At 62.6% G+C, this 57,193-nt stretch carries 51 protein-coding genes (1 of these 51 cut by a window edge); 17 read left to right on the plus strand and 34 right to left on the minus strand.

Going from position 1 to position 57,193, the window contains the following annotated elements; translation table 11 throughout:
* Nucleotides 1-252: 252 nt before the first annotated feature.
* The 4 genes from hypF to ACTZWY_RS10605 form a co-directional block, all read right to left on the minus strand.
* Nucleotides 253-2,511, minus strand: a complete 2,259-nt coding sequence (hypF, locus tag ACTZWY_RS10590) for a carbamoyltransferase HypF (RefSeq protein ID WP_444790675.1) — start codon at nt 2,509-2,511, stop codon at nt 253-255.
* Between the two features lie 227 nt (nt 2,512-2,738).
* Nucleotides 2,739-4,172 (minus strand): nickel-dependent hydrogenase large subunit, encoded by a 1,434-nt coding sequence (locus ACTZWY_RS10595; protein WP_444790676.1) that lies wholly within the window; start codon nt 4,170-4,172, stop codon nt 2,739-2,741.
* Nucleotides 4,169-5,167, minus strand: coding sequence for an NADH-quinone oxidoreductase subunit B family protein (locus ACTZWY_RS10600; protein WP_444790677.1), 999 nt, complete (start codon nt 5,165-5,167; stop codon nt 4,169-4,171). Before ACTZWY_RS10600 ends, ACTZWY_RS10595 begins: the two co-directional genes overlap by 4 nt.
* On the minus strand, nt 5,164-6,537 hold the full coding sequence (locus tag ACTZWY_RS10605; protein ID WP_444790678.1) for a sensor histidine kinase: 1,374 nt from the start codon (nt 6,535-6,537) through the stop codon (nt 5,164-5,166). Before ACTZWY_RS10605 ends, ACTZWY_RS10600 begins: the two co-directional genes overlap by 4 nt.
* A 116-nt stretch (nt 6,538-6,653) precedes the next feature.
* Between ACTZWY_RS10605 and nikR the strand changes: the two genes are divergently transcribed.
* Nucleotides 6,654-7,127, plus strand: coding sequence for a nickel-responsive transcriptional regulator NikR (nikR, locus tag ACTZWY_RS10610; protein ID WP_444790679.1), 474 nt, complete (start codon nt 6,654-6,656; stop codon nt 7,125-7,127).
* Between the two features lie 195 nt (nt 7,128-7,322).
* Here nikR and tpiA read toward each other — a convergent pair whose 3' ends face one another.
* The 12 genes from tpiA to ACTZWY_RS10670 all read right to left on the minus strand — a co-directional run bounded on the left by tpiA (nt 7,323) and on the right by ACTZWY_RS10670 (nt 20,824).
* Nucleotides 7,323-8,057 carry a triose-phosphate isomerase gene (tpiA, locus tag ACTZWY_RS10615; protein WP_444790680.1) on the minus strand — a complete coding sequence of 245 codons (735 nt, stop codon included), beginning with the start codon at nt 8,055-8,057 and terminating at the stop codon, nt 7,323-7,325.
* 54 nt (nt 8,058-8,111) lie between these two features.
* A complete protein-coding gene (locus ACTZWY_RS10620; RefSeq protein WP_444790681.1) occupies nt 8,112-8,501 on the minus strand; it encodes a HesB/IscA family protein in 390 nt (129 codons plus the stop codon).
* 6 nt (nt 8,502-8,507) lie between these two features.
* The gene (locus ACTZWY_RS10625; protein ID WP_444790682.1) at nt 8,508-9,077 is read right to left on the minus strand and encodes a sugar O-acetyltransferase; all 570 of its coding nucleotides are present in this window, start codon (nt 9,075-9,077) and stop codon (nt 8,508-8,510) included.
* A complete protein-coding gene (locus ACTZWY_RS10630) occupies nt 9,077-9,433 on the minus strand; it encodes an SUF system Fe-S cluster assembly protein (RefSeq protein ID WP_444790683.1) in 357 nt (118 codons plus the stop codon). The genes ACTZWY_RS10625 and ACTZWY_RS10630 overlap by 1 nt, the downstream gene beginning before the upstream one ends.
* 93 nt (nt 9,434-9,526) lie before the next feature.
* On the minus strand, nt 9,527-10,831 hold the full coding sequence (gene hslU / locus ACTZWY_RS10635; protein WP_444790684.1) for an ATP-dependent protease ATPase subunit HslU: 1,305 nt from the start codon (nt 10,829-10,831) through the stop codon (nt 9,527-9,529).
* Nucleotides 10,828-11,379, minus strand: a complete 552-nt coding sequence (hslV, locus tag ACTZWY_RS10640) for an ATP-dependent protease subunit HslV (RefSeq protein ID WP_444790685.1) — start codon at nt 11,377-11,379, stop codon at nt 10,828-10,830. Before hslV ends, hslU begins: the two co-directional genes overlap by 4 nt.
* Before the next feature lie 86 nt (nt 11,380-11,465).
* A complete protein-coding gene (gene trxA, locus ACTZWY_RS10645) occupies nt 11,466-11,786 on the minus strand; it encodes a thioredoxin (protein ID WP_444790686.1) in 321 nt (106 codons plus the stop codon).
* A 37-nt stretch (nt 11,787-11,823) separates the two neighbouring features.
* On the minus strand, nt 11,824-15,189 hold the full coding sequence (addA, locus tag ACTZWY_RS10650; protein WP_444790687.1) for a double-strand break repair helicase AddA: 3,366 nt from the start codon (nt 15,187-15,189) through the stop codon (nt 11,824-11,826).
* Nucleotides 15,186-18,143: a double-strand break repair protein AddB gene (gene addB, locus ACTZWY_RS10655; protein ID WP_444790688.1), complete on the minus strand. Its 2,958-nt coding sequence runs from the start codon at nt 18,141-18,143 to the stop codon at nt 15,186-15,188. Before addB ends, addA begins: the two co-directional genes overlap by 4 nt.
* Complete coding sequence (gene tsaE, locus ACTZWY_RS10660) at nt 18,140-18,667, minus strand: tRNA (adenosine(37)-N6)-threonylcarbamoyltransferase complex ATPase subunit type 1 TsaE (protein ID WP_444790689.1); 528 nt, start codon at nt 18,665-18,667, stop codon at nt 18,140-18,142. The genes addB and tsaE overlap by 4 nt, the downstream gene beginning before the upstream one ends.
* Nucleotides 18,668-18,709: 42 nt before the next feature.
* The gene (locus ACTZWY_RS10665) at nt 18,710-20,419 is read right to left on the minus strand and encodes a PAS domain-containing protein (protein ID WP_444790690.1); all 1,710 of its coding nucleotides are present in this window, start codon (nt 20,417-20,419) and stop codon (nt 18,710-18,712) included.
* Between the two features lie 81 nt (nt 20,420-20,500).
* A complete protein-coding gene (locus ACTZWY_RS10670; protein WP_444790691.1) occupies nt 20,501-20,824 on the minus strand; it encodes a 2Fe-2S iron-sulfur cluster-binding protein in 324 nt (107 codons plus the stop codon).
* Between the two features lie 151 nt (nt 20,825-20,975).
* Between ACTZWY_RS10670 and ACTZWY_RS10675 the strand changes: the two genes are divergently transcribed.
* Complete coding sequence (locus ACTZWY_RS10675) at nt 20,976-21,446, plus strand: peptidoglycan-binding domain-containing protein (RefSeq protein WP_444790692.1); 471 nt, start codon at nt 20,976-20,978, stop codon at nt 21,444-21,446.
* 169 nt (nt 21,447-21,615) lie between these two features.
* Here ACTZWY_RS10675 and ACTZWY_RS10680 read toward each other — a convergent pair whose 3' ends face one another.
* The 7 genes from ACTZWY_RS10680 to ACTZWY_RS10710 all read right to left on the minus strand — a co-directional run bounded on the left by ACTZWY_RS10680 (nt 21,616) and on the right by ACTZWY_RS10710 (nt 28,379).
* A complete protein-coding gene (locus tag ACTZWY_RS10680; protein WP_444790693.1) occupies nt 21,616-23,091 on the minus strand; it encodes a Do family serine endopeptidase in 1,476 nt (491 codons plus the stop codon).
* Between the two features lie 232 nt (nt 23,092-23,323).
* On the minus strand, nt 23,324-23,524 hold the full coding sequence (locus ACTZWY_RS10685; protein WP_444790694.1) for a DUF2065 domain-containing protein: 201 nt from the start codon (nt 23,522-23,524) through the stop codon (nt 23,324-23,326).
* 12 nt (nt 23,525-23,536) lie between these two features.
* Entirely contained in the window at nt 23,537-24,541 is a 1,005-nt protein-coding gene (gene hflC, locus ACTZWY_RS10690) for a protease modulator HflC (protein WP_444790695.1), read from the minus strand.
* Nucleotides 24,541-25,668 (minus strand): FtsH protease activity modulator HflK, encoded by a 1,128-nt coding sequence (hflK, locus tag ACTZWY_RS10695; RefSeq protein ID WP_444790696.1) that lies wholly within the window; start codon nt 25,666-25,668, stop codon nt 24,541-24,543. Before hflK ends, hflC begins: the two co-directional genes overlap by 1 nt.
* 70 nt (nt 25,669-25,738) lie before the next feature.
* A complete protein-coding gene (gene gorA / locus ACTZWY_RS10700) occupies nt 25,739-27,106 on the minus strand; it encodes a glutathione-disulfide reductase (RefSeq protein WP_444790697.1) in 1,368 nt (455 codons plus the stop codon).
* Nucleotides 27,107-27,115: 9 nt separating this feature from the next.
* On the minus strand, nt 27,116-27,904 hold the full coding sequence (rpiA, locus tag ACTZWY_RS10705; RefSeq protein WP_444790698.1) for a ribose-5-phosphate isomerase RpiA: 789 nt from the start codon (nt 27,902-27,904) through the stop codon (nt 27,116-27,118).
* 79 nt (nt 27,905-27,983) lie between these two features.
* Nucleotides 27,984-28,379, minus strand: a complete 396-nt coding sequence (locus ACTZWY_RS10710; RefSeq protein ID WP_444790699.1) for a c-type cytochrome — start codon at nt 28,377-28,379, stop codon at nt 27,984-27,986.
* A gap of 181 nt (nt 28,380-28,560) precedes the next feature.
* Between ACTZWY_RS10710 and ACTZWY_RS10715 the strand changes: the two genes are divergently transcribed.
* The 9 genes from ACTZWY_RS10715 (at nt 28,561) to ACTZWY_RS10755 (ending at nt 38,509) form a co-directional block, all read left to right on the plus strand.
* Nucleotides 28,561-29,931: an L-serine ammonia-lyase gene (locus ACTZWY_RS10715; RefSeq protein ID WP_444790700.1), complete on the plus strand. Its 1,371-nt coding sequence runs from the start codon at nt 28,561-28,563 to the stop codon at nt 29,929-29,931.
* Between the two features lie 131 nt (nt 29,932-30,062).
* Nucleotides 30,063-31,040, plus strand: coding sequence for a hypothetical protein (locus ACTZWY_RS10720; RefSeq protein ID WP_444790701.1), 978 nt, complete (start codon nt 30,063-30,065; stop codon nt 31,038-31,040).
* A gap of 91 nt (nt 31,041-31,131) precedes the next feature.
* Nucleotides 31,132-32,073 (plus strand): Hsp33 family molecular chaperone HslO, encoded by a 942-nt coding sequence (gene hslO / locus ACTZWY_RS10725; RefSeq protein ID WP_444790702.1) that lies wholly within the window; start codon nt 31,132-31,134, stop codon nt 32,071-32,073.
* Nucleotides 32,063-32,674: a CoA pyrophosphatase gene (locus tag ACTZWY_RS10730; RefSeq protein ID WP_444790703.1), complete on the plus strand. Its 612-nt coding sequence runs from the start codon at nt 32,063-32,065 to the stop codon at nt 32,672-32,674. The genes hslO and ACTZWY_RS10730 overlap by 11 nt, the downstream gene beginning before the upstream one ends.
* Nucleotides 32,662-33,798: a CCA tRNA nucleotidyltransferase gene (locus ACTZWY_RS10735; protein ID WP_444790704.1), complete on the plus strand. Its 1,137-nt coding sequence runs from the start codon at nt 32,662-32,664 to the stop codon at nt 33,796-33,798. The genes ACTZWY_RS10730 and ACTZWY_RS10735 overlap by 13 nt, the downstream gene beginning before the upstream one ends.
* Nucleotides 33,799-33,855: 57 nt before the next feature.
* Nucleotides 33,856-35,751 (plus strand): ABC transporter ATP-binding protein, encoded by a 1,896-nt coding sequence (locus tag ACTZWY_RS10740; protein ID WP_444790748.1) that lies wholly within the window; start codon nt 33,856-33,858, stop codon nt 35,749-35,751.
* 50 nt (nt 35,752-35,801) lie between these two features.
* Nucleotides 35,802-37,016: a class I SAM-dependent RNA methyltransferase gene (locus ACTZWY_RS10745; RefSeq protein WP_444790705.1), complete on the plus strand. Its 1,215-nt coding sequence runs from the start codon at nt 35,802-35,804 to the stop codon at nt 37,014-37,016.
* Between the two features lie 37 nt (nt 37,017-37,053).
* Nucleotides 37,054-37,833, plus strand: coding sequence for an ion transporter (locus ACTZWY_RS10750; protein ID WP_444790706.1), 780 nt, complete (start codon nt 37,054-37,056; stop codon nt 37,831-37,833).
* A gap of 94 nt (nt 37,834-37,927) precedes the next feature.
* The gene (locus ACTZWY_RS10755) at nt 37,928-38,509 is read left to right on the plus strand and encodes a L,D-transpeptidase family protein (protein WP_444790707.1); all 582 of its coding nucleotides are present in this window, start codon (nt 37,928-37,930) and stop codon (nt 38,507-38,509) included.
* Nucleotides 38,510-38,557: 48 nt separating this feature from the next.
* Here ACTZWY_RS10755 and ACTZWY_RS10760 read toward each other — a convergent pair whose 3' ends face one another.
* The 3 genes from ACTZWY_RS10760 to ACTZWY_RS10770 are packed head-to-tail and all read right to left on the minus strand — an operon-like array spanning nt 38,558 to nt 42,100.
* Nucleotides 38,558-39,196 carry an ATP-binding cassette domain-containing protein gene (locus ACTZWY_RS10760; protein WP_444790708.1) on the minus strand — a complete coding sequence of 213 codons (639 nt, stop codon included), beginning with the start codon at nt 39,194-39,196 and terminating at the stop codon, nt 38,558-38,560.
* The gene (locus tag ACTZWY_RS10765) at nt 39,193-40,881 is read right to left on the minus strand and encodes an ABC transporter permease (protein ID WP_444790709.1); all 1,689 of its coding nucleotides are present in this window, start codon (nt 40,879-40,881) and stop codon (nt 39,193-39,195) included. The genes ACTZWY_RS10760 and ACTZWY_RS10765 overlap by 4 nt, the downstream gene beginning before the upstream one ends.
* Nucleotide 40,882: 1 nt before the next feature.
* Nucleotides 40,883-42,100, minus strand: coding sequence for an ABC transporter substrate-binding protein (locus tag ACTZWY_RS10770; protein ID WP_444790710.1), 1,218 nt, complete (start codon nt 42,098-42,100; stop codon nt 40,883-40,885).
* Between the two features lie 258 nt (nt 42,101-42,358).
* Here ACTZWY_RS10770 and ACTZWY_RS10775 point away from each other — a divergent pair, with 258 nt between their 5' ends.
* Complete coding sequence (locus ACTZWY_RS10775) at nt 42,359-42,970, plus strand: CDP-alcohol phosphatidyltransferase family protein (RefSeq protein ID WP_444790711.1); 612 nt, start codon at nt 42,359-42,361, stop codon at nt 42,968-42,970.
* A gap of 25 nt (nt 42,971-42,995) precedes the next feature.
* Here ACTZWY_RS10775 and ACTZWY_RS10780 read toward each other — a convergent pair whose 3' ends face one another.
* The 5 genes from ACTZWY_RS10780 to ACTZWY_RS10800 all read right to left on the minus strand — a co-directional run bounded on the left by ACTZWY_RS10780 (nt 42,996) and on the right by ACTZWY_RS10800 (nt 46,869).
* Nucleotides 42,996-43,856, minus strand: a complete 861-nt coding sequence (locus ACTZWY_RS10780; protein ID WP_444790712.1) for an arginyltransferase — start codon at nt 43,854-43,856, stop codon at nt 42,996-42,998.
* 85 nt (nt 43,857-43,941) lie between these two features.
* Nucleotides 43,942-44,373: an RDD family protein gene (locus ACTZWY_RS10785; RefSeq protein WP_444790713.1), complete on the minus strand. Its 432-nt coding sequence runs from the start codon at nt 44,371-44,373 to the stop codon at nt 43,942-43,944.
* Nucleotides 44,370-44,837 (minus strand): YbaK/EbsC family protein, encoded by a 468-nt coding sequence (locus tag ACTZWY_RS10790; RefSeq protein ID WP_444790714.1) that lies wholly within the window; start codon nt 44,835-44,837, stop codon nt 44,370-44,372. Before ACTZWY_RS10790 ends, ACTZWY_RS10785 begins: the two co-directional genes overlap by 4 nt.
* A 5-nt stretch (nt 44,838-44,842) precedes the next feature.
* Entirely contained in the window at nt 44,843-46,165 is a 1,323-nt protein-coding gene (gene aptA, locus ACTZWY_RS10795) for an omega-aminotransferase AptA (RefSeq protein ID WP_444790715.1), read from the minus strand.
* Between the two features lie 107 nt (nt 46,166-46,272).
* Nucleotides 46,273-46,869, minus strand: a complete 597-nt coding sequence (locus ACTZWY_RS10800; RefSeq protein WP_444790716.1) for a LysE family translocator — start codon at nt 46,867-46,869, stop codon at nt 46,273-46,275.
* Between the two features lie 189 nt (nt 46,870-47,058).
* Here ACTZWY_RS10800 and ACTZWY_RS10805 point away from each other — a divergent pair, with 189 nt between their 5' ends.
* Genes ACTZWY_RS10805 through ACTZWY_RS10815 form a run of 3 tightly spaced genes read left to right on the plus strand, consistent with a single transcriptional unit; the run spans nt 47,059 to nt 50,349 of the window.
* Nucleotides 47,059-49,878 (plus strand): bifunctional [glutamine synthetase] adenylyltransferase/[glutamine synthetase]-adenylyl-L-tyrosine phosphorylase, encoded by a 2,820-nt coding sequence (locus tag ACTZWY_RS10805; protein WP_444790717.1) that lies wholly within the window; start codon nt 47,059-47,061, stop codon nt 49,876-49,878.
* On the plus strand, nt 49,862-50,113 hold the full coding sequence (locus ACTZWY_RS10810; protein ID WP_444790718.1) for a hypothetical protein: 252 nt from the start codon (nt 49,862-49,864) through the stop codon (nt 50,111-50,113). The genes ACTZWY_RS10805 and ACTZWY_RS10810 overlap by 17 nt, the downstream gene beginning before the upstream one ends.
* A complete protein-coding gene (locus tag ACTZWY_RS10815) occupies nt 50,110-50,349 on the plus strand; it encodes a sulfurtransferase TusA family protein (RefSeq protein ID WP_444790719.1) in 240 nt (79 codons plus the stop codon). The genes ACTZWY_RS10810 and ACTZWY_RS10815 overlap by 4 nt, the downstream gene beginning before the upstream one ends.
* Before the next feature lie 77 nt (nt 50,350-50,426).
* On the opposite strand, the gene ACTZWY_RS10820 is transcribed toward ACTZWY_RS10815, so the two are convergent.
* Both ACTZWY_RS10820 and ACTZWY_RS10825 read right to left on the minus strand, forming a co-directional pair.
* Entirely contained in the window at nt 50,427-51,173 is a 747-nt protein-coding gene (locus tag ACTZWY_RS10820; RefSeq protein WP_444790720.1) for a hypothetical protein, read from the minus strand.
* Between the two features lie 146 nt (nt 51,174-51,319).
* Nucleotides 51,320-52,273, minus strand: a complete 954-nt coding sequence (locus ACTZWY_RS10825; RefSeq protein ID WP_444790721.1) for a helix-turn-helix transcriptional regulator — start codon at nt 52,271-52,273, stop codon at nt 51,320-51,322.
* 202 nt (nt 52,274-52,475) lie between these two features.
* On the opposite strand from ACTZWY_RS10825, the gene ACTZWY_RS10830 reads away from it, so the two are divergent.
* Complete coding sequence (locus ACTZWY_RS10830; protein WP_444790722.1) at nt 52,476-55,130, plus strand: cation-translocating P-type ATPase; 2,655 nt, start codon at nt 52,476-52,478, stop codon at nt 55,128-55,130.
* A gap of 128 nt (nt 55,131-55,258) precedes the next feature.
* Nucleotides 55,259-56,371: a hypothetical protein gene (locus ACTZWY_RS10835; RefSeq protein ID WP_444790723.1), complete on the plus strand. Its 1,113-nt coding sequence runs from the start codon at nt 55,259-55,261 to the stop codon at nt 56,369-56,371.
* A gap of 135 nt (nt 56,372-56,506) precedes the next feature.
* On the opposite strand, the gene radC is transcribed toward ACTZWY_RS10835, so the two are convergent.
* A protein-coding gene (radC, locus tag ACTZWY_RS10840; RefSeq protein ID WP_444790724.1) for a RadC family protein crosses the window boundary here: on the minus strand, nt 56,507-57,193 show its 3' portion. The gene runs 81 nt beyond the window's last position; only the last 687 of its 768 coding nucleotides appear in the window; its start codon lies beyond the right edge, outside the window; the stop codon is at nt 56,507-56,509.

The following is a 57,193-nucleotide window of genomic DNA, read 5'->3' on the forward strand; positions in this document are numbered from 1 at the left end:
AAGCATGTCGCGCAAAAGTGGGACCCGGTTTTGCGCAAAAAGACACGCGACACCATAAGGTTAGCGTGGGTCGCGTGACTGCGAATGAACGCGACACGCGCTAGATATCAGTGTTAAAACATAAGTCACAACACACCACAAAGGGGCCAAAGCCCCCTGGCAGGACCGTATTTCAATCTGGCCCAAATATCCGCAGGGGGTGAATTGGGCCGCCCGGCCCAAGAGGGGGGCAGCCGCCCCCCTGCCATCCCCTCACCCGCGCCCCCGGTCCTTGTGACGCGCCAACGCCACCAATGCCTGACCATAGGCCAGACCACCATCATTCGCGGGGGTCGCGCCATGGACCATCACGCGCGTATCATGCAGCGCGTCCATGGTGTAGCCCAGCAAAACCACATTCTGGAAACAGCCCCCCGACAACACCACCGCGTCTGCAACACCTGCGCGCACCACCGCAGCCGCCCTGTCGGCAAATGCCTGTGCCAGCCCCGCATGAAACCGCGCCGCAATCACCTCATGCGCCACCCCTTGCCCTAAATCCTGCACCAGTGCCTCGAATAATGGCCCAACCCCGATAGCTGGCCCATCCCCCATGGGATAGGGGCGCACCTGCTTGCGGGGCACTTGTCCGGCCAGCGCCTCCAGCGCCATGGCGGCCTGCCCCTCAAAACTCTGGTGGATGGCGGACAGGCCCAGCATGGCGGCCACTGCGTCAAACAACCGCCCCGCTGAACTTGACAGCGGCGCATTCAGGCCCGCCGCCACGGCCTGACGCAGCATCCCGCGCGGCTGGTCGGCAAACATCCGGTCGGCAACCCCGCCCAACCCCGCCGCATCCAGCCGCACCAGCGCGTTGCGCCATGGTGCGCGCCCTGCCGCATCGCCCCCCGGCAGCGGCGCAGGCGCCAGCCAGGCCAGCCGGTCAAACCCCGCATAATCGCCCAACAGCAGCTCTCCGCCCCAGATCGTGCCATCCAGCCCCAGACCCAGACCGTCCAGCACGATGGCCGCAACCCGTGGCCCGTCCAGCGGCCACATATTATCCCCCAGACAGGCTGCCATATGGGCGTGGTGGTGCTGGACGCCCTGCACCGGCAGCCCCATGGCGCGTCCGTGCTGCGTGGCGCGAAACCCCTCATGAAGGTCCACGGCCACCATGGTGGGGATATGGTCGAACAAATCCGCGTAATCGGCCAGCGCGCGCCGGGTTTCCGACCAGCTTTGCGCATCATCCAGATCGCCCAGATGGTGGGACAACAGCGCCTCGTTGCCGCGCGTCAGGCAAAACGCGCCCTTCATCTGCCCGCCCATGGCCAACACTTGCGGGCCTGCATCGAACCCCGGCGGCAGACGCAGCGTGGCAGGGGCGCGCCCGCGCGCATGGCGCAACACCATTGGCCCGAAGGGCGTCACGCGTTCCACGGAATCATCCAGCCTGCGCGCGATGTCGCGGTCATGCATCACAAACGCATCGGCAAAACCCGCAAGCGCGTCGCGCGCGATTGCATTGCAAATCACCTGCGGTTCCCCCGACCGGTTGCCCGAGGTCATGACCAATGGCCCCCCGAATGTATCAAGCAGCAAATGATGCAGCGGGGTATAGGGCAGCATCCACCCAAGGCAGGCTTGTCCGGGGGCAACTGCAGGGGCCAGCGCGCCCGCATCGGGCCTGCGCGCCAGCAACAAGATGGGGGCCGCCGCATCGCGCAGGCGGGCTCTCTCTTGCGCAGTGACATGGCAGTGCTGCGCGATCATCTTCATCTGCCCCATCAGCGCAAAGGGTTTGTCCGGCCGGTGCTTGCGCGCGCGCAACAGCGCCACTGCCCTTTCTGACCGCGCATCACAGGCCAGATGAAACCCGCCCAACCCTTTGATCGCCAGAATTTCCCCCGCGCGCAGCGCCTGCGCAGCCAGCGCTATCGCGTCGCCTGCCATTTCGCTGCCCGCGCGTTCAAACCACAGGCGCGGCCCGCAAGCGGGGCAGGCAATGGGCTGGGCATGAAAGCGGCGGTCGGACGGGTCGCCATATTCGCCCGCGCACTCTGCGCAAAACACGAAAGCGGCCATGGTGGTCTGGCCCCGGTCATAGGGCAAGGACTGCAAAATCGAAAAACGTGGTCCGCAATGGGTGCAATTGGCGAATGCATATCCAAAACGGCGCGCGGCCGGGTCACGGATTTCGGCCAGACAGGCAGGGCACGTGGCCGCATCCGGGGTCACACGGGTGCGCGCCGCCCCGCCGGTGCTGGCGATGATCTCGAATTCAGGCGGAAGATCATCAGCATCCAGCGCCGACACCTCCAGCGCATCGATCCGCGCAAGGGGGGGAAGATCCGTGCGCAACGCCTGCACAAACTGCGGCAACTGCGCGCCTGCAGCGTCAATCAGCACCCCTTCGGCGTCATTGCGCACGCGCCCGCGCAACCCCAGCCGCCGCGCCAATGTCCACACAAAGGGGCGAAACCCGACCCCCTGAACCTGCCCGCGCACCCGTATCCGTGCCTGTGTCATGCCCTGTCCTTCATCCTGGCCCGCCTGCGCGCAATTCAACGCTTCAGGACGGGCCAAGGGGCCATGGCCCCTTCAAAAAAATGGCTTGTGCGCAGCACGCTACAAGGTCACGTCAGGTCACGCGCTAGCGCGCGTCGCGTTCATTCGCATTCACGCGACCCACTCTAACCTTGTGGTGTCGCACGTCTTTTTGCGCAAAACCGGTTCCCACTTTTGCGCGACATGCTCTAATGAACTGTGCACACCATGCACGGGTCGAAACTGCGCACGATATGCTGCACTGACAAGGGGGTTTGCTCGTCGTTTCGCACAGGCGCGCCCACAAGCGCCGCTTCCAGCGGGCCGGGGGTGCCTTGCGCATCGCGGGGGCTGAAATTCCATGTTGTGGGCGCAATGATCTGATAGCTTGCAATGCGCCCCCCGTCCATGCGCACCCAATGCCCCAGCGCGCCGCGCGCCGCTTCCACCAGCCCCGCCCCCTGCCCCGATGGCGGCAGATCGCCTTGTTCCATGAACACCGCTTTCGGGTCGATCGCGTGGGCAAGCGCTTCCATCAGCAGCTGGATGCGCGCAATCTCCAGCAGCCGCGCGCCTACGCGCGCCAGCACCCCCCCGCCCTGCCCGGCCAGATCCAGCGCCAGCGGGTGGCCATCCATGACCTGCCGCGCCAGCGCGCCGCATTCCATGGGCGCGCGGTTCAGGCGCGGGGCCTTGCACCAGCTATAGGCAGTGTCGCGCATGTCCTCGTCAGGTTCGGTCATGCCGCGTTGCGGGTGCGCAGCATGGCCCAGCATCCAGGCATGGCTGATATCTTCCACAAGCCCGTCCAGCGCCAGCGGGGCGCGCGTGCCATTGTCCCAGATGCCGGGGGCAAATGCGTGGCCCTGTGCCTGCGCATAGGCCCCGAAGCTTAAATACCGGCCTGCACCCTGCCCCAACTGCGCCAGCCCTTCGCTGGCGGCGACGCGCGCAAACACCCCCGCATCCCCGCGCGTCCACCCCAGCAGCGCGTCTTGCGTGTTCAGCGCAACCACATCTTCCAGCGCTGCGCCGAACAGATCGGTTTCCAGAAACCGGCGGAACCCGCGCAAACTGGCCAGAATACGTTGTTTTTCGGCAGCTGTCGGGGTGCGGGTCACCCCGCCGGGCTGGATGGCCAGCGTATGGGGCCATTTCCCCGCCATCAGCCCCAGAATATGCATCAGCCTGGCGCGCGCCTGCACTGCGGCGCGCGCCCCCGACCCTTCCATGGCCGAAAACCGGGCCACAACCTGCTCATGCCAGGGACGCGCGCCATAGGCGGGGCGGGCAAAATCGGGCATGAAAAACAGGTAGAAATGCGTCAGATGATCGCTGATATTTTCCACGGCATGGATCAGCGCGGCCATATTCGCGCCCTGCGGCGTGGGCGCCAGCCCCATGGCTGCGCCCAGCGCGCGCGCGGCCGCCGCCGACTGGCTGATGGAACATATCCCGCAGATGCGCGGTGTGATGGTCAGCGCGTCGCGCGGGTCGCGCCCTTCCAGCATGCGTTCAAACCCGCGATACAGCGGCGCATTCACCCGCGCGCTGCGCACATGGCCGCTGCTGATGTCCAGATGCACTTCCAGATCGCCCTCGACACGGTTGAAGGGGCCGACCACCAGCCGGGTTTGCGTCATGGGCGTGGCCGCTTGTTGCGCAAACTGGGCGGCACGGCCACGCGGTCGGACAGGGCGTTTGTGGCAATGCGGTCCGGCGTTGCGGCCTTGGACAGGGACGCCAGCGCCATGAACCACGCCTTGGGCATATCGGTTGGCAGGCCCACGGGAATTCCCGCGATCTTCGGGGTCTGGGTGAAGGCGTGGCGCGGATCCTCAAATTCGGGGGCCGTGCAGTTGATGCACGGATACCCCCCCGAGGTGCACGACCCCGCCCCGTTCCATGGCCGGATATTGCAATCCCCCACCGCTTGCGTGCCGATACAACCCAGATGTTCCATCATGCAGCCCCTGTCTGACAGGGCGCGCGCACTGGCCTTGTATTCATAAAACTCATTGCGTGAACAACCATGATGCACCAGATGATCGGCAAAGAAGCGCGGGCGGGCGTAGCCGTCCAGCCCGTCATGGTCCAGCGTGTCCGCAGCCAGCAGCATCAGCGTTTCCAGCACCCAGCCCGGATGGGTGGGGCAGCCTGCGATATTGATGACCGGCAGGCCCGTCCTGTCGCGGAACTCATGCGCCAGCACCCCGCCTGAATGGCTGCCGTCATACTGCAGGCCCACCGCATCGGACGGGTTGCCCCCTGCCGCCGTCATGCCCCCGAATGCCGCGCAACTGCCCACTGCCACCACATGGCGCGCCAGCGGTGCCAGTGCCAGAACCCAGTGCAGCATGGATTGCCCGGTGCCCGTCAGCATCTGGTAGCGGCCTGTTCCCCGTGGCCCGCGCGCTATTGCGCCTTCGACACATAGCAGGTCCAACGCCACGCGACCGGCAAGAATGTCGTCCAGAAGCGCGCGCACATCCGCGCCGGTCTGCACACTGAAGGCGGGGTGCCACAACAGGCGAATGCCTGCCCCCTCCAGTGCGTCGAACACATCAGGGTCTTCGGCACACAGCAGCGACATGGTGCACCCGCCGCACCCTGACGCCTGCAACCATAACAAATTCACGCCTGCCCCCTGTCTTGTCCTGCCCCGTGCCCGGCCAATGGAAGTTCCAGCTGGAAACACGCCCCCCTAAGCGTGTCTGGGCACAGCCGCAGATGCCCGCCATGTTCCTGCGCGATCTTGTGGCTGATGGACAGCCCCAGCCCCGTGCCCTGCCCCACGGGTTTGGTGGTGAAAAACGGGTCGAAAATGGCCGCCTGCGCATCTGGCGCGATGCCGGGGCCATTGTCATGCACCTGCAAGATGGCCCTGTCGCCTGCAATCATATGGGTCAGCGTAACCTGTCCATCCGCCTGCCCGTCCAGCGCATCAAGCGCGTTTTGCACAAGGTTCATGACAACTTGCTGAATATGGCCCGCGCGCCCGCGCACCATCACGCTGCTCAGGCCCTTGTGGTCCAGCCGCGCCGCGCCCGCGCGCCCGCGCAGCACCCAGTTTGCCGCCACGCGCGCCACTTCGGCCAGATCGAAATCGGCCACATCGCCCGTTCCATCGGCAGACAGGCGGCGCAGGTCGGCCACGATGTCGCGCACCCGTTCGGCCCCGTCGCGCGCGCCGCGCACTGCGTCGCGCAGGTTGCGCAATTCGCGGTCAAGGCGCAGGTCTTCGCGCAGGGCAATCAGTTCGGCGCGGCTGGCACCGTCACTGACACGGTCAAAATAGGTTTCAAACTTCGTGGCATAGCGTTCCAGCGCATGGGCATTGGCATAGACAAAGCTGATGGGGTTGTTCAACTCATGGGCCACACCCGCCAGCAACCGCCCCAACGATGCCAGCTTTTCATTGCGCACCAACTGGCCTTGCGCGGCCTTCAGCGCGCTGTGGCTTTCCTCCAGCGCCTTGTAGGCGTGGCGCAATTCCCCCACGGACCGCCCCGTAAGCACAAACCCCGCCACACGCCCGCGATCATCGCGCCGCGGCGCCACCACCACTTCAAAGGGCATGGGTGCGGGATGGGCGGGCAGCTGCAATTCCACCGTCACGGCGCGGCGGGCGCTGCGGCATTCCTCCAGCGCGGTGCGGGCGGCGGGCTGGCTGTCATCGGCAAACAGCGCATCCACCCTGCGCCCGATCAGCGCCGCCGCCGGTTGGCCCAGCCGCGCGGCCAGCGACGCAGACACCTGTTCCACCTGCCCTGTGCGCGCGGCAACCACCAGAATGTCAGACACGGACGCCAGCACCGAATCCAGAAACCCGCGCATGGATTGCAGTTCGATATTCTGCGATTCCAGCCGTTCCTGATAGCTGACAAGTTCGGCATAGGTGCGGTCCATGGCTGAAATGACATCCACCCATGCATCGTCACTGACCCCGCCTACGGCATCTGCGGGGGGGTGTGTCGGCGGGGATGACAGGTCATATGTCGGGTCCATATCTGCAGTTTAGACCATTCTGCGCAGCTGCGCCATATTGGCGTTGGGGCCATTTCCGCGCTTGCCCCGTGCCGCGCGCCATGCCAGCCTTGCGCGGCCAGAAAGGACATCGACCCATGCAACGCATTACAATCACGCTGCCCGATACGCTATGCGCCGAGCTTGATAGCTTCGTGGCCACGCGGCGCTATGACAACCGGTCCGAGGCCGTGCGCGACCTGCTGCGCGCGGGCTTGCGCGACAGCGCCCAAAGCCCCGAAACCAGTCAGGCCATGGGCGTGCTGTCCTATGTCTACGGCCATGACACGCGCGATTTGTCGCGCCGGTTGATGCATCATCACCATGACCACCACGCGCTTGGCGTGACGACAAACCATGTGCATCTGGACCATGACACCTGTCTGGAAACCGCCATCCTGCGCGGGCCGGTGGCCGCGCTGCGTGCCTATGCGGACGGGGTTCTGGGCCAGCGGGGCGTCATGCATGGCAACCTGTTCCTGATCCCCATCGAGGCCCACCACCACACCCATGACCACGGCACAGGACCGCAAAGCCCGCATGAACACCTGCATGTCAAGGACAGCTTCTAGAGTATCATGTCGCGCAAAACTGGGAACCGGTTTTGCGCTTCTCGAATCTGCGAAATCAATAAGTTAGAGTGTGTGGCGTGAATGCGAATGAACGCGATACGCTGAAAGGTTGGGGCGCGTTCATGCGGCGCGCACAAACCCTTCGGTCTCGCGTGTTTATGTGCGACCCCTGGTGCCATTTTCGCGCAACAGCTTCTAGCCCAGCGCCAAAGCGGCAATGATTGCGCTGAAATCATCAGCTTTCAATGATGCGCCCCCGACCAATGCCCCGTCAACATTGGGAATTGCAAATATTTCTGCGGCGTTGGCGGGTTTGACCGACCCGCCGTAAAGCAGCGAAATTGCAGCATCGGGCAGGTGGTCGCGCAAACTGTCATGAACCTGCGCAATCTGGTCGCGTGTGGGCGTGCGCCCGGTGCCTATGGCCCAGACAGGTTCATAGGCCACCACAGTATTGCTGGCCTGTGCATTTTCAGGCAAGGACTCCAGAAGCTGTTGGGTCACTACGTCCAGGGTTTTGCCCGCGTCGCGTTCGGCTTCGGTTTCGCCCACACAGATGATGGCAACCAGCCCCGCCGACTGCACCGCAGCGGCCTTCTGCGCAACAATCGCGGAGGATTCGCCATGGTCGGCGCGCCGTTCCGAGTGCCCGACAATCACATAGCGGGCACCGGCATCGGCCAGCATGGCCGCCGAAATATCGCCCGTATGCGCCCCGGCGGGTTTTGCATGGCAATCCTGCCCCCCGACCCGGACACTGCTGCCCACAAGCGCCGCCGCCATTGCCCCCACAAGCGTTGCGGGCGGGCACAGCACAATGTCCACAGGGGGGGTTACAAACGCGGATGCAAGTTTTCGCGCCTCTTGCAGATCTGCGCGAAACCCGTTCATCTTCCAGTTGCCAGCAGCCAGTTTGCGCGGTGTGTTCATACCATTCCCTTTCGACTTTGCGTCAGGGATAGCTTCTATCTGCGCCTGATGCAATCAGCCGCTGCGCGCTGCATTCAGGCGTTGCGTCAATGTGTCCACATCATCAAACTTGATCGACTCGCCGCACCCGCATGCATCTGTGACATTGGGGTTGCGAAACCGGAAGGTGCTTTCGATCAGGCTGGTTTCATAATCTATTTCCGTGCCAAACAGGAACATCTGCGCCATGGGCGCAATAATGACGCGGGCGCCGTCCTGTTCGATCACTTCTTCATTGTCGTGCAGGTCCTGCGCGGCTTCCATAGTGTATTCCATCCCCGCGCACCCGCCTTTCTTGACGCCCACGCGCAGGCCCTTGGCCCCTTCGCGGTCCATCAGGCGGCATATTTGACGCACGGCCGCAGGCGTCAGCGTCACAGGGGGTTTACCGGGTAGTCCAAACATCAGGTCTTATCCTTGCATTTCAGGGCGCGCCAACACACGGGCCGGATTGCCCGCAACTGTCACGCCTGCGGCAACATCGCGTGTAACCACAGCGCCAGCCCCAATGACCGCGCCATCGCCCACTGTCACACCGGGCAGAATGATCGCGCCGCCACCGATCCAGACATCGGCGCCGATGATTATCGGCCTGCCCCATTCATCGCCGCGCGCGCGCGATGCCGCATCGCGCGGGTGATCCGCCGTCAGGATTTGCACATTCGGCCCGATCTGCGTGCGCGCGCCGATATGCACCTTGCACACATCCAGAATCACGCAGTTGAAATTCACAAAGCAGCCCGGCGAGAAATGAATATTCACACCGTAATCCACCAGAAACGGCGGCCTGATCACAGCCCCGTTCCATTCGCCCAGAAGCGCCGTCATCAACCCCGCGCGTTCCCCGTCGCCCATGATCGTCTGGTTATAGTCGCGCATCAGCGCCTGCGCCCGCTGGCGCAATGCCTTCAGTTCAGGGCAGGCCGGGTCATAGGGCGCGCCCGCCAGCATCTTGTCGCGTTCGGACAAGGCGGCATCCATCACATGAACCCCAGTTCCAGCCGCGCCTCATCGGACATCATGTCCATGCCCCATTGCGGGTCAAAGGTCATCTCCACATTGACCGATTGAACGCCGGGCACCGCACTGATGGCGTCGTGAACCCAGCCGGGCATTTCACCCGCCACCGGACAGCCCGGCGCCGTCAGTGTCATGATGACATCCACCTCGCCCGCATCGGAAATGGTGATGGTGTAAATCAGCCCCAGATCAAAAATATTGACCGGAATTTCGGGATCATAGACCGTTTTGCAGGCATCCACGACTGTGTCATACAGCGCATGCTCCGTGCTGGAGGGTTTGATCAGCAGATCGCCTTGATTTTGTTCTGTGCTCATGCCCAGCGCCTTCCTGACTGGCGGTCATTGCCGCAATACCTGACCAGATATATAAGATAACTTGCCAATCCGTCCAGTGCCGATGCGCATCTGTTACAGGACGTAGCGGCTCAGGTCTGCAGAACGCGCCAGATCACCAATATTCGTTTCCACAAAATCGGCATCCACTGTCACCGCCTGCCCTGCCCTGTCGGGCGCGTGAAAGGACAGTTCTTCAAACACGCGCTCCATCACAGTATACAGCCTGCGCGCCCCGATATTTTCCACCGAATGGTTCACATCTGCGGCAATCTTGGCCAAAGCGGCAATTCCGTCAGGGGTAAATGTAACCTCGACCGCCTCGGTCGCCATAAGGGCTGTGTATTGCAATGTCAGGGCATTGTCGGTTTCCGTCAGAATGCGCACGAAATCCTGTTCGGTCAGCGCCCGCAACTCCACCCGGATGGGCAACCGCCCCTGCAATTCCGGCAACAGATCGGACGGTTTGGCAATATGGAACGCGCCAGAGGCAATGAACAGGATGTGGTCGGTCTTGACCGGCCCGTGTTTGGTGGACACAGTTGTGCCCTCGATCAGCGGCAGCAGATCACGCTGCACCCCTTCGCGGCTGACATCACCCCCGCGCATATCGGCGCGCGCGCAAACCTTGTCAATCTCGTCCAGAAAGACAATGCCGTTTTGCTCCACCGCGTCCAGTGCGGCGCGCGTCACGGCGTCATCGTCCAGCAGTTTGTCGGCCTCCTCGGCCACCAGTAGATCGTGGCTTTCGGACACAGTCACCTTCTTGCGGGTGGTCCGCCCGCCAAGCGCCTTGCCAAACAGATCACCCAAATTCATCATCTGCCCGCCAGGCTGGCCGGGAATGTCGAACATCGCCCCCATCGGGTTTGACGTGTCGGCCAGTTCCACGTCAATTTCGGTATCGTCCAACTCTCCGGCCAACAGCTTGCGGCGGAACATCTCGCGGGTGGCCTCGCGGGCATCCTTGCCAGCGATGGCTTCAATCACGCGATCCTCGGCGGCCTTGTGGGCGCGCGCCTTCACGGCCTCGCGCATATGCTCGCGCGTCATGGCAAGGGCGGCATCCACCAGATCGCGGATAATCTGTTCCACATCGCGGCCCACATAGCCCACTTCGGTAAATTTCGTGGCTTCCACCTTGATGAAGGGCGCGCGCGCCAGCTTGGCCAGACGGCGGCTGATTTCGGTCTTGCCCACACCTGTGGGGCCGATCATCAGAATGTTCTTGGGATACACCTCATCGCGCAGGTCCGCCGCCAGTTGCTTGCGCCGCCAACGGTTGCGCAGCGCCACCGCAACCGCGCGTTTCGCATCCTTCTGGCCGATGATGAAACGGTCCAGTTCGCTGACAATTTCGCGCGGGGTCAGGTCAGTCATGGTGTGATCTTCTCCACCGTCAGGTTGCCATTGGTATAAACACAAATATCGGCGGCAATCGCCATCGCGCGGCGCGCCACGTCCTCCGCAGGCAGGTCCGTTTCCATCAGCCCGCGCGCGGCCGCCAAGGCAAAATTCCCGCCAGACCCGATGGCGGCCACATCATATTCAGGCTCCAGCACATCGCCCGCGCCGGTAATCACGAACAAATCGCGCCCGTCGGTGACAATCAGCATCGCTTCCAGCTTTTGCAAATACTTGTCGGTGCGCCAGTCCTTGGCCAGTTCCACAGACGCGCGCGCCAATTGTCCGGGCGTGGCTTCCAGCTTCACTTCCAGCCGCTCCAGCAGGGTAAACGCATCTGCAGTCGACCCCGCGAACCCCGCCACCACCGGATAGCCGCCGGGCGTCAACCGCCGCACCTTGCGCGCGCTGCCCTTGATGACCGTCTGGCCCAGCGACACCTGACCATCGCCCGCAACCACCACTTCGCCACCGCGTCGCACGGCAATGATGGTGGTTCCATGCCAGCCGGGAAAATCGCTCATCGCGCCCTCTTCATCTTGCCAAAAATACTCTTGCCGAAGGCATTGAAAAAAGGGCGCCGGCACGGCGCCCCCTTCATGTGGCAGGGTCAGATCTCACCGCTGATCCAGCTTTGCAGCGCAGATTTGGGCGCGGCACCCACCTTGTTGGAGACAACCTGACCATCCTTGAACAGGAACAATGCGGGAATGCCGCGAATGCCCATCTGTGCAGCGGTGCCGGGGTTTTCATCGACATTGACCTTGGCAATCTTCACACGGCCCGCATATTCGGCGGACAATTCTTCCAGCGCCGGGCCGATCTGCTTGCACGGGCCGCACCATTCAGCCCAGAAATCAACAACAACGGGAATATCGGACTGGCGCACTTCGGCGTCAAAGGTGGCATCGGTTACGGAAACTGTGGGCATCGGCCCCTCCAGGGTTTTGGTTTCGATTGTGCCCTAGTTATGCCCCCGCGCGCGGGGTTTCAAGCGCTGCGCGGTCAAGTGCGGCAACAACCCTGTCCGCAGGCAACCACATCAACTGCGCGGTGGCGGTCCACAACAGCCCCGTGCGGATGGTCCGGCCCGGAAAAACCTGTTGCAGGGCATGGGCATAGGCCCCCATCTGGCGCAGCAGCCCTTCGGGGACCTCAGCGAGGGATTTCGGGACAACAGCGTTTGATTTGTAATCCACCGCCAGCACTTCATCCGCCGACACCACCAGCCGGTCGATGAGTCCGGCCAGTGGACGGTCAAACAGGGTGGCCGATATTTCAACCTCGGGCAGGCTGTCGGGGCCGAACAGGGGCGCCAGCGCAGGCGCGGTCAAAACCCTGCGGGTTTCCGCCAGCAGCGCGGGCAGGTCGGCGGGGGCCCCTGCGGCGGTGCTGGCCAGCAGATCAGCGGCGCGCAAGGGCCAGTCCGCTTCAGGCCAAAGCGGCAGATGTTCCAGCAACAAATGCAGCTGTTGGCCGCGCAGCAATGCTGCCTCCTCATCAAGGCCCGCATCACCCGGCAGCGCCTTGGCCCCGCCCAACCGCGAGGGCGACAAGGGCCGCGCCGCCTGCACCGGCGCCTCGGGGGCGGCCCAGAAGCAGTCTGGCGCGGGGGGCAGCGTGTCTGTTGCAAATGCGCCCGCATCAGGCGCGCCCCCGTCCGGCCAATCCTGATGTTGGTGGCGCAGCCCCCGCCCTGTGGGCATGTCACATGCCGCAGCCCCGGCCTGCGCCACCCCCTGCGCGACCAGATTATGCCAGCAATTCTGGCGTTTGGTGGTGCCTGCGCCCGCCACGATCAGCCAGCTTTCCGCCCGCGTCATGGCCACATACAGCAGGCGTGCATCTTCCTGCGCGCGGGCATCGGCCAGCGTGTCCAAGGCCACCTGCATGGCGGCGGGGGTTTCCCCCTTGCCCCCCCGCCACGCCACAGTTTCCGCCACGGGAAATATCTGGCGGCGTTCAGGCGGGGCATAATCTGCGGTATCTGGCAAAATGACGACAGGCGCTTCCAGCCCCTTGGCCCCGTGCACTGTCATGACGCGCAACCGCGCGCCTGCGCTGTCCAATTCGCGTTTTATCTGCACATCGCCATGTTCCAGCCATGACAAAAACCCCGTCAGGCTGGGCGTTTCAAGCTGCTCATAGGCCAGCGCCTGTGACAAAAACGCGTCAATGCCATCCTCGGCTTCCGGTCCCAGACGTGCCAGCAACCGGCGGCGGCCATCATGGCGCGTCAACATGCGTTCCACCAGATCGAACGGGCGCAGGAAATCCGTCTGTGTGCGCAAGTCATTGAGGATAGTCAAAGTGTCCCCATCGCCCTGATCGCGCAGGCATGTCCATAAAAACGCGCCTTCGCGCCCTTGCGCCAGCCGGAACAGCGCATCTTCCGACCACCCGAATAGCGGCGAGCGCAGGCAGGCCGCCAGCGACAGGTCATCTTCGGGCGTGGCCAGAAAGGACAACAGCGCCGTCAGATCGCGCACCGCCATTTCCCCGCCCAGACGCAACCTGTCCGCGCCTGCCATTTCCAGCCCGGCCGCCTTGCACGCGCTGATGATTTCATGAAACAGCGGCCCGCGGCGGCGCACCAGTATCAGCACATCCCCTTCGGTCATGGCGCGCGCCCCCCCCTTGACGGGTATGGGCGTGCGCTGGTCGATCATGCGGCGCAATTCGGCCGCGATCGTGCGCGCAAGCTGGCGGGTGTGGTGTTCCTCGGCCATGATATCAACGGGGTCATACCAATGCGGGTCGTCGCGCTTGTCGGGTTTTTCGATCACCGGCCACAGATCCACCCGCCCCGGCATCTTGTCAAAGAAGGCAACATGATCGGGCACGCCGCCAAGGCCCTGATCATGGGGGGGCCGAAACGTCTGGTCCACGCTGCGCAACACGGCATCAGATGACCGGAAACTATGCGCCAGAAGCGCTTCATTCAGCTGCACATCGACGGCGGCCAGCCGGTCGCGGAATTGCCGTTGCATCTGGTCAAAGACCTGCAAATCCGCGCCCTGAAACGAATAGATGGACTGTTTCTTGTCGCCCACCACAAACAACGTGCGCGACCCGTCGCGCGCGCCCAGGCCTGCGGTGAATTCCTGCGCAAGCTGTTCGATCACGCGCCATTGGCCGGGGCTGGTGTCCTGTGCTTCATCCACCAGAATATGGTCGACCCCGCCATCCAGCTTGAACAACACCCATTGCGCCACCGAAGGGTCGGTCAGCAACTGGCCAGTGCGGGTGATCAGGTCATCGAAATCCAGCCAGCCGCGCGCGGCCTTGGCCTGCGCATAGGCGGGCAGGAAGGCGCGCGCGAAACGGTGCAGCGCCAGACTGCGGGTCAGGCAGGCCAGCGCAATGCGGCGCGCGCGCGCGGTTTCCACCCGCGCCATAAGATCATTCAGCGGATCAATCAGCGCGCCAAGCGCGGCTTGCGTGGCCTTGGTGGGAAAACTGCCAATCTTGGCGGTGAAGGGCTCCTTGGCAGTTGGCCCTGTCAGGAACACCCCTTCCAATAGGGGCAATACGCCAATATCGCCGTCTTCCAGACGGAATGCGCGCAGCCGGGCTGCGGCTTTCTGGTCGGTCTTGCTGCCTGCCTCCAGCCGGGGCAGAAGCTGCGCCAGCAAATCCGCCTCAGAGCCCAAAAACACATCGCGGTGCAACAGGGCCGTGTCATAGCCTGCGGGCAGATCGAACGCGGCGCGCAAGGCGGCGTCGGGCACATCGCCCGTAAAGGCAGGGGCATTGGCGCAGATTTCCATCAACAGCGCGTCAATTTCCGCCCCTGTGAACACGGCTGCCAGATCGGCAAACACCCCCTGATGGCGCGGTGTTTCCGCCAGCCTGTCCAGCACCTCGGCGCGCAGGGCATGCGCTGATCGGTCGTCCATTTCTGAAAACGCAGGCGACAGGCCCGCTTCCAGCGGAAACCGGCGCAGCAGGGACGCACAAAAGGAATGGATCGTCTGGATCTTCAGCCCGCCCGGTGCCTCGATCGCGCGGGCGAACAGGCGGCGGGCCTGTGCCAATGCCTCCGCGCTGGCGGCCACTTCGCCAATCTTGTGCAATTCCGCCGACAAGGCGGCATCTGGCAACATGGCCCATTTGCCCAACAAATCGAACAGGCGGTTCTGCATCTCGCTGGCGGCGGCTTTTGTATAGGTCAGGCACAAAATGCGCTGCGGGGACACACCGCGCAGCAACAACCGCGCCACGCGGTCCGTCAGAACCTTGGTTTTGCCCGACCCCGCATTTGCCGACAGCCATGTAGACGCCACAGGGTCGGACGCACGGTTCTGCGAAAGCGTGGCATCGTCAAAACTCATGTCAAACTGTCCTTTTCGGGCCGTCCCACAGGCAGCACAAGGGGCGTGTCCTGCATGCTCCATTCGCCGTAGCGTGACAGATGGTCATAATCCGACTGTTCGCGTTCCATGAACAGCATACGGCGCGCGGCAAAACCCTGATCGGGTGCCATATAGGCGCGAACCAGCGCCTCGAATTCCGTCAGGGTGGTGGCGTTCAGCGCCTCGGTCACATCCATCTCCTCGCGTTTGGGGGTTGCGCCAAGGCCCAGATAGGTGATGCGCGCCACCGGCAGGGGGCCAGCGTCGGGGAATGCGCCTGCTTCGACCATGACGGCCTGAAGCAGAAGCTGCTTGTCAAACAACACCTGCTGGGCCTGCGTGGGCGGTGTGCCGGTCTTATAGTCGATGACATGCGCCCGCCCGTCAGGCCACAGGTCAATCCTGTCGGGTTTCGCAGTCAGGGTGAAACCCGCCTGCGGCAACGCCATGGCCCCCTTGCTTTCCTGCAACAGGATCGCACCGGGTTGGGACAGGTGAAAGTCAAGGAAATGTCGCGCGGCCCGCCCCATGCGTGCCCGCCACAGCGCGCGCGCGGCAGGCCATGGCACGTCCCGGTCCAGCACCTCATCCGCCATGTGCAGCAACTGCGCCAGCGGGTCGGCGGCGGGCGCAGCCGTGGTGAAGGTTTCCAGAACCTTATGAAGCACAGTGCCGCGCAACAAGGCATCTGCCGTCGGGTGCAGCGGGTTCAGCTTGCGCAACCGCAGAACGTATTTTGCATAAATCTCATAGGGGTCCCGGATAAGCCTGCTGATGGCCGTGACCGGCAATTCCCGTGGCCGCGCGGCCACAGGGGGCGCGGGTGCAGGGCGCGGCGCGGGCGGGTCAGGGGGAATATTGCGGAAATCCCGGTCAAAGGACGCAGCTATGCCCAGCCAGTACTGGCCACGCGCGCGCATATCCTCCAGCGCCTGTTTCCCGCCCTGATCGGGCAAGCCCCCCAGAAGGTTTGTCAGGCGGTTCAGCCAGCGTGATGGCACGGTCTTGGCTTCGGAATCGCGGATGGCGCGCGACAACACCACTTCAGTGGCCCCGATGGCCTGTTGAAAATCATGTGCCGACAGCCCGATCTGGCGTTCAGGCAGCAACAGTCCCGCATCGGCGCGCATGCGCCGGTTCAGCCATGGGTCGGGGTCGGGGGCTTTGGGCCAGACACCTTCGTTCAACCCCGCAAGGATAACCAGCTGCGCGCCCTGCACCCGCGCTTCCAGCGTGCCCCAGATCATGACACGCGGATCGGCGTTGACAGCTTCACGCACTTCATGCTGTTGCAGATAGGCGGTCAGGAACGCGTCATAATCCGCGGGCGTCATGGCCCCGCCAGACCCCGCTTCGCGCGCCAGTTCGGACATGGCCACCAGCGCCTGTTTGCCCGCTGCCTGAAGCCATAATTCCCCCGTGCCCACATGAAGCCCCCGCGCCAGCCCTTCCGCCAGCGCCAGATGTTCGGACACCAGATCCGCCAGCGGGCGCGCGGTCGGGTCGGGCAACGGGGGCACCACATGCGCCAGCCAGTCGGCCCAGTCAGCACATTCTGCCGCCGCCCCCCAACCGCGCAAGAACGCCCCGTCAGGAAAGGCCACGGCCCGCCTGCGCAGGTGCAGTTCCAAATTGCGCGTGTTCAGCAAATGCGGCCCACGGTCCCCCGCGCTGTGACATAACGGGTGTTTCAGCAAACTCAGCAACGCCTGACCATCCAGCCGCCGCGCCATCAGCGCCGCGCATTGGCGCAAGAACCGCCCCGGCGCCGACAACGCCAAAGGGCGGCCCGCACTGTCATCAGGGGTGATGCGCCAGCGGTCCAGCGCCACCGTGACCATGCGCGTCAGGTTGCGGTCGGGCGTGACCAATGCGGCAGTTTTGCCCTGTTCCACGGCCACGCGCAGACATGCGGCGATGGCCTGCGCTTCCATCCTGGGGGACGGGGCTTCGATCAGGGCCATATCCGCCATGGCCGCATCCAGATCGCGCAATGCGCGGCCTTCGGTCATCCATTGGTCGGTCACAGGGGCCGGGCGCAGGGCCAGTGACACCAGACGGTTGCGCGCGGGCACGGGCGCGGCGCAGGGCACCCATGGCTGGACCTGCGCAGGCGTCAGGTCCAGCTGCGCCATCAGGCGCTGGAACCGAAACTGGGGGTGGTCCTCGCTGCTCAGGCTGTCACCAAGCCCGTCCCAGACAACGGGCGGCATGTCAAAATCAAACCCCGGCAGGATAACTGCCCCTTGTGGCAAGCGGGCCACAGCCTGCATCAACAGCGCCGTTGTCCCGCGCGACCCGGTCGAGCCTGCAATCAACACCGGGTCAGTGGGCGGGGTGATCTGCCAGCGCGCGATCAATGCCATGGTCTGGGCGCGCAGCCGCCCTTCGGCATCGGGCGTGTCCGGCGTGATCACGGTTTGCACCAGCCGGATGAAGTTCAACGCGCGCTGCCAATGCCCGGAATGGCCGCTGACATCCAGCCTGTCCAGCGCGTCAAATTCCACCCCTTCGGCCTGCATTTCGGAAAACAGCCGCGCCAGACTGTCCGACAGGTCATACAGCGCCGAACGCGGCGCAAGGTCAGGGTCGGCCACCAGCAGCCTGTCCACCAGCTGCGCAAGTTCCAGACGCCTGCGCAAGGGGGGAACGGGGGGCGGCAACCCCGCTGCCCCCACCAGTGTCAACGGGTCCGTCACCAGCCTTATGCGCGGCAACACAGCCGGACCATGGCTGGCCAGGCTGGCGCGCAGCCGCCGTTGCATGCGCCCCGAATTGACCAGCACCGTCACCCTTGCGCGCGCCTGCGGGGGCAAGGGCGCCAGCCGGTCAAGCAGGCCCTGCGCCAGAAGATGGGGAAAATCCACGCCGGGCGGCAGGGCATAGACGCGCGCGTGGTCAATGGCGGGAAAGAGTGCGGGTGTCGCGCTCATGCGTGCCCCCCTTCGGTCAGTTTGCCCAGAATGCTGCGCCACCGGTCGCTGGGGGCGAAAAATTCCAGATGGCGGGTATCTGCCTGATTACCCTGCGCGATATACAGGTTCAGCGCGTCCCGGGGGGTGTAGTCTGCCAGTCTTTCGGGCCATTCAATCAGGCAAATCGCCGTTTCAAACGCCTGATCCAACCCCAGTTCAAGGCATTCATGCGCATCCCCCAGACGATACAAATCCGCATGCCAAAGATCGACTGTGCCCAGATCATAGGTTTGCACCAGCGTGAATGTGGGCGACGGCACATCTTCATGGCGCCCCAACGCACCAAGGCGCGATTGGATCAAGGCCCGCGCGAAATGGCTTTTTCCGGCGCCCACGGGACCATGCAGCAAAATGACATCGCCCGCCCCCAGCAACCGGCCAAGGCTGGCGGCAAGCTGTGCAGTCTGGTCGGGGCCGGTTGTCGTGACGGACAGGCAGGGCGTCTGCCCGGTGGCGGGCGGGGGAAACGGGGCATTTGACATGGGTGCGACATTGCCATGCCCCTAACCGCTGCGCCAGACCTGTCAGACGCGAATTCGGCTGCCTTTGTGTTTGACCGAGCGGAATTTCCCCCGCTCCGCAACCGGCGCCGCGACATCACCCATGCGCGCGTCCCGTCCCGGCAGGGCGGGGGCGGCATGATCCAGCCGGAAAATAAGGTCCTGATGGGTTTCCAACCCGCTGCGCGATTGCCCGCGGTCCTGCCTAAGGTGGCGAAACGTCACGACAACCCCGCCCCCGACAAGTTTTTGCGCACGCAAGGCAATTGGCGCGCCTGATCTTAGCGTTCCGGTGCCCGTCAGTTCCAGCGCCGAGGCAGGGTCGGCCAGAAAGGTGCCAAGCTGCGCCCAGAACGGTGTCGCCTCGCAGCGCAGCGCCCAATCCCGCAAGGCCTGTTCGATACCGAAATCAGCCATATCACTACATGGGTCACGCCCCCAAAGCTGGACATATCCCGCATTCGCAAACACCGCCTGCCCCGCAAGATTGAACGCGGCAATCGCATCGGGCAGGACATCCAGAATATTCTGGGCTGTCTCAATCTCGGCTTTATAGCCGCGCATCAGGCTGGCTTCTGATGTGATGTCCTGCATGAAAACCGCAAGCGCCCCCCCCGGTTGCGGTGATGCCGTGACATGGTAAATGCGGCCGGTTTCCAGATGCCATTCTTCATTGAAACTGCCAGATGCGGCGGCTTGTTCCAGCTTCATGATTTCGTCGCGCCATGTGCCGAAATCGCGCGGCTCTGGCAGCATGCGCAATTCGCGCAATGTATGCAACATCTGGCCCAGATCCGGGCGCGCGGCCAGAAAGAACGGGTCAAGCCCTGTCAGGTCGACCAGCGCGGGGTTGAACACCTGAAGCCTGCGGTCCGCATCAAACACGGCAAGGCCGATGGGCAGGGTCGCAAAGGCGCGCGTCAGCATCTGCATCATTTCGCGCCGCGCGAATTCCGATTGCACAGTCGCGTCAATGGGCGTGGCAAAATGCAACGTCACCGCGCCCGCCGCGACACATTGGTAAGAATACCACCGCGGCCCGTCACTGAACTGCAAACCCAGCCGCCCCGTCAGGTCCTGATCCGCGAAAAGCGGCGGCAATGGCCATGTCAGCGTCTGGTCGCGGATCTGGCCGCTGTCATGCAGGGCGGTGATATAGGCACAATTCGCCCAGATAATCTGGCCTTGCGCGTCGCTTTGCCAGATCAGCAGCGGCGCGGAACGGGTGACATCGCGCAGGTTGTGCAATTCCTGATGCAAGGCCTTGTAGCTTAACCTGTCCATGGCCACCAGCACCCCGTCCGCGCTGGTGTCTGTCAGGCGAAGATGGGCCAGACCGCAGCGCCACCGCGCTGTCAGCGCAAGGCCGCTGTCATCATGGGCCACAAGTTGCACATCACCCTTTTCGGCAAGTTGTGCAAGCTGCCCGCGCAAATCCGCGAAATGCCTGCCAAGATGGGCCAGCAGCGTATCCAGTTCACTGGACGCCTGTTCGCCCGGCTGTTCCGCATCCTGAACCCGGCCAATGACCCGCAAAAGCTGGCGCCCCCGGTCCGAGCAGTCAACAAGCGTGTGATCACGGAACACAAAAACCGCATCCTGATCTTCCATATCAGGCGAGAAGATGGGCGGTGTGTTATGGCGCGAAACCCCGGTAAACACCATCAGCGCGCCCAACACGGCAAATGCAGAGCCAAGAGAAACCGTTAACCCAAGAAGCAGCGCTTCCGCCATTGGCATGATCCTTCTGGAAAAACACGACGCATTCCCTGAAAGATGCCCAATATTGGTTAAAGTCCCGTTAAGGTAGCCAGCTCAGATCTGCTTTTCGGGCATGAACACCTTTAGCCCGTCCAGATCATCGGTGACCTTCACCTGACAGGTCAGGCGCGAGCGCTGCGCATCGGGCTGGTAGGCAAAATCAAGCATGTCTTCTTCCATCGGGTCCTTTGGCGGCAGTTTTTCAACCCAATCCGGCGCGACATACACATGACATGTGGAACAGGCGCAGGCCCCGCCACAATCAGCTTCGATGCCGGGAATACCGTTGTCGCGCGCGCCTTCCATGACAGTCAGGCCGGTGGCCACGTCAACCACATGCTCGGTTCCGTCAAATTCAACATAGGTGATTCTTGCCATGATACCCTCTGATAGCGAACGTCCCTGTTCGCACATAAAATAGCACCAACACTTTGACCAGACATGATTTTCGCACAAGTGTGATGCGCTTTCGTCGCGCTTGCGTCAATTTTTTGCCCGAATCGGTTGGTATTGTTGCAAAATGGGAAACATGACACAGCCACGCAACAAAATCCGATCAGCTTTATGCCCGCGTCTGGCGGGATTGAAAGCTGGTCTTCTGGCAGGGTGCATTCTGGCTTTGGCGACGCCAGTGCTTGCCAATCCGGTTGAAACAAGCCGCGCGCGCATAGACCCGTCGCAGTTGGACTTGCCACAGGCGAGCAGCCGGATGTGTTGGGCGCGCTATGCCACCCGAAACGCCCAGAATAATGGCGTCATTGTAGAAACCGCCTTTCGCGTGCCCTGCCCCGAACAGATGACCACGGAGTTTATTGCGACCTTGCAACGCGCATTGCACGCGCGCGGTCAATATGACGGACCAATCACCGGACAGGCCGACAGCCAGACCCGTGCCGCCGTGCAGCGGTTCCAGAAATCAAACGGGTTCGACAGCCCGATCCTGACATTGGAAACGGCACAGAATTTCGGCCTGCTGCCCATCGAACTGGGGCGGAACTGAACAGACACCCGCCGCCCTGTGCGGGGGGGGGCGTCAGGCGTTCTATGCAGGGGTGAGAGCAGGCTGCTCAGAAGTGGGGACCGGTTTTGCGCAAAAAGACGTGCGACACCATAAGGTTAGCGCGTGTTTGTAACGCGCAAAAGCGGTATCCGCTTTTGCGCGTTACAGTTCAGTCTTCCAAGGACAATGCCAGAAAGCGCGGGTCACCGTCGCGGCGCAACAGGACCAGCAAGGACCGGCGCCCTGCGTCGCGTGCTTCCTCGGCGCGTTGGCGCAAGTCGTCGGGGGTGGTGACGGGTTGCTGGTTGGCTTCTGTAATCAGATCACCCGCTTGCACCCCTTTTGCAGCGGCGTCGCTGTCACCGTCCACCGCGCGCACCACAAGCCCTTGGGCCGATGCGGGCAGGTCCAGTTCTGCGCGCAGCGTCTCGGTCAGGCCCTGCAGTTCCATTCCCAGAACGCTGGAAGGTTCCATGTCCTTGCGCATTTCGTCAGTGGTGGGGACAGCTGTGCCTTCTGCCAATTCGCGCTGACCAAGGGTTATGGTCAGGGTCACTTCCTCGCCGGCGCGGAAGACAACAACCTCCACGTCGCTGCCCACCGATGCCTCGCCGACGCGGCGCACCAGCATGCGGGTATCTGCCACGCGCCCGCCATCGAACCGCAAGATCACATCGCCCGCCAGCATGCCCCCCTCAAGCGAGGGGCCTTCCATAACTTCGGTGACCATGGCACCTTCGGCACCCTCAAGGCCGATGGCCTCTGCCATCTCATCATTGAGGTCCTGGATACGCACGCCCAGCCAGCCGCGGCGGGTGCTGCCGAATTCGCGCAATTGCTGCACCACATTGACCACAACATTGGACGACATCGCAAACCCGATCCCGATGGAACCGCCCGTCGGGGACAAAATGGCCGTGTTCACCCCAATCACTTCGCCGTCCATGTTAAACAGCGGGCCACCGGAATTGCCGCGGTTGATGGCGGCATCGGTCTGGATGTAGTCGTCATAATTGCCCTGAAGCGCACGACCGCGCGCGGAGATGATACCCGCACTGACCGAAAACCCCTGTCCCAGCGGGTTCCCCACCGCGATGACCCAATCCCCCACGCGCGCGGTTTCCGCATCCCCCCACGGCACGAAGGGCAGGTCCGCGTCATGATCCACCTTCAACAAGGCAATGTCAGTTGCCGGGTCGGTGCCAATAAGTTCGGCCTGCAATTCCAGACCTGAGAAGAATTCCACCCGAATTTCATCCGCACCGTCAATGACGTGGTTATTGGTGACCAGATACCCATCCGCAGAAATGACGAATCCTGACCCCAAGGCCTGACTTTGGCGGGACCTGTTGCGGTTTGGCCCTTCGGGGCTGTCAAAGAAATCGCGGAAGAAATCGTCAAACGGGGCCCCTTCGGGCAAGCGCGGCTGGTTGTCATCAAGGCGCGCGGCCACAGTCGTGGTGGTGGTGATATTCACCACTGCGGGGCTGACACGTTCGGCCAGATCCGCGAAGCTTTCGGGGCGGTCCTGCGCGGCAAGCACCGCGATTTGCGACATCAGAAGGACAAATACCAATGTAAACAGTTTCAGGGCATACATCCCTGCTGGCCGGGGCAAGGCAGTTTGCGCGGCGCGTGAGATCATTTCTTTCGCTCCCTCTCGGATACGGCGTGTGAATACTGTGCCGGATATGACTATCATACCGGAATAGATAAAGACTAAGTGTTCAAACGCAATTCATGTGTCAGTTTTTCAATCATATGTGAAATATTGTCAGTTCAGACGCGCGTGGCCCAGGCGCCCCGGACGGGATGCAACATGTCGCAGGGTTATAAAAATATGCCCGGACCGCAGGGCGCCGCGTGCGCGCGCGCGGTCAAGCGGCAATCACTTTGGCCAGCGTGATCAGAATTCCCCCGATGGCCAGCGCGATCAACCCGATAAGACGGCGGGTTTCCACGGACAGCGCCGCGAAGCTGCGCAACAACTCTTCTATGCGCCGAGGGGCCAGCACGAATACCAGCCCCTCGAAGATCAGAACCAGCCCGAGGGCCAGAACCAGTGTTGATATGGTCACGCACTGCGCCCCTTAATTGCCGATGATGGATTCCAACTCGCGGACGGCTTCGGGTTCTTCGGCGTCAGGTTCCGGTGCGCGCTGGCGCACGGCGTCGGGGTCGCGGGCAATTTCTTCGGCGGCCGCGTCTGCTGTGTCCAGAATGGCCTGTGTCATGCCGTCACCGCGCAGGAATGTGAAGAATTCACTGTCCGGACGCAGCACCATGTTCGAATTGTCACCCCGCAAGGCACGTTCATAGCTTTGCATGGACCGCGTGAATGCGAAGAATTCGGGGTCCAGACTGAAGGCATCAGCGTAAACGCGGTTGCGTTCGGCATCGGCTTCACCGCGCACAATCTCGCCTTCGCGCCGCGCCGAGGAGACCAGTTCAATCACGGTCCGGTCAGCAAGCGCGCGCACCCGTTGCGCCGCCTCATTCCCGCGGGCGCGTTCGTCAGCGGCTTCGCGTTCACGTTCGGCGCGCATGCGTGCAAAGGTCGCTTCAAGGTTTTCTTGCGGCAGGTCAGTCCGCGTCAGGCGCACGTCGATAACCTCTATCCCCAGCGACAGCGCTTCGCGGCGGGCCAGATCACGAATCCGGTTCATCAGCGATGTGCGGTCTTCCGACAGCACCGCATTGGACGGCACCGACCCCAGAACCTCGCGGATGGCGGCATTCATGATGCGGTCCATGCGCACTTGTGCGGCACGCACACCGTCCACGCCCACTGCTTCGCGGAAGCGGCTGACATCTTCCAGACGCCAGCGCAGAAACGCATCGACAACCAGGCGGCGGTCATCCAGCGGGGTCACTTCCAGCGGCTGGGTTTGCAAGCCCAGAATCCGCGCATCATAGCGGACCACTTCCTGAATGAACGGAATCTTGAACCCAAGGCCAGGGTCGCTGATTTCCTGCTTCACCTGCCCGAATTGCAAAACCAGCACGTTTTCGCGTTCGTCCACAATGAACAGCGACGAAAACGCGGTGATGATTGCGACCACCAGAACCGGCAGTAGAATACCTGCTTTTTTCATCAGTTGGTGCTCCTCTGGCGGGTCAGTTCATTCAGGGGAAGATAGGGCAACACACCGCTGCCGCCAGCATCGCTGCCGGTCACATTGTCCAGAATTGTCAGGTTCATATCCCCAAGAACACGCTCCATTGTTTCAAGATACATACGTTTGCGCGTCACTTCGGGGGCATTCACATATTCGGAATACACCGAGACAAAGCGCGCCGCCTCACCTTGGGCGTTGTTCACAACTTCAGCGCGGTAGGCTTCGGCTTCTTCGCGCACCTGCGCGGCCTGACCACGGGCTTGCGCCAGAACGCGGTTGGCATAGGCATCGGCTTCGCGTTCCAGACGGTCGCGTTCCTGGCGTGCGGTCTGCACATCGCGGAAGGCGCTGATCACCTGCTCAGGCGGGTCGGCCTTGTCGAAGTTCACGCGAATAACGGAAATGCCGGATTCGTAGCTGTCCAGCAACCCTTGCACCGCCGCGCGCAGGTCCGACGCAATGGCCCCGCGATCCCGGTTCAGAATGGGGGACAGTTCGGAACGGGCAATAATGTCGCGCATGGCAGATTCGGACGCGGCGCGCACCGTTTCACGCGGGTCCGCCAGATTGAACAGGAAACGCGCCGGATCGGTCACGTTCCAGACCACCTGAAATTCAATATCTACAACAGCTTCGTCGCGGGTCAGCATCAGGCCCGTGTCCAGCGCGCTGCGCCCTGTGCCCACTTCGGTGACACGTTCGGTCGTAACCTGCACAATTTCATGCGACACAACCGGCCAAGGCGCGAAGTTCAGGCCGGGGTTGCCAGTCTTGTAATACTGGCCAAACAACAGTTCCACAGACCGTTCTTCCGGGCGCACTGTGTAAAAGGACGCCACCGCCCACATCACCACCAGTGCGACCATCCCCAGCAGCGCCCCACGTTTCGAGAAACCCGGCCCACCAGTGCCGCGCCCGCCGCCAGTGCCGCCACGACCGCCCATCAGAACGCGCAGTTGTTCCTGCCCCTTCTTCACGATTTCATCAATCTCGGGCATTTGCGGCTGGTCGCCGGGACCGCGCCCCCCGTTTCCACCATTGCCACGATTACCGCCCCCGCGGTTACCGCCGCCTCCCCAAGGTCCACCGTTGTTTCCAGACATCTGGACTCCATTTTGTTTGATTACGTTCATTTCTTACATCAAGTGGGTTCGCCCACCACGAATTCAACCCTTACTCACCCCAAGATCGCGTGAGCGTGCGCATCGTTACCAGTTCTTCTGCCATGGTCGGATGCACCGCCAAAGTGCGGTCAAAATCAGCCTTGGTTGCCCCCATGGCAATGGCCACACCGGCCAACTGGATCATTTCACCGGAATGATCCGCGACAATGTGACACCCCAGAACCTTGTCTGTGCGCGCACAGACAATCAGTTTCATCAGCGCGCGGCCCTGCCGTCCGGCAAACAGGCTGTGCATGGGGCGGAAGGACGCAGCATAGACATGCACTGGCCCCTTGTCGCGCGCGTCTTCCTCCGACAGGCCCACAGTGCCGAATTCCGGCTGGGTGAATACCGCTGTCGGAATAAGGCCGTGATCAAAATATGTGGGCTTGCCGCCAAAAACCGTATCAGCGAAGGCATGCCCTTCGCGGATGGCAACCGGCGTCAGGTTGGCGCGGTCGGTCACATCACCCACCGCATAGACAGACGGAACCGCAGTCTGGCTGAATTTGTCCACCGCAATGGCCCCGCCCCGCCCCAGTTCAAGGCCCAGCGCGTCCAGCCCCAGCCCGTCAGTATTGGGTTTGCGGCCCGTTGCGAACATAACGGCGTCATAGGTGGCATCATGGCCCGTCGTCGACTTCACCCATGTGGTGCCGTCCTCGCGGCGTTCCATTTCCAGAATGTCGGTTCCCAGACGCAGATCAACGCCATTGGCACACATTTCGTCCGAGATATGCCCGCGCGCTTCTTCGTCAAAGCCGCGCAGGATTTGCGCGCCACGGTAAAACTGCGTTGTCTTGACGCCCAGCCCGTTAAAAATGCAGGCAAATTCGCTGGCAATATAGCCGCCGCCCACAATCAGGATGGACTTGGGCAGGCTGTCCATCAAGAACACCTCATTAGAGGTCATGGCCCCCATATCACGCCATTTCGCGGGCACGACGGGCGTGCCACCTGTGGCAATCAGGATATGGCGCGCGGTCACTTTGCGCCCGTCGGCCAGTTGGACAGTATGGGCATCAGCCAGCGTGGCGCGGCTGTCGAACACAGTCACGCCCGCGCGGTCCAGCCCGGCGCGGTATATCCCTTCCAGCCGGGTCAATTCCGCATCCAGCCTGCCGCGAAACGCCGGCCAGTCAAACGCACCGATTTGCGCGTCCCACCCATAGGCTTGCGCATCGGCAACCGCCCCCGGAAACCCCGAGGCAAAGACCATCAGTTTCTTGGGCACACACCCCCGTATCACACAGGTGCCGCCCATGCGGTATTCTTCGGCTAGCGCGACTTTGGCCCCGTATTCAGATGCGGAAATCCGCGCGGCACGCACACCACCCGACCCGCCCCCGATAACAAAAAGATCATAGTCAAAACTCATGCCAACCCCTTACAGATCGCTGAATATATTGCGCGTGTCCCCCAGATCGACCTGGGACATTTTCACTTCGGCCACACCGCTGGACAAATCGCGGGTTTCACATGTGCCATCCGCATGGCCAATGACGACCTGATCGGCAATATCCACGAACAACCCGTTTTCCACCACGCCGGGCACCTGATTGAGCACCATCGCCAGTTGGCGCGCATTGCCGATACGCCCCAATGCCAAATCCAGAATATAGTTTCCTTCATCTGTCACATAGGGCTGGTCCCCATTCATGCGCAGGCTGGACTGCCGCCCCATCACGTCCATGGACGCCAGAATCTCCTCAACCAGTGCCTTGGACGCTTGCCAGCCGAAGGGAATCACCTCGACCGGCAGGGGAAAGGCGCCCAGTGTCGCCACTTCCTTGGCGGCATCGGTGATCACAATCATCTGGTCCGATGCGGTCGCCACGATCTTTTCTTGCAACAGCGCGCCGCCACCGCCCTTGATAAGGGTCAGTTCGGCATCGAATTCATCGGCCCCGTCAATGGTCAGGTCCAGCCAGCGCGCTTCGTCCAGCGACACAACATTAATGCCCACTTCGCGCGCCAGTTGCGATGTGCGCGTCGATGTGGGCACCGCGATAATGCGCAGCCCTTCCTGCCGCACCCGCTGCCCCAGACGGCGCACCAGCCACGCAGCAGTTGACCCGGTGCCAAGCCCCACGCGCATGCCATCCTGAACAAAATCTGCGGCACAATGGGCGGCCGCGAATTTGGCGCGGTCCACAGGGGTAAGCTGGTCGGTCATGGCAATCCCTCATTACGATATGCCCCGGCTTATAGGCGGTTTGTGGTCGGGTTTTAAGGGCAAATCGCCCGCTATGGTGCTATTGCTGAACAGACTGCAAATAGGCGTCCAGCGCCACAATGTGTTGCGGCAACGGGCGCGACAGCCCGCGCGCGGTCTGCACACGCGTCAACGGGCCGGTCAGCAAATGGCCGAATTCCGGCATTTCCGCCCCCGCATAGGCGTTTTGCCCGCGCGCATACCCGTCCAGCTTGTCCAGAACCATGGACTGCGGGTAAGTTCCGCCATAGCGTTGCGCCAGTGTGGTCAAATTGGGCACCTGCGCGCCGCCCTGCCCTGCCCCCCCATGACAGGCCGCACAGTTCTGGCTGAACAGATCGCGCCCCGCTTGCGGGGACAGCGCAGGCGTGCACCCCGCCAAAAGCGCAAGCATGCCCAAAAATGCCATGGTCCGGTTTGAAAATATTTGCATCATGGGCCTAGTGTGCCAGAAAATACCCGCAGGGCAATGATTCACCACATCATAACCGCAGATACACCCATGTCAGAAACCGCGCCGGAAATGTCGCGCCCGGCCAGCCCTATGGCCAGCGCCGCGTGTAGCTGTCATACCTGAAGCAGAAGAACCCAAACCAACCCAACAAAAAGGCAGCACGATGTTTCTGTCCGTGTTCGACATGTTCAAAGTGGGGATCGGCCCGTCATCTTCGCACACAATGGGGCCAATGGTGGCGGCGGCCCGGTTTCTGGACCATTTGCGCACACTGCCCTTCGGGGTTGCAGGGCTGCGCGCCAGCCTGCACGGGTCGCTTGCGTTTACGGGGGTGGGCCATGCAACAGATCGCGCGGTCATTCTGGGGCTGGCGGGGTTCACGCCCAATGCCTATGACGCGCAGCGTGCGCAAACCACGCTGGCACAAATCCGGCAAAGCGGCAGGATAGACGCCGCAGGTCTGGGACAATTGCGCTTTGCCCCGGACACAGACCTTGTGTTCGATTACGGCCCGCCACTGCCGGGCCATGCAAATGGCCTTGTGCTGATGGCCACGGATGCACAGGGCGATGTGATTGCGCAGGAAACCTATTTCTCGATCGGGGGCGGGTTTGTTGTGACCGGCGACGAGTTGCGCGCCCCCCCGCCCGCACCTGCCGCTGATTTCCCCTATCCGTTCAATACCGCCGCACAAATGCTGGACATGGCACGCGACAGTGGCAAAAGCATCGCATCCATGAAACGCGCCAATGAGCTGAAACTGCGCAGCGCATCAGATCTGGATCAGGGCCTGCGCCGCATATGGCAGGTGATGACGGACTGCATTGATCGCGGGTTGCAGGCGGATGGCACCTTGCCGGGTGGGTTGAATGTGCGCAGACGCGCCAAAGGCATTCTGACCGCGCTGCGCACCGAACAGGGCCTGAACCTGACCGCGCCGCATACGATCAATGACTGGATCGGCGTCTATGCCATGGCCGTGAACGAAGAAAACGCCGCAGGCGGGCAGGTTGTGACCGCGCCCACCAATGGCGCGGCGGGCGTGGTGCCCGCAACCATCCGCTACTGGCTGGACCATGTGCCCGGCGCACGTGTGGCGCGGCTGGATGACTTCCTGCTGACCGCTGCAGCGATTGGCGGGCTGATCAAGCATAACGCGTCCATTTCGGGGGCGGAATGCGGGTGTCAGGCCGAAGTGGGCGCGGCGGCGGCAATGGCTGCGGCCGGGCTGGCGGCCGTGTTGGGCGGCACGCCCGAGCAAATTGAAAACGCAGCCGAAATCGCGCTGGAACACCACCTTGGCATGACCTGTGATCCCGTCAAGGGGCTGGTGCAGGTGCCGTGTATCGAACGCAACGGATTGGGCGCGATCAAGGCAGTATCGGCGGCCAGTCTGGCGCTGCGCGGGGATGGCACACATTTCATGCCGCTGGACAATTGCATCGAAGCCATGCGCCAGACCGGCGCGGACATGTCCGAAAAATACAAGGAAACCGCATTGGGGGGGCTGGCGGTGAATATTCCCAATTGCTGAGGCAATCAGGCAGGGCACAGGCAGGGGGCGCTGCCCCCTGCACCCCCGGAGTATTTGCGGCAAGATGAAAGGGCTTTCGGGATGTGGCGGGGCACGTTAGAGTTCGGGATATTCCAGCAAGGCCCCTGCCCGTGACAGCCATTCGCAATATTCTGATCATCGCCCAATCCGGGCGTTTGCAATATGAAGCCTTGTTGTTTGCCGCGTCGCTGCGGCATTTTTCGCAAAACAGGGATTTGCGGCTGGTTGTCGCCGAACCCCAGCCCGGCCCGCTATGGGAAGAAGACCCGCGCATCAGCCGACCCGCGATCCGGCGGGAATTGCGCGCGCTGGGGGCCGATATTGTGCCGCTGCACACCCGCATCTGGGGGGGGGCATATCCCAACGGCAACAAGATCGAAGCGTTGCGCCTGTTGCCCAAGGGCGAGGGCTTCGCGTTTTTTGACACGGACACGCTGATCACCGGACCACTGGACAGGCTGGCGGTCGCGCGCCCCACAGCTTCGGTCAGGGTGGAACCCACATGGCCGCGCATATCGTTATACGGGGCTGGATTTGCGGAGATATGGGGCGCGCTGTATGACCGTTTCGGGCTGGATATTGGCCCCACACTGGACACGCGTTTTGGGGATGATGACTGGCGGCGCTACATGTATTTCAACGCAGGCTGGTTCACTGGCCCATGCCCGCAGGAATTTGGCGCGCTGTTTGAACATTATGCCCGCGAGATTGCGGCCAGCCCCCCGCAGAATATGGCCACACAGGCGCTGTTTCCATGGCTGGACCAGATTGCGCTGCCGCTGGTCGTGGCAAAGCTTGGCGGGGGGCGGCCCGAGGCGGGCACAGGGTTGGATGGCGCGCTGTCGCTGCATTACCGCGCGTTGCCCGTTATTTATGCCTGTGGCAGTGACGCAGCGGTAGATGTGTTGGAACAGGTGACGGGCGCGCCGCATTTATGGGATATTTTCAACCAGTATGTGTCCTTCCGGCGCATGGTGTTCAAGCATCAGGGGCGGGACTTGCGCGCGCAGCTTGACAGGGCGCGTTTGCCGCGCAGCTATGGCAAATTGCAAAACCTGATCCGCGAGATGGGCCACTGGGTGCGTTGACCCCCTTGGCCATTGGGGAAAGGTTCCTATATGACGGGGCTTAATGCCCTGCCGACATGCGCAGGGCGCAGGATATGCAAGGAACACTGCTATGAGTATCGGGGGCCAGATCGCCTGGGACGACACGGTTTTGCCGTTTCAACTGGATCGCAGCGACATTCGCGGGCGCGTGGCGCGTCTTGATACCGCGTTGGAGCGGGTTTTATCGCGCCATGACTACCCCGAACTTGTGGAAACGCTGATTGCCGAAGCCTGTTTGCTGACCGCGATGATTGGCCAGACCATCAAGCTGCGCTGGCGGTTGTCGCTGCAAATACGCGGGGACGGGCCAGTGCGCCTGATTGCCACCGATTACATTGCCCCGACTGCGGAGGGCGCGCCTGCGCGCATCCGTGCCTATGCCAGTTTTGACCGCGACCGCCTGCGCAGCGACATCGACCCTTATACGCAAATCGGGCGGGGGTATTTCGCCATTGTAATTGATCAGGGCAAGGGCATGACCCCCTATCAGGGGATCACACCGTTAAGCGGGGCATCGCTGACCGATTGCGCCGAAGCCTATTTCGAGCAGTCCGAGCAATTGCCAACGCGGTTCGCGCTGTCCTTCGGGCGGTCCGTTCTGGCCGGGCAGGATGAAAAATGGCGCGCAGGCGGCGTGATGTTGCAGCATATGCCCCAGGCATCGGGCGCAGCGCCACGCGAACGCGACGCCCTGGCCGAGGATTGGGGCCGCGCCAATCTGTTGCTGGACACGGTCGAGGAGCTGGAACTGATTGGCCCCACAGTGCAGCCGCCGGAATTGTTGCTGCGTCTGTTCCATGAAGAAACACCGCGCGTTTTCGACCCGCAGGCAGTCCATTTCGGCTGTTCATGTTCGGAAGAAAAGGTGCGCAATTCGCTGTCCATCTATTCGGCCAAGGATATTGCCACCATGACCACGCCTGACGGCACTGTGACGGCGGATTGCCAGTTTTGCGGCGCGCATTACACGATGGACCCTGCAACCCTGGGGTTTGAGGGCAATGGCGGGTGATGTCACGTCGCATCTGCGCGCAGCCCTTGCCGCGCACCAGCAGGGTGCGTCCAGCGATTTCGACCTGAACCCCGCAGTTCATCTGGCCGCTGATCGCGTGTTGCGCCCGGCGGCGGTGCTGGTGGCGGTGCAGCACGGGCCGCAGGGCGCGCAAGTGGTCCTGACCAAACGCGCGTCGCATCTGCGCCACCACCCCGGCCAGATCGCCTTTCCAGGCGGGCGGCAGGACCCCCAGGACAAGGATTGCGAGGCCACCGCCCTGCGCGAGGCCCAAGAGGAAATCGGCCTGCCCCATGACGCTGTGCAGGTTCTGGGCCGCCTGCCACCGCATGAAACTGTCACGGGGTTTCAGGTCACCCCCGTTCTGGCGCAGATCACGCGCAATTTCATCCCCTGCCCCGAACCCGGAGAGGTGGCAGAGGTGTTTTGCGTCCCCCTGTCCCACCTGACGACGCTTGCGCATTTTCGCGTTGAACGGCGCATCTGGCGGGGCAGCTGGCGCAATTTCTATGTCGTGCCATGGGGGCCATATTACATTTGGGGGGCCACTGCGCGCATTCTGCGCGGTCTGGCCTGCAGGATGGACCGATGCAAACCATAAGCAGGGACTGGTTGACAAACCCGCGCACACAAACTGTGCTGGGCGTGTTGGGGGCGGCGGGGCATCAGGCCTATGTGGTGGGTGGCTGTGTGCGCAATGCGGTTCTGGGCGTGGCGGTCACCGATGTGGATATTGCAACGGATGCGCGCCCCGAACGGGTGCAGGAGCTTGCGCAGGCCGCTGGGTTGCGCGCGGTGCCCACGGGGCTGGCGCATGGCACCATCACCGTGATTGTGGACGGCGAAGGGTTTGAAGTCACCACCTTTCGCCGCGATGTGGCCACCCATGGGCGCCATGCGACCGTGGCCTTTGCCACCGATCTGGCAGAAGACGCCGCGCGACGTGATTTTACCATGAATGCGCTTTATGCCGATGCGCAGGGCACTGTCCTTGACCCGCTGGGCGGGATGGCGGATTTGCGCGCGCGGCGGGTGCGGTTTGTGGGCGATGCGCGCGCGCGCATTCACGAAGATTACCTGCGTATCCTGCGGTTCTTCCGCTTTCACGCCCAATATGGCGACCCTACCCAAGGGCTGGATGCGGACGCGCTGGACGCTTGCGCGCGCGGGGCGCAGGGCATGGGCCAACTGTCGGCGGAACGGATCGGCGCGGAAATGCGCAAGCTTCTGGCCGCCCCCGACCCTGCGCCTGCGGTTGCGGCCATGGCGCAATGCGGGGTTCTGGCACAGGTTCTGCCGGGCGCGGATGCGCAGGCGCTGGCGCGGCTGACCCATCTGGAAGGGGGCTTGCCCCCGCGCTGGCTGCGCCGCCTGCTGGTGCTTGGCGGCCAGGGCGACCGGCTGCGCCTGACGCGCAGCGAAGCGCGCGATCTGAAGCAGGCACAGGCCGGTATTGCCAGCCTGCAAGGCCCTGTGGAACTGGGCTACCGGCTTGGGGTTGATCTGGGGGGGGATGTTATTGTGGCGCGCGCCGCACTGCTGGAAAGCGCCCTGCCCCCTGACTGGCAGGCGCAATTGCAGCGCGGGGCGCAGGCGGTTTTTCCCGTGCGCGCGGCGGACCTGCCGCATCTGGGCGGGCCAGCGCTTGGCGCGGAACTCAAGGCGCTTGAACAGCGCTGGCTGGCGTCCCAGCTGCAGCTTTCGCGCAAGGACTTGCTGGCCTGACTGGCCAATACCCCTGCCCGCCCCTATATGTATGAAAAGTGAAAGAGGGGCCGCGTGCTGCAAAAAACCCACACACACCCGCCACAGCCCAGATACCGCGCCGCTGATGGCGCGCAGCGGTTGGCGGGGCTGATCGATGCGTTTGCCCCGGCCGACAGCGCCCCGCCGCGCAGCTTATGGCGGTTCATGCTGTGGTCTGTGCGCGGCGCGTGGCCTGTCTTGCTGCTGGCGGCGGCCATTTCCGCGCTGGTGGGCACAACAGAAGTTGTGTCAGCCCTGCTGATGGGCTGGATCATTGATGCGGTTGTTGAAACTGGTCCCGCCGGCTTTTTCGGCCAGCATCTGGGGCTGATTGCGGGCTTTGTGGTGTTCTTCATCATTTTGCGCCCGCTGGCGTTTGGCATGTCGTCAGCGGCGAATGCGATTGTGGTGCAGCCCAATGTCTATGTGCTGGTGCAATCGCGGTTGAACCGCTGGACATTGGGCCAGCCCGTCACCTTCTTTGACAATGATTTCGCGGGCCGGATTGCGCAAAAGCAGGTCCAGACAGCGCGCGCGCTGACAGATGTGGCCAATGAAACCATCAACACAATGGCCTTCGCGCTGGCGTCGATCATCGGGTCGGTGGTGTTGTTGCTGACAATTGACCTGCGCATTGCGTTTGCTTTGGCAGTGTGGCTGGTGGGGTATCTGGCCCTGATCCGGTATTTCCTGCCAAAGGTCCGCAAATCGGCGGGCGCGCGGGCGGGCGCGCGCGCACAGGTCAGCGGGCAGGTGGTCGACACCATCACCAATATCAAAACCGTCAAACTGTTCGCCCATGCCGAGTTCGAGGACCGCGCCGCGTTGAACGCGATGGGCATTTTCCGCAACCGTGCCATCGAATTTGGCGAAGTGCAGGCACTGTTCCGCTTCTGGCTGATGGTGGTGGCGGGGCTGCTGCCAGTGCTGCTGATCGGGGGCACAATCTGGCTGTGGACGATGGGCGCGGCCACGCCGGGCGGCATTGCTGCGGCCGGTGCCGTGGCCATTCGCATTGCGCAGATGACCGGCTGGGTCAGTTTCGTTCTGATGGCCATTTACGGCAATCTGGGCGAGATTGAGGACGGCATGAAAACCCTGACCCCCGCGCCCAACCTGACCGACGCGCCCGATGCCGTGGGACTGGGCCGCGCAGACGGGGAAATCCACTTTGACGGGGTGGATTTCGCCTATGGCGGGCGCAGTGGCGGGGTCAGCGATATGTCGCTGCATATCCGCGCCGGTGAGAAAATCGGCATTGTGGGCGCATCGGGTGCGGGCAAATCCACCTTGGTGGCCTTGCTGCTGCGTTTGTATGATGTCGAAGGCGGGCGCATCACGCTGGACGGGCAGGACATTCGCACCCTGACGCAGGAAAGCCTGCGGCGCAACATTGCCATGGTCACGCAGGAAACGGCCATGTTCAACCGATCTGCCTTTGAAAACATCCGCTATGGCAAGCCCGATGCCACACGCGAACAGGTCGAAGCAGCCGCACGCGCTGCCGAAGCACATGAATTCATAAAGGACCTGCAGGACCACGAAGGGCGCAAGGGTTATGACGCGCATCTGGGCGAACGCGGGGTGCGCCTGTCGGGCGGACAGCGCCAGCGCATCGCCCTTGCGCGCGCGTTTTTGAAAAACGCCCCGGTTCTGGTGCTGGACGAAGCGACATCCGCGCTGGATTCCGAAGTGGAAGCAGCCGTGCAATCCGCGCTGGAGCCGCTGATGGAAGGAAAAACCGTTCTGGCCATCGCGCACCGCCTGTCGACCATCGCGCAGCTGGACCGGATTATCGTTCTGGAGGCAGGACAGATTGTCGAACAGGGCACCCATGACGCGCTTCTTGCGCAGGGTGGCAGGTATGCGCGGTTCTGGGACCGCCAGTCAGGGGGCTTTCTGGGCTGTGATGATGACTTGCCAGCGGCCTAAGGGCACCGTATCTGGCACACAGTATCAGCAATAGCGGAAATTCCCCCGGCATGGCCACATTGACAATCACCCGACTGGGCCATCAGGGCGATGGCATTACCGAAGGGCCGGTTTTCGTGCCGCGCACCCTGCCGGGCGAAGTGGTCGAAGGGCAAGTAACCGACGGGCGCATCGCTGCGCCGCGCATTCTTACCCCGTCCCCGCAGCGCATCAAAGCGCCCTGTCCGCATTACCGCACCTGCGGGGGCTGCGCGCTTCAGCATGCGCAGGATGATTTTGTCACCGACTGGAAGCAGGGCATCTTGCGGCAGGCACTGGCGGCGCAGGGCATTGAAGCGCCGTTTCGCGCGCCGCATATTTCGCCCTTGCGCAGCCGCCGCCGCGCGGGTTTTGCCGGGCGCAGGCTGAAAAACGGGGCCATGGTGGGCTTTCATGCCCGTGCATCGGATGTGCTGACGGCAGTGCCCGACTGCCTGATCCTGGACCCTGCCTTGGTCGCGGCCCTGCCCCTGCTGCAGGACCTGACCGCGCGCGAAGGGTCGCGCAAGGGGGAATTGTCGCTGTCGCTGACCGTGTCAGAAGCAGGGCTTGATCTGGCAGTCACCGGCGGCAAGGCCTTGGACGACCCCCTGCGCGCCCGGCTGGGGCAATGGGCCGGACAGTCAGGACTTGCGCGCCTTGCATGGGATGGCGATGTGATTGCGCAGTCGCAGCCGCCCTTTCACACCATCGGGCGCGCACGGGTCACCCCCCCGCCCGGTGCCTTCCTGCAGGCCACCAAACCCGCCGAAGCCGCCTTGCAGGCCGCTGTTTGCGACGCAATCGGCGCTGCCGCCCAGGTGGCCGACCTGTTCGCGGGCTGCGGCACATTCGCGTTGTCCCTGGCCAAGAATGCCGAAATACTGGCGGTGGAAAGCGATGCGGCCATGTTGCGCGCCCTTGATGCGGGCTGGCGACAGGCACAGGGCCTGAAGCGCATCACCACCCAGATGCGCGATCTGTTCCGCAACCCCATCCTGCCCGAAGATCTGGCGCGCTTTGACGCGGTGGTGATTGACCCCCCGCGCGCCGGGGCAGAAACCCAGATGCGCGCCTTGGCCGCCAGTCGCGTGCCCCGCATTGCGGCTGTGTCGTGCAACCCCGTGACATTTGCGCGCGATGCAAAATTGCTGGTTCAGGGCGGTTATCGGCTGGATTGGGTGCAAGTGGTCGATCAATTTCGCTTCAGCCCCCATCTGGAGCTTGCAGCCCAGTTCACGAAATAGCATATCGCATCCAGTCAGCGTGATACGGGGAAAGACGATGTTCAGCCGCGAAAAGACTGCCGCCTTTCTGGAACAGGCATGGGTGCGCAACGGCATTATCGGGATAATCGTGTTCAATGCCGCATTATTGGGGATGGAAACATCTGATACCCTGATGGACCTTGCAGGGACACTGATCCTGACGCTGGACAGGATCTGCCTGACCATCTTTGTGCTGGAAATCGCGCTGAAGTTCCACGCGCACCGACTGTCGTTTTTCCGGTCGGGGTGGAATGTCTTTGATTTCCTGATTGTGGGTATTTCACTGGTGCCGGGCGCACAGGGGTTCAGCGTGCTGCGCGCCTTGCGCATTCTGCGCCTGCTGCGCGTGGTGTCGGTCAGCCCCAACCTGCGCCGCGTGGTCGAAGGGTTCATCAAGGCCCTGCCCGGCATGGGGTCGGTGTTCTTGCTGATGGGCATGTTGTTCTATATCGGCGCGGTCATGGCCACCAAATTGTTCAAGGACAGCTTCCCCGACTGGTTCGGGGATCTGGGCAATTCGGCCTACACGCTGTTCCAGATCATGACGCTGGAATCATGGTCCATGGGCATTGTGCGCCCGGTGATGGAAGCCTATCCCTATGCATGGGCGTTTTTCGTGCCGTTCATCATGGTCACCACCTTTGCGGTGGTCAACTTGCTTGTGGGTCTGATTGTCAATTCCATGCAGGACGCGCATGCCGCCGAAAGCAATCAGGCGACCGAAGATTACCGTGACGAAGTGCTGCGCCGCCTTGCTGCCATCGAAACCCGCCTGAACCAGACGGAAAAACGCTGAGGCCACACTGACACGGTTGCGTGATCGGGTGTGTTAAACAGCTTGGCAGAATCGCGGAATTCGGGCATGGCTGAATAAAAATTCAGGGGCAGAAATGCTGGTTTTCCGTTTGATCGCAGCTGTGGCCATGCTGGTTGCCCTGTCTGCATGCGCCACCAAGCCCAGCAAGTTCCGCACCTATACCGGTCCCGAAGTCACGCAAGTGATGGTCTACAAGGCCAGTCGGCGCATGGAACTGTGGCACCATGACCAATTGCTGCGCGTCTTCGAGGTGGATCTGGGCGGCAACCCCGAGGGGCATAAGGAACGCGAAGGCGACCGCCGCACGCCGGAAGGCAATTACATCATTGACCGGCGCAACCCCAACAGCCGCTTCCATTTGTCCATTGGTATTGATTACCCCAACGAGGCGGACAAACACCACGCGCGCGAAAATGGCTGGCGGCCGGGGGGCGATATTTTCATTCACGGGCGCGGGCCGGAATTCCGCAATGCGCGCGGAGACTGGACCGATGGCTGTATTGCCGTCAGCGACCGCGAGATCGAAGATATCTATGCCATGGTGCGCAATGGCACCCCCATTCACATAAGCCCCGGCCCCGCGCCCATGCTGGCCGCCACTGCAAAACCCGGCCGCGGCATGGCCCCTGCGCGGCTAAGGTTCTGGAACCGCTGACGCGTGCTGCGCAAAGTAACCGGCAATACCGGGGTGGAACGTGGCGTGTCATGCTGTGACCGGCTGCCCCATAACTGTGATGATCCGCCCCGCCGCAGCGCGGGCATCATCATGGTCGTGGGTGACCAGAATAACCGGCAGGTTCCGCGCGCGGGCGCGGTCAAACACGAACTGGCGCATATTGGCGCGCAGGTCGCTGTCCAGACTGGAAAACGGCTCGTCCAGCAGCAGCGCGCGCGGGGCAGACAGCAAGCTGCGCATCAACGCCACGCGCGCACGTTGCCCGCCCGACAAGGTGGCCGGATCGCGCGCGCCCATGCCTGCCAGCCCGGCCTCAGCCAAGGCCGTGTCAATCAGCGCGGCGCGGTCAGGCACGCGTTTGGGCAGCCCGAACCCCAGATTGCCCGCAACTGACATATGCGGGAACAGGATGTCATTTTGAAACAGAATGCCCATGCGCCGCGCATGGGTGGGCGTTTGTGTCACATTCACCCCATCCAGCCAGATATGCCCGCGCAGGCTGAACGCAGGCGGCAGGGCCCCTATCAACGCGGCAAGAACAGTGGATTTGCCGCATCCTGACGGCCCCATGATGGTCAGCACCTCGCCGCCGGACACGCTTAGGTCCAGCTTCGCCAGCACGCGACCCGCCAGCGTGATGCACAGGTTTTCAAGGCGCAGGGTCATGTTATGCGCATGCCTTGGCGGCGGCGGAAAAGCAAGGCGGGCAGCACAAGGGCCAGCGCGAATACCAGCATCGGCAGCGCCATCTGCACCACGGCCCACACCCCGATCAGGCGACGGTTGCCTGAACTGGCCAGCGCCACCGCTTCGGTGGTCACAGTTGTTACGCGCCCCGCCCCGATCAGCAGCGTTGGCAGGTATTGCGCCACAGATGTGGCAAACCCCACCGCAAAGGCAATCAAAAGCGGTCGTGTCAGCATGGGCAGGCGCACGGCCCACAGCACCCGCCATGGCCCCGCCCCCAGCGCCTGCGCGCACAGGCCCGCGCGCGCGTCCCATGCGCGCCAGGGATCGGCCAGCGACAGATAGACATAGGGCAGCACGAACACCAGATGCAGCGCCATGACCGCCCCCCGCGACCCATCCAGCCCGAGCGCCAGCGCGAAACTGGCAAGCCCCGGCAAGAACGCAATCTGGGGCACAATCAGCGGCAGGTAAATCAGCGCGACGGCATGGGTCTTGTGCCCGCGCGCTTCTGCTTCCAGCACCGACAGGCTTAGCGCCATGGCCATGACGGTTGCGCCCAGCGCAATCAGCGTGGTGTCGCGCGCAATGGGGCCAAGGCTGCCCATCTGGCTTGTCCAGTTGCGCAAAGCCCAGCTTTGCGGCAGCAGGTCGGGAAACCGCCACATGCTGGCAAAGGACCACACCACCAGCCCCGCCAGCCCCAGCGCCACGGCCCCGCCCACCACCAGCGCGCCCATGGCCGCCAGTGGCCGCAAGCTGTGCTCGGCCAGCACGCCGCGCCCCCCGTTGGCCACCCAGACGCGCCCCCGGCGCGCCAGCATATGTTCCCCCAGCCGCCACAGGCCCAGCACCCCCAGCACCAGCGCCAGTTGCACCACTGCGCCTGCCGCCGCCTGAAAGCGCATGGCCAGATCGGGGCGGGTCATCCAGTCCAGTATCTGCACTGCCAATGTCGGCGGGCGCGTCGGCCCAAGGATCAGCGCGACATCCACCACAGACATGGAATAGGCCAGCACGGCATAAACCGGCAGGCGGATCTGCGGGTAGATGCGCGGCAACACGGTTTTCAGCCATCCCGTCACGCGCCCATAGCCCAAGGACCGCGCAACAAGCTGGCTGCGCAGGCTGTCGGACTGCCCCAATGCGGCCAGCGTCATCAACAGCAGAAACGGCACTTCCTTGACCACCAGCCCCGCAACCAGCGCCAGCCCCCACGGGTCATTGACGATCAGCAGGTCGGGCGGGCGGTCCCAGCCTGTGATTGTAGGCGAGAGGGCGCGCGCCACCCAACCCGAAGGCGCAATCAAAAAGGCCAGCCCGAACGCGGCTGCCGCATGGGGCAGCGCCAACAAGGGCGCAAGCGCGCGTGTCACCCAGGTGAAGCTGCGCGTGCCCTGCCATGCCGCCACAATCAGCAGGGTCAGGGTCAGCGACAGCGCGGTGGCAGTTACACCCGTGACAACCGACAGGCGCATCGCGGCGGGCAGGCCCGGCCAGCCAAGGGTTGCGCGCCACGCATCAAGCGTGACAGCATGCCCGCCCAAGGCTGGCATGTAGCCAAAGGCGGGGGCTATAACGCCCGCAAGGCCCGCCAGCACCGGCAGGGCCAGAACTGCAACGCTGACCCATGGCACCAGCGACCAGCCGCGCGGGGGGTGCATGTTACTGCCCTGTGCCGTAGCGCGCGGCCCAGTCTTCGGCAATGCGGGTCATCCATGTGGGGTGCGGCTCCAGCAGGCCCGCGCCCATCTGGTCGGGCGCAAGGGTGGCAATGCCAAGTTCCAGCGCATCGAACCGCGCGCGGTCCTGCGCGTCCAGCAAATGCAGCCCCAGAACCGTCTGAAAGCCCAGCACATCAGGGTCCTGTGCGCGGGCCTGAATTTCGGGGTCCAGAATCAGATTGGCCAGCACCAAAGCGCCTGCCTTGTTCGCGGCATTATAGGGGATGGACAGATAGGACGAATTCGCCAGCGTCCCGTCATCAAACACATAAGTGCGCACGCTGTCTTGCAATTCGCCATCGGCAATTGCGGCCGATGCCCGACCGGGGTTGAAGGCAAAGGCAATGTCAATTTCCCCATCCGCCAGCAATTGCCCCAATGCGGGTTCATTGGCCGGATAGGTGCGCCCCTGCCGCCACAGATTGGGCGCAATCTCATCCAGAAAGGCCCACAGGGACGCGGTGGCCGCATCATAATTCACATCATCTGTCGGGGCCAGCAGAATGGCGGGGTCATCCAGCACGCCATACAGCGCCTGTTTCAGAAAACTGGTACCCAGAAAATCCGGCGGTTGCGGATAGGTGAAGCGCCCCGGATTTTCCGCAATCCATGCGCGCAACGCCTCCAGCGTGCGCGGCGGTTCCGGCAGGATGGCGCTGTCATATTCAAACACCATCTGAAACATGGCCCAAGGACTGCCGAACCCGTCAACCGGCAAGGTGAAATCTACCAAGATGCTTGGGTTTGCATCTGTATCGACCAACCCCCAGTTCGGCAGATCCTGCGCAAACGGGCCGAATAGCAGGCCCTGATCCTTCATCGCGGCGAAATTGGCCCCGTTTATCCAGATCACATCGACCGCGCCGCCATCATCGCGGCCCGCGCTGCGTTCGGCAATGACGCGGGTGACCGCATCAGCGGTATCGGCCAGCCGCACATGTTCCAATGTCACATCATAGCGCGCCTGCAGATCATCGCCCACCGACGCGATGAAGGCATTGATCCGCGCATCCCCGCCCCATGCGTGCCAATACACAGTCTGGCCGCGGGCTTGTTGCACCACGCCTGCCCAATCCTTCGGGTCACTATCCTGTGCGGTTGCAGGGCCAGTCAAAAGCGCGCCAAGCGCGATGCCGGTTCCCAGTATAAAGGTTTTCATAGCATGTCCTGTTTGCGGTTCTTTCCCGTATATACGCAACGCAACGCAAACTGTTTCACATAAAAAATAACTTGGTGCGCAGTATAGCCGCATTATTATTGAAACATCCTACCCGGACCGTGCGTATCGGCATATAAGCTGCACTTGCCTGCACGGCCTGCACATCAGGACAGGCCCGCACAGGCGCATGCCAATATGCAAAGTCGCGCAGTCCAGATACCGACGATAAGATGCCCCCGCAGGCGAAAGGCCAAAGACATGCTGGACCGTCATATACGCCCCTTGATTGACCCGCCGCTGAACCGGATCGGGGGGCGCATTGCCAGATGGGGGTTCAGCGCGAATACAATCACCCTTGCGGGGCTTGGCTTCGGGCTGGCGGCAGCGGGGGCTGTGGTGGCGCAGGCCTATATTGTTGCGGTGCTGCTGATTGCGGCGTCGCGGCTGGCGGACGGGCTGGACGGGGCGGTTGCACGCGCCCATGGGGTCAGTGATTTTGGCGGCTATCTGGACATCACCTGCGATTATGTTTTCTATGCCGCCATTCCGTTGGCATTCGTCATTCTGGACCCTGCTGCGCACGGGGTGGCGGGGGCGTTCTTGCTGCTAAGCTTCTATGTGAATGCAGGGTCGTTTCTGGGCTTCTCCATTCTGGCAGAGCGGCGCAAGATGCGCAGCACCGCATATGGCGTGAAATCACTGTATTTCACGGGCGGCCTGCTGGAAGGCACGGAAACAATTGCCTTCTTCATTGTGCTGTGCATATTTCCCGGCTGGTTCGTGCCGCTTGCAGTCGGTTTCGGGGTCTTGTGCCTTGTTACGGCTGTGGCGCGGGTCATGCTGGCGTGGAAAGTCTTTCGCCCGCAGTGAGTGCGCGGGGCGGCGGCCGGTCTGGTCAGTCGCGCACAGGTATCCGCTGGGTCAGGCCCACAGGCGCGGACATTTCACGCGGCATGACCAGTTGCGTGACCTGTTCGGCAATGGGGGGCACGGATAACGGGTGCGTGGCGCTGGAATAATCGGACGGGTCGCCAAGGTCGCCCCATTGCCCTTCGTGATACACTTCCAACGCGCTGAAGCCCGCCTTGTAGTCCATTTTCGGGCTGCCCGGCACCCAATAGCCCAGATACACGAAAGGCAACCCCGCCGCGCGCGCCAATTCGATATGGTCCAGGATCATGTATTGACCAAGCGAGTGTTTTTCCATGGCCGGGTTAAAAAAGGAATAGACCAGACTTAGCCCGTCATCCAGAACATCTGTCAAACACACTGCTGACAGGGTTCTGCTGCTGGTGTCGGTGGGCCTGCGATATTCGATAACGCGGGTGCGCACGGGGGTTTCCTCGATCATGGCCGCGAACTCAAAAACGTCCATGTCGGCCATTCCGCCATCGGCATGTCGGCTGTCCAGATAGCTGCGGAACAGATCATATTGTTCCTCGGTGGCCCATGCACTGGTGACTTCGCGCGACAGAAGCGTGTTGCGTTTGCGGGTGCGCCGCTGGCTGCGCGATGGCGCGAAATCGGCCACGCGAATGCGCGCGGACAAACAGGCGCGACAGTCAGAACAGGACGGGCGATACAGCACATTCTGGGACCGCCGGAACCCTTGCTTGGACAAGGTGTCGTTCATCGCCTCTGCCTGATCGCCTTGCAATGCGGTAAACAGCTTGCGTTCCATGCGTCCCTTCAAATAGGGGCAGGGTTGCGGGGCAGTCACATAAAATTGCGGAATTGTCGGTAGACTATGGCGCATGAGTGTAGACTTGTTGGCAAATGGGTCACTGGCAGATTAGCAAGGCTTTGCATCAACGCCAAGCGATCATTGACATAAGCCCCGATCAAGGGGCGATACGGTGCAGCATTGTGGTATTCAGGACAAAATCATGCAGGCCCTGCCGATACGGCGTCAGCAGGATCATGACCATGGACGCAGCCTGCAGCGGCAGAACTGTCCACATGCCGGCATGCATCGCGCTATACCAGAAGGCGGTCATCACATCAGGGGCGCGCCCGTCCAGACGGCGCCATTTCAGGGCGGTGGCCATCATCCCAAAGGTCGCGCCATAGCGCGCCAGCATGATGGTTCGATACGCGATGGACGCGGTGGCAAACAGAACAGGCAGGAAAAACAGGCTGACAAACAGCGTCATGACCAGCCCGACCAACGTAATCGCCAATGTCACCACCAGATCAATCGCCCATGCGCCTACGCGCTTCAGGGGCACATCGGCGTAGAATTCCGGTTGCAATTCGGGGTCAGGCAGGATCATTCCACAAAGTCCGCAAGTGTTGCATTGCTTAGGGACATAAGCACTTGCGGGGCAATTGAAAAGACATGGCGCGGTGTTCCGGCGGCGGCCCAGACCGTTTCAAACGCCATCAGGCGGGGGTCCATCCATATGGGGTGCGGGGTCAGATGGCCAATTGGCGCAACGCCGCCAATGGCAAACCCGGTGGCGCTGCGCACCAACCCCGCATCCGCACGCCCCAATTCCTCGGCTGCCAGTGTTGACGCTTTTTGTGCACACACACGGTTGCCACCGGCCGTCAGGAACAGCCGCACGGCCCCTGATGACACACCGCAAAACAGGATGGATTTCACAATCTGGTCGATCTCGCAGCCGCAGGCGGCGGCGGCCTGTTCGGCGGTGCGGGTTTCGCCGGCTTCGATAATCGTGTCAGGCAGGCCCGCATCCGACAGGGCGCGGGCCACACGTTTCAGCGATTTGCTCATGCCGCTTAGTCCAGATTGTCCAGAACCTCGGCCAGGGTGCCGATCAACTGGTCGATATGGGCTTTTTCAATGATCAGCGGGGGCGACATGGCAATGATATCGCCGGTGGTGCGGATCAGCACGCCCTTGTCATAGGCTTTCAGGAACGCATTGAAGGCACGTTGCGTCGGCGCACCTGCAATCGGTTCCAGTTCCACCGCGCCGATAAGCCCCATATTGCGAATATCGATGACATGGCGGCGGCCCTTCAGGGAATGCACCGCATCTTCCCAATAGGGCGCCAGTTCTGCCGCGCGGTCAAACAGCGCTTCTTCGCGGTAGGTTTCCAGCGTGGCCAGCCCCGCCGCAGAGGCAATCGGGCAACCGGAATAGGTGTAGCCGTGGAACAGCTCGATCAGGTTTTCAGGCCCCGTCATGAAAGCGTCGTGGATTTCCGCACTTGTCAGCACCGCGCCCATTGGGATGACCCCGTTCGTCAGGCCCTTGGCACAGGCGATCATATCGGGCACCACGTCAAAATGCTGCGCGGCAAAGGCGCTGCCCAGACGGCCAAATCCGGTGATCACCTCATCAAAGATCAGCAAAATCCCGTGCTTGCGGGTAATTTCGCGCAGGCGCTGCAAATACCCTTTGGGCGGGATCAGAACGCCCGTGGACCCTGCCACAGGTTCCACAATGACCGCCGCAACCGTATCAGCCCCATGAAGGGCCACGATGCGTTCCAGTTCATCAGCCAGATTTGCCCCATGTTCGGGCTGGCCGCGTGACCATTGGTTTTCAGGAATATGGGTGTGGGGCATGTGGTCAACCCCAGTCAGAAGCGTGCCGAAATGGCGGCGGTTATTGACAATGCCACCGACGGAAATTCCGCCGAAATTCACCCCGTGATAGCCACGTTCCCGCCCGATCAGGCGGGTACGGCTGGCATTGCCCTTGGCACGATGATAGGCCAGCGCGATTTTCAGCGCAGTTTCCACGCTTTCGGACCCCGAATTGGTGAAAAACGCGTGGTCAATGCCGTCGGGGGCCAGGTCGACCAGCCGGTTTGCCAACTCGAACGCTTTGGGATGGCCCATCTGGAAGGCGGGGGCGTAATCCAGTTCAGCGGCCTGTTTCTGGATGGCCTCGGTTATTTTCGGGCGTTTATGCCCTGCGTTGCAGCACCAAAGCCCGGCTGTGCCGTCCAGCACCTGCCGCCCGTCCGAAGTGGTGTAAAACATCCCATCTGCGGCCACCAGCATGCGCGGGGCTTGCTTGAACTGGCGGTTGGCCGTGAACGGCATCCAGAAGGCGCGCAGGTCGTTGGGCGTTGGGCGGTCGAGGGCCATGGCAGTTTCTCCCGTGAATTTGATCAAAAGACGCTACCATATTTGCGCGCCATGACAAGAGGGCAGACACGGAGGGGGGGCAGGCACGGGGGCGGGCAGACACGGGGTCAGACAAACACCATCAGAGCCGACAGGGCAAGAAACCCGGCCATGATGCGCATGAAGGCGCGCCAATGCGCCGGGTTGCGCAATAATGTTGTCAACAGCGCGCCAGCACTGGTCCAGAACAGGCACACCCCCAGATTTACCGAACTGAACGCAAGACCAAGGCGCAGCCCCTCCAGTGCGGGCGTCATTCCCGCGCCATATCCCGCAGATGCAGCAAAAGCTATCGCCCAGACCTTGGGGTTGATCCATTGAAACAGCGCAGCTTGCAACAATGTCATGGGGTGTCCGCCATCCTGCGCGCCAGATGCGGGGCGGCGTGTCGCATTGAAATAGGACCACGCCATATACAAAATCCAACTGGCGGCCAGCACGCGCAACGCCAGCGCCAATGCAGGATTGGCCAGCACCAGCGCCCCCACCCCAAGCCCGGTAATGCCTGCAGTAATGCCAACCCCGATGACCACCCCGAACAAATGCGGCAATGTGCGCCTGAACCCGAAACGCGCCCCCGATGCTGTCAGCATGACAACATTCGGGCCGGGCGAAAACAGGCCAAGAAAGACGAAACTGTACAGCAGCGGGTCAAGCAGGGTCATGCGCGCAGTCAGACAATGTTTTCAGCGCAATGACAAGCATGTGAATGCGCGCAGGGGCGGCAGGTGTGGGGGGCATGGCGGGCTTGGACCGTGCGGGATGCACCACCAGCCCCAAGGGGGCGCAGAAACATCCCGCCTTGGCGAATTGGCCGAATTGACCTTATGCCCAACGAGGGGCAAAGTCAGCGCATGACATTCTGGCCCATCACCCGTTCCCCGATTCCCTTTGACCGTGCTGCAGGCACGGAAGCGCGCGCGCTTTTCCCTGGGCTGGCCCCATCGCTGGCTGATCTGGTTGATGGCGCGGCAGGGTGCAGCCCCTATCTGAAAACGCTGATGACGCGCGAACGTGACTGGATTGCGGGGGCGTTTGACACCGACCCCTGGGCCTATCTGCAAGCGGAACTGGATGCGCTGGACGGGGTCGCACTGGTGCAGGTGTCGGCCCGCCTGCGGCAGGCAAAACGGCGTGTGGCCCTGCTGGCCGCGCTGGCCGATCTGGGCGGCGTTTGGTCGCTGGATCAGGTCACCGGTGCATTGAGCGACCTTGCCGACCGCGCCACCCATGTGGCCCTGACCACCCTTGTGGCCGATGAAATCCGGCGAAAGAAGTTGCCCGGTGCCACGCCCGGGGATGCCGCCACAGGCGCGGGAATGGTCGTTCTGGCCATGGGCAAGATGGGCGCGCGCGAATTGAATTATTCGTCCGATATTGACCTGATTTGCCTGTTTGACGAAACCCGCTTCAGCGCTGATGATTATCTGGAGGCGCGCGCCAGTTTCATTCGTGTCACGCGCAAGCTGTGCGGGGTGTTGTCGGACCGCACAGATGAAGGGTATGTTTTCCGCACCGATCTGCGCCTGCGGCCGGACCCGTCAGTAACGCCTGTATGCCTGTCCATGGATGCGGCGGAACGCTATTACGAAAGCCTGGGGCGGACATGGGAACGCGCGGCCTATATCAAGGCGCGGCCCTGCGCGGGCGATCTGGCCGCAGGGGCGCGGTTTCTGGAAACGCTGCGCCCGTTTGTGTGGCGCAGGCATCTGGATTTCGCGGCCATTCAGGATGCCCATGACATGCGCCTGCGTATCAAGGCGCATAAGGGTCTGGGCGGGGCGCTGTGTCTGGAAGGGCATGACATCAAGCTGGGACAGGGCGGCATACGCGAGATTGAATTTTTCACCCAGACCCGCCAGTTGATTGCGGGCGGGCGCGATGCGGATTTGCGCAGCTCGCGCACTGTTGACGGGCTGGCCGCATTGGCCGCCAAAGGCTGGATTCCCCGCGATGTCGCCGAAAAGCTGACCGCGCATTACATTGAGCACCGCGAAATTGAACACCGCCTGCAAATGGTGCAGGACGCGCAGACACAGAAACTGCCCACCAGCGCCGAGGCATTGGACCGGATTGCGCGTTTCGTCGGGCTGTCGGACACGCGGCATTTCCGCGACCGTCTGCTGGGCCGGTTGCGCGATGTCGCGGAACTGACAGAAGGGTTCTTTGCCCCCGATGCGGGCCATGGCGGGGACGAACCCGACCTGTCGCAGGCCCAGCAAGACATTATCGACGGGTGGCGCAGCTACGCGGCGCTGCGGTCCGAACGGGCCAAGGAATTGTTCAAACGCGTGCGCCCCGCATTGCTGACCCGGTTGCAAGACGCCGCCGACCCCGAAGCGGCGCTTGTGCAATTCGACCGTTTTCTGGGGGGGCTGCCTGCAGGGGTGCAGCTGTTCGCCCTGTTTGACGCCAACCCCCAACTGATTGACCTGATCGTCGATATTTGCGCCACCTCGCCACGACTGGCCAGCTATCTGTCGCGCAATGCGGCAGTGTTTGACGCGGTCATCGGGGGCGGATTCTTTGCGCCATGGCCCGGAGCGGCAGCGTTGCAACATGATCTGGCCGACCGGCTGGCGCAGCTGGACGATTATGAACGCCAGTTGGATGCCGCGCGCATCTGGGCGCGGGAATGGCATTTCCGGGTGGGGGTCCATCACCTGCGCGGGCTGCTGGATGCGTTCGAGGCCGGGGCGGAATATGCCGCACTTGCGGAGGCGACGCTTGGGGCGCTTTGGCCTGTTGTGGTGGCCGAATTCTCGCGCAGGCATGGCCCGCCGCCCGGTCAGGGGGCTGTTGTTCTGGGCATGGGGTCACTGGGCGCGGGGCGATTGAATGCGGCGTCTGATCTGGACTTGATTGTGATATATGATGCCGATCCGTCGCAAAATTCCGATGGTCCGCGCCCGCTGGACACGCGCAGCTATTACGCGCGGCTGACCAAGGCGTATCTGGCCGCCATCAGCGCCCCCACTGCCGAAGGGCGGCTGTATGAAGTGGATATGCGGCTGCGCCCGTCGGGGCGGCAAGGCCCTGTTGCCACCAGCCTGACTGCGTTTCGGGACTATCAGTTCAACGAGGCGTGGACATGGGAACATATGGCGCTGACACGCGCAAGGCGGGTGGCGGGGTCGGTGGCGCTTGGCGACACAATCGAAGGGGTGCGCCGGACCTTGTTGCAGGACAAATCCACCGGCGCGGGTATTCGCCGCGATGTGGCCGATATGCGCGCCAGATTGTCTGACGCCAAGCCCGCGCATGGGATATGGGACGCCAAGGCCGGGCCGGGGCGGTTGATGGATATCGAACTGGCCGCGCAATTCTGCGCGCTTGCCGCCGGGCATCATGGCCGCCGGGTCGAACAGCAGTTGCGCGCGGGCGTCAAGGCCGGGGTCATCAGCGCGCAGGATGAAGCCTGCCTTCTGCGCGCCTATCGCCTGTGCTGGACAATGCAGGCCACGGGGCGGCTGCTGGCAGACCAGATTTCCGATGTCGCGGACCTTGGCCGGGGGGGGCAGAAGTTTATCTTGGCATCAGTGGGGTGTGACAGCGTGTCAGCGCTGGCCAGCCGTTTGAAAGACATGTCTATGCGGACCGCTTCGGTGATTGATTCAATCTTCACCTCAACTACGGCAAATCAGGATGACCCAGAAAATGACAGCACATCATGACCCGAAGGGGTTGATCCGCGAAAGCTACCGTATTGAGGGAATCAGCATGGGGGAATGCCGGTCCATCCTTGTGGACTGGGCGCTAAGCCTGCCTGCGGATCATGACCCGATGCAGGCACTTACGGCCCTTTTGGGCCAGTATGGCACCCTTGCGCCTGACCACCCCATGACCGCGCTTTTGCAAGAAGGGCTGGCGCCGCGCCCGCAACGGCCACGCCGGGGGCGCGGCAGATGACCTGCCCCGATGTCGTGGACCACGAAGTTGATGCAATCGGCCTGCTCTGCCCGTTGCCCGTGCTGAAGGCGCGCAAATGCCTGCAGGACATGGCACCCGGTCAGGTGTTGCGGGTGCTTGCCTCCGACCCGGCAGCGGTGGTTGATATTCCCCATTTCTGCCAGCAATCAGGCCACAAGCTGTTGCATTCGGAAACTGCCGGTTCGGCAACGGCCTATTTCATTCGCTGCTGTTGAGTTGCACCTGGTGCGCCGCCATGCGCCGCGCCAGAGCATGTCGCGCAAAAGTGGGAACCGGTTTTGCGCAACAGGCTTTAGGATTTTCGCAATTGCAGTTCACGGGCCACTTCGGCGCGCACCAGCTTGCGGATATTGCGCGTGATCCGTTCGCCCAATTCGCCCTGTAATTCCTGGCGCACAATATTTGCAACGATCTGTTGCAGCATCGCTTCGTCAATCACGGGATCATCAGCGCCCATATGCGGCGGGTCTGGCTGTGCAGGTGTCGTGTTGGTGTCAGTTGCCGTGGCCGGGGATGACGGGTTTTGCCCCTGGGCAAGCACCTGTTCCAGCCGCGCCAATGTCGCTTCAAGCGACACATCACCATCGGTGTCGGGCGCAGTGTCGGGGGATGGGTCATGCGCGGCTTTCTGGTCAGCGTGGCGCTGGTTCATGACGCGCAGCATATGCACAGCGTTGGGCGCCCCGGCAGGCGCACCAATTCCGGCGGCAAGGGCGGCCCCGTCGGGCGTGTCAGGCTGGGGGGCGGGGCTGTCCTGGGCGTCACGGCTATGGTGCAGGTCGGGGCTGTGGGGCGCAGTGTTCCCCGCTGCTGCAACAGGCCCGCCCTGCCCGGTTTCCACGGATTCCACGACGGTCTGGTCGGCTGGCACGCGCAAAGCGGATGTCAAAATCAGCTTTCCGGGGCCAGTATCGCCGCCTTGTTCGGGGTCCGCCTGCCCCTGAACGGGGCCCTTCTGTCGGGGGGGGTCCTGTGCGACCAGCCTGCGAATGGATGACAGAACATCCTCAATCTCGCGCCGTGACATTGCGTCTGTCATAGTGCCCTGCCTTGTTCCTTGCCTGCCCGAACCGTGGCCCCGCGCGCCTTCTGGCCGGGCGCATCAGGGACGCTGAAATAGCCTATCCCATAAGTCTTAACGCCTTGTGTCCGGTCGCACAATCATTCTGTTGTGCCTTGCGCCGCCTAGCGCGCCAGCAACACCGCGCTGCACCACAGGTAGCGCACCAATGCCGCCTGCCCGCGCAACCCCGTGCGCGCATAGATGCGTTTGGAATAATTGCGCGCGGTTTCAATGGTCAGGCCCAGTTGGGCTGCCGCACCGGCAAGGCTTGCCCCCTCGCCCAAGGCGCGGGCAAGGCGCGCTTCGGCGCGCGAAATGCCCAGCGCCGCCGCCAGAAACCCTGCATCGGGCAAGGGGGTCATGGTCTGGCGCAGATAGGCCACCGCCTGCCCTGTCGCCGCTTCCCCCGGCACGACCAGCATATCCAGCCCCCCCCCCAGCGCGACCAGCGCAGGCGTGGCGCGGGTTCTGGCGGCACTTAGCACTGCGGCCACATCCAGCCCGCAATCGGCCAACAAGCCAGCCGCGACCTTGTCCATCTCGACAAGCGCGGGTTTGCTTAGGTCCAGCACCAGCGCGCCAATGCCGATACGGCGCGCAAAATCCTGCGTCTGGCGCTGTTGTGCGGTGGCTGCCTGCAGCATATGCCACAGCTCCAGCGCCTGCGCGATATGGGGCGCAAACCCGGCAAGGCGCGCTGTATCCGCCGCACGAAACGCGCCTTTTTCGCGCCGCAAGACCATGCAGGCCGGGCCATGGGTGCAAGTCAGCGCGATGGCGCGGGTGTCCCCCCCCCCCAGCCACACCAGATCGCGCGCAAGGGCGCGGTCATGCAATTCCTCACCCGAATAGACACGCCCCGCGCGCAACCCGGCAAACACCAGCGGCAACGCCACACTGCCCATATGCGCGGCGCGGGGCCTGTCCCAACCCCAATAATGCTGCGACAAAAACAGCATTGCAGACTCTGTTTGGAAAAACGCGGCAAAGCTGCGCAGGAAAACAGGCCAGTCAAGACGATGCGCCCCTGCATCGCCCAGCCCCAGCAACAAGGCGGATTCCTCAGGTTCCAGCATACTTGACCTTCCGCGTCCTACGATCCCGCGCTGCGCGCCGCCCCCCTCCCATATGGCAGGGATGCCCAAGGTTACGGCCAAACATGCGCCATGTCGATTCCCGTCACCGTGAATTCTGCGCTGCGGGGTTGCGCAGGATCAAGTCGATGGCCAGCATAAGATGCTAGATGCACAGGACCACGAAACTGAAGGAATGCCCCCCATGCGCGACACCAGCACCCCATGGGCGACCCCCGCCAAGGATGTTCTGACCCGGCTTGACAGCCGCCCGGAAGGACTGAACCCCGATGACATACGCCAAAAGCTGGACCGCCACGGCGAAAACAGGTTGCCCGACGCCCCCCGCCCCGGCCCGCTGAAGCGCCTTGCGCAGCAGTTCAACAACCTGTTGATTCTGGTGCTTATTGGTGCGGCGGCCATTACCGCCTTGTTGGGCCACTGGATTGATACTGGCGTCATCATGGCAGTGGTTATCCTGAATGCGGTCATCGGTTTCGTGCAGGAAGGCCGCGCCGAGGCCGCACTGGACGCACTGCGCGACATGCTGGCCCCCAAGGCGAATGTCATCCGCGCAGGCCAGCGCCAAACTGTTTCCGGGGCAGACCTGGTTCCAGGGGATATTGTGCTGCTGGACGCGGGCGACAAGGTGCCTGCCGATCTGCGCTTGCTGGAGGTGGCGGGCCTGTCGGTGGAAGAAGCCATCCTGACAGGCGAATCCGTGCCCGTGCGCAAATCAACCGCGCCCGTGGACGCCAATGCCGATTTGGGGGACCGCAGCGCAATGGTGTTCAGCGGCACCATGGTGGCCGAAGGCACGGCGACAGGGGTTGTCACCGCGACGGGCCAAAATACCGAAATTGGCCGCATCAGCACCATGATGGGACAGGTCCAGACGCTGAAAACCCCGCTTATCCGCCAGATGGAGGTGTTTGCAAAATACCTGACCGGGTTTGTCATGGCCTTGTCGGCGGCGATTCTGGGGTTCACGCTGGCCTTCCGGGATACCCCGTTTGCCGAAGCGTTCATGATTGTGGTGGGCCTGTTTGTCGCCGCCATCCCCGAAGGGTTGCCCGCTGTGCTGACCGTCACACTGGCCATCGGGGTGCAGACCATGGCGCGGCGCAACGCCATTATCCGCCGCCTGCCCATTATCGAAACGCTGGGGGCCGTGTCCACGATCTGTTCGGACAAGACAGGCACCTTGACGCGCAATGAAATGATGGTGGCGTCGGTGGTCACTGCGACCGGCACCGCAACAGTCACCGGCGAGGGGTATTCGCCGGAAGGCCAGATTACCGGCGCCGACCCCGCTGCGCTGGACGCTATGGCAAGGATTGCCGCGCTGTGCAACACCGCCGCGCTTGTTCAGGGCGCGCAAGGCTGGCGCGTCGAGGGGGACCCGATGGAAGGGGCGCTGCTGGCCTTTGCCGCGCGGGCCGGGCGCGACCCCGACCACCGCCCCAAACCCCGCGCCAGCATCCCGTTTGATGCGCGCTATCGCTATATGGCGGTGTTGCAGGCCGGGGAAATCCTGCTGAAGGGCGCGCCTGAACAGGTGATCGCGCATTGTGACCGGCACCTGGGACCAGACGGCCCGCAACCGCTGGACCGCAGCTACTGGAACGACGCGGCCCATGCGATTGCCAATAACGGCCAGCGGGTTCTGGCGCTGGCACAGATGGCCCATGACGGCGATGATCTGACACATGAGACTGTGGCCAGGGGGCTTGTTCTGGTGGGCCTTGTCGGCCTGATTGACCCGCCCCGCGACGAAGCGATTGCCGCTGTTGCCGAGTGCCACAATGCGGGAATTTCCGTCAAGATGATCACGGGCGACCACGCAGGCACGGCCGCCGCCATTGGCCGCCAGATCGGGCTGAAACAGACGGATGCGCCCCTGACGGGTGCCGAGATCGACCAGATGGACGATGCAACACTGGAAGCCGCCATCCGGCGCACGGATGTTTTTGCCCGCACCAGCCCCGAACACAAGTTGCGACTGGTGCAGGCGCTTCAGGCGGACGGGGCCGTTGTGGCCATGACCGGCGACGGGGTGAATGACGCGCCCGCGCTGAAGCGCGCGGATGCCGGTATTGCCATGGGGCAAAAAGGGTCCGAGGCCGCGCGCGAAGCGTCCGATTTCGTGCTGGCCGACGACAATTTCGCGTCCATCGCGGAAGCGGTGAAACAGGGGCGCGCGGTCTATGCGAACCTGAAGAAAGTCATCACCTTTTTGTTACCGGTCAATGGCGGGGAATCAATTTCACTGATCATTGCGGTTTTGTTCGGGCTGATGCTGCCCATCACGCCGCTGCAAATCCTGTGGGTGAATATGGTCAGTTCGGTGGCGCTGGCCATGTCGCTGGCCTTTGAACGCGCCGAAGCCGGGATCATGCGCCAGCCCCCCCGCGCGGCCAATGCCCCGATTCTGTCGCGCTTTATCCTGTGGCGGGTTTTTCTGGTGTCCATCCTGTTTGCGGTGGGCATATTCGGCCAGTTCGGGCTGGCACAGGCACAGGGGGCGGGACTGGAGGAAGCGCGCACCATGGCCTTGAACACCCTTGTCGCAATGGAAGTGTTCTATCTGTTTTCAGTGCGCTACCGGCACGGTTTCTCAATTTCATGGCAAGGGGTCAAGGGCACGCCAGCCGTGCTGATCGCAATTGCGCTTGTGGTGGTGCTACAAGCGGGGTTCACCTATCTGCCGGTCATGCAGGGCCTGTTTGACACAACGCCCCTTAGCGCATGGCAGGTGGTGCAATGCGCGCTGGCAGGGGTGGCGCTGCTGCTGGTGCTGGAGTTGGACAAACACGCCGCGCGCACATGGAAAAAGCTGGGATCATCCACCGCGCCATAGACCACGGCTTGTCACATTCGCGGGGCGCGCGTCAGCACACAATCCGGCACAAACGACATGCTTTGGCCTAATTACAGCCAGATTCACCTGTCATCTGGCAACCAGAGTTATTGTGTCTGGAGCATGTCATGAATAGTCAGATCATCATCCGTGGAACGGCAATTGCAATTGCAGGTATTGCAGCATCCATTTTTGCGGCCAAGGAATTCATGGTGCAATCCCCGCAGCCCCACGCCCAGGCACAGGTTTCGCCGCAAAATACCAACGGGTCCGTTGTCGGTGCCAGTTTGCTGGGGGGCGCGTCATCGGATGTCAGCGCCCAACCGGCAGCGGCGCAGCCAGAGGATGCGCTGGCATTCGATCTGGATTTGGCCAATGACATGACCGGTGACATGGCACAACCCACATTGCCCGACGCGGAGCTGGTGTTGGGTGCGCTGGACAATCGCGCGCCAAGCGATACCGCATCGCGGCTGGATGTCGATTTCCGCCCCGAACTGGCACTGGCCGAAACCAGCACACGCGACAATGACGCCAGTTGCACGCCCGTCCTGACACTGGACGCCAGCGTTGATGCCCTGCTGAACCTGCGCGTTAATGCGCCATGCAACCCATCCGAACGTGTTGTCATCAGCCATGATGATCTGGCCTTCAGCGCCTATTCCGATGCGGACGGGGTTCTGTCGGCCTATATTCCCGCTTTGTCCGAAAATGCCAGTGTCGATGCGTTTCTGGAAGATGGAACCGTTCTGCAGGGCACTGTGACAGTGCCTGATGTGGCGCTTCATCACCGTGTCATTGTGCAATGGACCGGGGATATTGGCCTAAGCCTGCACGCCTTTCATCGCGGGGCGGAATATGGCAGCAATGGCCATATTCACGCCTCTCGCCCGTTTGATCCCGACCTTCAGGAAGCGTTCGTCATTGGTCTGGGCGAAGCGCGCGGCCCCGAACCGATGCTGGCGCATATCTATTCTGTGCCCGTCAACATGCTGGACCAATCGCGCATGGAACTTGAAGCGGTGCATGATATGCGCAGCTGCGGAACGGATGTGTCCGCCTATATCATGCAAACCGGGGGCGGGATGCGCGCCGAATTGAAGGAATTGTTGCTGTCCATGCCCGCATGCGGCATGGATCAGGGGTTGGCGGTCATCGCCCTGCCGTTCGAGCATGCCCAACAGGCACAACCGCTGGCCCTTGACGACGCCCCTGTGACACTGGCAGCCCGTCAGGACTAAAGCATATAGCGTTCATTCGCATTCACGCCACACACTCCAACTTATTGATTGCGCAGGTTCGAGAAGCGCAAAACCGGTTCCCACTTTTGCGCGACATGCTCTAACGCATCGCACGCACCACCGGGGGGCCTGCAGCTATAACAAGCCGCTGCTGCGAAAGCTAAGCTCGCAGGCCTGTCCAATCACGATATGGTCGTGCAAGGTAATCGACAACGCATCGCATGCGGCAAGTATGGTTTGCGTCATGTCAATATCCGCCTGCGAGGGGGTGGGGTCCCCGGACGGGTGATTATGCACCAGAATTAACGCCGAGGCATTCAATTCCAATGCGCGGCGCAGGATTTCACGCGGATAAACCGGCACATGATCAACTGTGCCCTGTCCCTGCGCCTCATCCGCGACAAGGACATTCTTGCGGTCCAGAAACAGCACGCGAAACTGTTCCGTGTCACGGTGTGACATGGTGGTATGGCAATAATCCAGCAAGGCGGCCCAACTGGAAATGATGGGCCTGTTCATCACCTTCGCGCGGGCCATGCGCTGCGCGCAGGCTGCCGCAAGTTTCAGTTCCACAATCACGGCATCCCCCACACCCGGCACCGCGCGCAAGCGCCCTTCAGGGGCAGCAATCACGCGGTTCAGATCGCCGAACATGTCCATCAAGGCGCGCGCAAGCGGTTTGACATCCTGCCGCGGGATGGCGCGAAACAGCAGCAATTCCAGCAATTCGTAATCGGGCATTGCATCCGCGCCGCCGTCAAGGAAGCGCGCGCGCAATCTTTTGCGGTGGTCGCGCAAATAAGATGGCACTGTCGCGCCCGA

The organism is Roseinatronobacter sp. NSM (assembly GCF_052379845.1).
GTDB lineage: Bacteria > Pseudomonadota > Alphaproteobacteria > Rhodobacterales > Rhodobacteraceae > Roseinatronobacter.

Coding starts and splice junctions, on each gene's coding strand:
- hypF (WP_444790675.1), bottom strand. CDS start 2,511: ATGACACAGGCACGGATACGGGTGCGCGGGCAGGTTCAGGGGGTCGGG.
- ACTZWY_RS10595 (WP_444790676.1), bottom strand. CDS start 4,172: ATGACGCAAACCCGGCTGGTGGTCGGCCCCTTCAACCGTGTCGAGGGC.
- ACTZWY_RS10605 (WP_444790678.1), bottom strand. CDS start 6,537: ATGGACCCGACATATGACCTGTCATCCCCGCCGACACACCCCCCCGCA.
- nikR (WP_444790679.1), top strand. CDS start 6,654: ATGCAACGCATTACAATCACGCTGCCCGATACGCTATGCGCCGAGCTT.
- tpiA (WP_444790680.1), bottom strand. CDS start 8,057: ATGAACACACCGCGCAAACTGGCTGCTGGCAACTGGAAGATGAACGGG.
- ACTZWY_RS10620 (WP_444790681.1), bottom strand. CDS start 8,501: ATGTTTGGACTACCCGGTAAACCCCCTGTGACGCTGACGCCTGCGGCC.
- ACTZWY_RS10625 (WP_444790682.1), bottom strand. CDS start 9,077: ATGGATGCCGCCTTGTCCGAACGCGACAAGATGCTGGCGGGCGCGCCC.
- ACTZWY_RS10630 (WP_444790683.1), bottom strand. CDS start 9,433: ATGAGCACAGAACAAAATCAAGGCGATCTGCTGATCAAACCCTCCAGC.
- hslU (WP_444790684.1), bottom strand. CDS start 10,831: ATGACTGACCTGACCCCGCGCGAAATTGTCAGCGAACTGGACCGTTTC.
- hslV (WP_444790685.1), bottom strand. CDS start 11,379: ATGAGCGATTTTCCCGGCTGGCATGGAACCACCATCATTGCCGTGCGA.
- trxA (WP_444790686.1), bottom strand. CDS start 11,786: ATGCCCACAGTTTCCGTAACCGATGCCACCTTTGACGCCGAAGTGCGC.
- addA (WP_444790687.1), bottom strand. CDS start 15,189: ATGAGTTTTGACGATGCCACGCTTTCGCAGAACCGTGCGTCCGACCCT.
- addB (WP_444790688.1), bottom strand. CDS start 18,143: ATGAGCGCGACACCCGCACTCTTTCCCGCCATTGACCACGCGCGCGTC.
- tsaE (WP_444790689.1), bottom strand. CDS start 18,667: ATGTCAAATGCCCCGTTTCCCCCGCCCGCCACCGGGCAGACGCCCTGC.
- ACTZWY_RS10665 (WP_444790690.1), bottom strand. CDS start 20,419: ATGGCGGAAGCGCTGCTTCTTGGGTTAACGGTTTCTCTTGGCTCTGCA.
- ACTZWY_RS10670 (WP_444790691.1), bottom strand. CDS start 20,824: ATGGCAAGAATCACCTATGTTGAATTTGACGGAACCGAGCATGTGGTT.
- ACTZWY_RS10675 (WP_444790692.1), top strand. CDS start 20,976: ATGACACAGCCACGCAACAAAATCCGATCAGCTTTATGCCCGCGTCTG.
- ACTZWY_RS10680 (WP_444790693.1), bottom strand. CDS start 23,091: ATGATCTCACGCGCCGCGCAAACTGCCTTGCCCCGGCCAGCAGGGATG.
- hflC (WP_444790695.1), bottom strand. CDS start 24,541: ATGAAAAAAGCAGGTATTCTACTGCCGGTTCTGGTGGTCGCAATCATC.
- hflK (WP_444790696.1), bottom strand. CDS start 25,668: ATGTCTGGAAACAACGGTGGACCTTGGGGAGGCGGCGGTAACCGCGGG.
- gorA (WP_444790697.1), bottom strand. CDS start 27,106: ATGAGTTTTGACTATGATCTTTTTGTTATCGGGGGCGGGTCGGGTGGT.
- rpiA (WP_444790698.1), bottom strand. CDS start 27,904: ATGACCGACCAGCTTACCCCTGTGGACCGCGCCAAATTCGCGGCCGCC.
- ACTZWY_RS10710 (WP_444790699.1), bottom strand. CDS start 28,379: ATGATGCAAATATTTTCAAACCGGACCATGGCATTTTTGGGCATGCTT.
- ACTZWY_RS10715 (WP_444790700.1), top strand. CDS start 28,561: ATGTTTCTGTCCGTGTTCGACATGTTCAAAGTGGGGATCGGCCCGTCA.
- hslO (WP_444790702.1), top strand. CDS start 31,132: ATGAGTATCGGGGGCCAGATCGCCTGGGACGACACGGTTTTGCCGTTT.
- ACTZWY_RS10730 (WP_444790703.1), top strand. CDS start 32,063: ATGGCGGGTGATGTCACGTCGCATCTGCGCGCAGCCCTTGCCGCGCAC.
- ACTZWY_RS10735 (WP_444790704.1), top strand. CDS start 32,662: ATGCAAACCATAAGCAGGGACTGGTTGACAAACCCGCGCACACAAACT.
- ACTZWY_RS10745 (WP_444790705.1), top strand. CDS start 35,802: ATGGCCACATTGACAATCACCCGACTGGGCCATCAGGGCGATGGCATT.
- ACTZWY_RS10750 (WP_444790706.1), top strand. CDS start 37,054: ATGTTCAGCCGCGAAAAGACTGCCGCCTTTCTGGAACAGGCATGGGTG.
- ACTZWY_RS10755 (WP_444790707.1), top strand. CDS start 37,928: ATGCTGGTTTTCCGTTTGATCGCAGCTGTGGCCATGCTGGTTGCCCTG.
- ACTZWY_RS10760 (WP_444790708.1), bottom strand. CDS start 39,196: ATGACCCTGCGCCTTGAAAACCTGTGCATCACGCTGGCGGGTCGCGTG.
- ACTZWY_RS10765 (WP_444790709.1), bottom strand. CDS start 40,881: ATGCACCCCCCGCGCGGCTGGTCGCTGGTGCCATGGGTCAGCGTTGCA.
- ACTZWY_RS10770 (WP_444790710.1), bottom strand. CDS start 42,100: ATGAAAACCTTTATACTGGGAACCGGCATCGCGCTTGGCGCGCTTTTG.
- ACTZWY_RS10775 (WP_444790711.1), top strand. CDS start 42,359: ATGCTGGACCGTCATATACGCCCCTTGATTGACCCGCCGCTGAACCGG.
- ACTZWY_RS10780 (WP_444790712.1), bottom strand. CDS start 43,856: ATGCGCCATAGTCTACCGACAATTCCGCAATTTTATGTGACTGCCCCG.
- ACTZWY_RS10785 (WP_444790713.1), bottom strand. CDS start 44,373: ATGATCCTGCCTGACCCCGAATTGCAACCGGAATTCTACGCCGATGTG.
- ACTZWY_RS10790 (WP_444790714.1), bottom strand. CDS start 44,837: ATGAGCAAATCGCTGAAACGTGTGGCCCGCGCCCTGTCGGATGCGGGC.
- aptA (WP_444790715.1), bottom strand. CDS start 46,165: ATGGCCCTCGACCGCCCAACGCCCAACGACCTGCGCGCCTTCTGGATG.
- ACTZWY_RS10800 (WP_444790716.1), bottom strand. CDS start 46,869: ATGACCCTGCTTGACCCGCTGCTGTACAGTTTCGTCTTTCTTGGCCTG.
- ACTZWY_RS10805 (WP_444790717.1), top strand. CDS start 47,059: ATGACATTCTGGCCCATCACCCGTTCCCCGATTCCCTTTGACCGTGCT.
- ACTZWY_RS10810 (WP_444790718.1), top strand. CDS start 49,862: ATGACAGCACATCATGACCCGAAGGGGTTGATCCGCGAAAGCTACCGT.
- ACTZWY_RS10815 (WP_444790719.1), top strand. CDS start 50,110: ATGACCTGCCCCGATGTCGTGGACCACGAAGTTGATGCAATCGGCCTG.
- ACTZWY_RS10820 (WP_444790720.1), bottom strand. CDS start 51,173: ATGACAGACGCAATGTCACGGCGCGAGATTGAGGATGTTCTGTCATCC.
- ACTZWY_RS10825 (WP_444790721.1), bottom strand. CDS start 52,273: ATGCTGGAACCTGAGGAATCCGCCTTGTTGCTGGGGCTGGGCGATGCA.
- ACTZWY_RS10830 (WP_444790722.1), top strand. CDS start 52,476: ATGCGCGACACCAGCACCCCATGGGCGACCCCCGCCAAGGATGTTCTG.
- ACTZWY_RS10835 (WP_444790723.1), top strand. CDS start 55,259: ATGAATAGTCAGATCATCATCCGTGGAACGGCAATTGCAATTGCAGGT.